The 56,112-nt window shown below is 60.7% G+C and carries 59 protein-coding genes (2 of these 59 cut by a window edge); 47 read left to right on the top strand and 12 right to left on the bottom strand.

What is annotated here, in order from left to right; genetic code table 11:
- Positions 1–988: the 3' portion of a DUF3422 family protein gene (locus ACXAG8_RS06065; RefSeq protein WP_475222862.1), read on the top strand. The gene continues 302 nt to the left of window position 1, outside the view; the window shows 988 of its 1,290 coding nt (coding positions 303–1,290); the start codon falls outside the window, past its left edge; the stop codon is at positions 986–988.
- Positions 989–1,119: 131 nt separating this feature from the next.
- Here the strand turns inward: ACXAG8_RS06065 and ACXAG8_RS06060 are convergent, their stop codons facing one another.
- The 3 genes from ACXAG8_RS06060 to ACXAG8_RS06050 form a co-directional block, all read right to left on the bottom strand.
- Positions 1,120–2,100, bottom strand: a complete 981-nt coding sequence (locus tag ACXAG8_RS06060) for an ABC transporter permease (protein WP_475222861.1) — start codon at positions 2,098–2,100, stop codon at positions 1,120–1,122.
- Positions 2,093–3,100 carry an ABC transporter permease gene (locus ACXAG8_RS06055; RefSeq protein WP_170736410.1) on the bottom strand — a complete coding sequence of 336 codons (1,008 nt, stop codon included), beginning with the start codon at positions 3,098–3,100 and terminating at the stop codon, positions 2,093–2,095. The genes ACXAG8_RS06060 and ACXAG8_RS06055 overlap by 8 nt, the downstream gene beginning before the upstream one ends.
- A 94-nt stretch (positions 3,101–3,194) precedes the next feature.
- Complete coding sequence (locus ACXAG8_RS06050; protein ID WP_475222860.1) at positions 3,195–4,901, bottom strand: peptide ABC transporter substrate-binding protein; 1,707 nt, start codon at positions 4,899–4,901, stop codon at positions 3,195–3,197.
- A gap of 283 nt (positions 4,902–5,184) precedes the next feature.
- Here ACXAG8_RS06050 and ACXAG8_RS06045 point away from each other — a divergent pair, with 283 nt between their 5' ends.
- The 4 genes from ACXAG8_RS06045 to ACXAG8_RS06030 are packed head-to-tail and all read left to right on the top strand — an operon-like array spanning position 5,185 to position 10,580.
- Positions 5,185–7,005, top strand: a complete 1,821-nt coding sequence (locus ACXAG8_RS06045; RefSeq protein ID WP_475222859.1) for an ABC transporter ATP-binding protein — start codon at positions 5,185–5,187, stop codon at positions 7,003–7,005.
- A gap of 5 nt (positions 7,006–7,010) precedes the next feature.
- On the top strand, positions 7,011–8,189 hold the full coding sequence (gene argE, locus ACXAG8_RS06040) for an acetylornithine deacetylase (protein WP_475222858.1): 1,179 nt from the start codon (positions 7,011–7,013) through the stop codon (positions 8,187–8,189).
- A 42-nt stretch (positions 8,190–8,231) separates the two neighbouring features.
- Positions 8,232–9,398, top strand: a complete 1,167-nt coding sequence (locus ACXAG8_RS06035; RefSeq protein WP_475222855.1) for a M20 aminoacylase family protein — start codon at positions 8,232–8,234, stop codon at positions 9,396–9,398.
- Between the two features lie 18 nt (positions 9,399–9,416).
- A complete protein-coding gene (locus tag ACXAG8_RS06030; protein ID WP_475222854.1) occupies positions 9,417–10,580 on the top strand; it encodes a M20 aminoacylase family protein in 1,164 nt (387 codons plus the stop codon).
- Between the two features lie 64 nt (positions 10,581–10,644).
- On the opposite strand, the gene ACXAG8_RS06025 is transcribed toward ACXAG8_RS06030, so the two are convergent.
- Complete coding sequence (locus ACXAG8_RS06025; RefSeq protein ID WP_475222853.1) at positions 10,645–11,970, bottom strand: 3-deoxy-D-manno-octulosonic acid transferase; 1,326 nt, start codon at positions 11,968–11,970, stop codon at positions 10,645–10,647.
- A gap of 1 nt (position 11,971) precedes the next feature.
- On the bottom strand, positions 11,972–12,979 hold the full coding sequence (gene moaA / locus ACXAG8_RS06020) for a GTP 3',8-cyclase MoaA (protein ID WP_475222852.1): 1,008 nt from the start codon (positions 12,977–12,979) through the stop codon (positions 11,972–11,974).
- Positions 12,980–13,069: 90 nt separating this feature from the next.
- On the opposite strand from moaA, the gene ACXAG8_RS06015 reads away from it, so the two are divergent.
- Positions 13,070–13,486 (top strand): hypothetical protein, encoded by a 417-nt coding sequence (locus ACXAG8_RS06015; protein WP_475222851.1) that lies wholly within the window; start codon positions 13,070–13,072, stop codon positions 13,484–13,486.
- On the opposite strand, the gene ACXAG8_RS06010 is transcribed toward ACXAG8_RS06015, so the two are convergent.
- From ACXAG8_RS06010 to glmU, 3 genes are all read right to left on the bottom strand, one after another.
- Positions 13,483–14,163, bottom strand: coding sequence for a DNA alkylation repair protein (locus ACXAG8_RS06010; RefSeq protein WP_475222850.1), 681 nt, complete (start codon positions 14,161–14,163; stop codon positions 13,483–13,485). The genes ACXAG8_RS06015 and ACXAG8_RS06010 overlap by 4 nt on opposite strands.
- An 85-nt stretch (positions 14,164–14,248) precedes the next feature.
- Entirely contained in the window at positions 14,249–16,072 is a 1,824-nt protein-coding gene (glmS, locus tag ACXAG8_RS06005; RefSeq protein ID WP_475222849.1) for a glutamine--fructose-6-phosphate transaminase (isomerizing), read from the bottom strand.
- A gap of 3 nt (positions 16,073–16,075) precedes the next feature.
- On the bottom strand, positions 16,076–17,428 hold the full coding sequence (gene glmU, locus ACXAG8_RS06000; protein WP_475222848.1) for a bifunctional UDP-N-acetylglucosamine diphosphorylase/glucosamine-1-phosphate N-acetyltransferase GlmU: 1,353 nt from the start codon (positions 17,426–17,428) through the stop codon (positions 16,076–16,078).
- Positions 17,429–17,561: 133 nt separating this feature from the next.
- On the opposite strand from glmU, the gene ACXAG8_RS05995 reads away from it, so the two are divergent.
- The 3 genes from ACXAG8_RS05995 to ACXAG8_RS05985 all read left to right on the top strand — a co-directional run bounded on the left by ACXAG8_RS05995 (position 17,562) and on the right by ACXAG8_RS05985 (position 20,813).
- A complete protein-coding gene (locus tag ACXAG8_RS05995; RefSeq protein ID WP_475222847.1) occupies positions 17,562–18,251 on the top strand; it encodes an HAD-IA family hydrolase in 690 nt (229 codons plus the stop codon).
- 31 nt (positions 18,252–18,282) lie between these two features.
- The gene (locus ACXAG8_RS05990) at positions 18,283–19,473 is read left to right on the top strand and encodes a DegT/DnrJ/EryC1/StrS family aminotransferase (protein WP_475222846.1); all 1,191 of its coding nucleotides are present in this window, start codon (positions 18,283–18,285) and stop codon (positions 19,471–19,473) included.
- A 176-nt stretch (positions 19,474–19,649) separates the two neighbouring features.
- On the top strand, positions 19,650–20,813 hold the full coding sequence (locus ACXAG8_RS05985; protein ID WP_475222844.1) for an isovaleryl-CoA dehydrogenase: 1,164 nt from the start codon (positions 19,650–19,652) through the stop codon (positions 20,811–20,813).
- A gap of 55 nt (positions 20,814–20,868) precedes the next feature.
- Here ACXAG8_RS05985 and ACXAG8_RS05980 read toward each other — a convergent pair whose 3' ends face one another.
- Positions 20,869–21,474 (bottom strand): OmpW/AlkL family protein, encoded by a 606-nt coding sequence (locus tag ACXAG8_RS05980; RefSeq protein WP_475223113.1) that lies wholly within the window; start codon positions 21,472–21,474, stop codon positions 20,869–20,871.
- 136 nt (positions 21,475–21,610) lie between these two features.
- Here ACXAG8_RS05980 and ACXAG8_RS05975 point away from each other — a divergent pair, with 136 nt between their 5' ends.
- The 32 genes from ACXAG8_RS05975 (at position 21,611) to ACXAG8_RS05820 (ending at position 50,630) form a co-directional block, all read left to right on the top strand.
- Positions 21,611–23,143: an AMP-binding protein gene (locus ACXAG8_RS05975; RefSeq protein WP_475222843.1), complete on the top strand. Its 1,533-nt coding sequence runs from the start codon at positions 21,611–21,613 to the stop codon at positions 23,141–23,143.
- A complete protein-coding gene (locus ACXAG8_RS05970) occupies positions 23,140–23,598 on the top strand; it encodes a hypothetical protein (RefSeq protein WP_475222842.1) in 459 nt (152 codons plus the stop codon). The genes ACXAG8_RS05975 and ACXAG8_RS05970 overlap by 4 nt, the downstream gene beginning before the upstream one ends.
- Positions 23,595–25,199: a carboxyl transferase domain-containing protein gene (locus ACXAG8_RS05965; RefSeq protein ID WP_475222841.1), complete on the top strand. Its 1,605-nt coding sequence runs from the start codon at positions 23,595–23,597 to the stop codon at positions 25,197–25,199. The genes ACXAG8_RS05970 and ACXAG8_RS05965 overlap by 4 nt, the downstream gene beginning before the upstream one ends.
- A gap of 2 nt (positions 25,200–25,201) precedes the next feature.
- Positions 25,202–25,627: an ASCH domain-containing protein gene (locus ACXAG8_RS05960; protein ID WP_475222840.1), complete on the top strand. Its 426-nt coding sequence runs from the start codon at positions 25,202–25,204 to the stop codon at positions 25,625–25,627.
- Positions 25,628–25,630: 3 nt separating this feature from the next.
- Positions 25,631–27,562 carry an acetyl/propionyl/methylcrotonyl-CoA carboxylase subunit alpha gene (locus ACXAG8_RS05955; protein WP_475222839.1) on the top strand — a complete coding sequence of 644 codons (1,932 nt, stop codon included), beginning with the start codon at positions 25,631–25,633 and terminating at the stop codon, positions 27,560–27,562.
- Between the two features lie 79 nt (positions 27,563–27,641).
- Positions 27,642–28,496 (top strand): hydroxymethylglutaryl-CoA lyase, encoded by an 855-nt coding sequence (locus tag ACXAG8_RS05950; RefSeq protein ID WP_475222838.1) that lies wholly within the window; start codon positions 27,642–27,644, stop codon positions 28,494–28,496.
- Positions 28,497–28,505: 9 nt separating this feature from the next.
- Complete coding sequence (locus ACXAG8_RS05945) at positions 28,506–29,294, top strand: crotonase/enoyl-CoA hydratase family protein (protein ID WP_475222837.1); 789 nt, start codon at positions 28,506–28,508, stop codon at positions 29,292–29,294.
- A 185-nt stretch (positions 29,295–29,479) separates the two neighbouring features.
- Entirely contained in the window at positions 29,480–29,845 is a 366-nt protein-coding gene (locus ACXAG8_RS05940; protein WP_050602775.1) for an NADH-quinone oxidoreductase subunit A, read from the top strand.
- Positions 29,836–30,369, top strand: coding sequence for a NuoB/complex I 20 kDa subunit family protein (locus tag ACXAG8_RS05935; RefSeq protein WP_010442777.1), 534 nt, complete (start codon positions 29,836–29,838; stop codon positions 30,367–30,369). Before ACXAG8_RS05940 ends, ACXAG8_RS05935 begins: the two co-directional genes overlap by 10 nt.
- Before the next feature lie 11 nt (positions 30,370–30,380).
- On the top strand, positions 30,381–30,986 hold the full coding sequence (locus ACXAG8_RS05930; protein ID WP_475222836.1) for an NADH-quinone oxidoreductase subunit C: 606 nt from the start codon (positions 30,381–30,383) through the stop codon (positions 30,984–30,986).
- Positions 30,986–31,159 carry a hypothetical protein gene (locus ACXAG8_RS05925; protein ID WP_010442775.1) on the top strand — a complete coding sequence of 58 codons (174 nt, stop codon included), beginning with the start codon at positions 30,986–30,988 and terminating at the stop codon, positions 31,157–31,159. Before ACXAG8_RS05930 ends, ACXAG8_RS05925 begins: the two co-directional genes overlap by 1 nt.
- Position 31,160: 1 nt before the next feature.
- Complete coding sequence (locus tag ACXAG8_RS05920) at positions 31,161–31,292, top strand: hypothetical protein (RefSeq protein ID WP_475222835.1); 132 nt, start codon at positions 31,161–31,163, stop codon at positions 31,290–31,292.
- Positions 31,292–32,515, top strand: a complete 1,224-nt coding sequence (locus tag ACXAG8_RS05915) for an NADH-quinone oxidoreductase subunit D (protein WP_475222834.1) — start codon at positions 31,292–31,294, stop codon at positions 32,513–32,515. Before ACXAG8_RS05920 ends, ACXAG8_RS05915 begins: the two co-directional genes overlap by 1 nt.
- Complete coding sequence (locus tag ACXAG8_RS05910) at positions 32,515–33,663, top strand: NADH-quinone oxidoreductase subunit E (RefSeq protein ID WP_475222833.1); 1,149 nt, start codon at positions 32,515–32,517, stop codon at positions 33,661–33,663. The genes ACXAG8_RS05915 and ACXAG8_RS05910 overlap by 1 nt, the downstream gene beginning before the upstream one ends.
- A gap of 30 nt (positions 33,664–33,693) precedes the next feature.
- Positions 33,694–33,915: a DUF5337 domain-containing protein gene (locus ACXAG8_RS05905; protein ID WP_475222832.1), complete on the top strand. Its 222-nt coding sequence runs from the start codon at positions 33,694–33,696 to the stop codon at positions 33,913–33,915.
- Between the two features lie 12 nt (positions 33,916–33,927).
- A complete protein-coding gene (gene nuoF / locus ACXAG8_RS05900) occupies positions 33,928–35,226 on the top strand; it encodes an NADH-quinone oxidoreductase subunit NuoF (protein WP_475222831.1) in 1,299 nt (432 codons plus the stop codon).
- A 5-nt stretch (positions 35,227–35,231) separates the two neighbouring features.
- Complete coding sequence (locus tag ACXAG8_RS05895) at positions 35,232–35,651, top strand: MAPEG family protein (RefSeq protein ID WP_475222830.1); 420 nt, start codon at positions 35,232–35,234, stop codon at positions 35,649–35,651.
- 11 nt (positions 35,652–35,662) lie between these two features.
- Positions 35,663–36,049 (top strand): hypothetical protein, encoded by a 387-nt coding sequence (locus ACXAG8_RS05890; RefSeq protein ID WP_475222829.1) that lies wholly within the window; start codon positions 35,663–35,665, stop codon positions 36,047–36,049.
- A gap of 98 nt (positions 36,050–36,147) precedes the next feature.
- Positions 36,148–36,552: a DUF5333 domain-containing protein gene (locus ACXAG8_RS05885; RefSeq protein ID WP_475222828.1), complete on the top strand. Its 405-nt coding sequence runs from the start codon at positions 36,148–36,150 to the stop codon at positions 36,550–36,552.
- 3 nt (positions 36,553–36,555) lie between these two features.
- A complete protein-coding gene (gene nuoG, locus ACXAG8_RS05880) occupies positions 36,556–38,577 on the top strand; it encodes an NADH-quinone oxidoreductase subunit NuoG (RefSeq protein WP_475222826.1) in 2,022 nt (673 codons plus the stop codon).
- 207 nt (positions 38,578–38,784) lie between these two features.
- Positions 38,785–39,822 carry an NADH-quinone oxidoreductase subunit NuoH gene (nuoH, locus tag ACXAG8_RS05875; protein ID WP_475222825.1) on the top strand — a complete coding sequence of 346 codons (1,038 nt, stop codon included), beginning with the start codon at positions 38,785–38,787 and terminating at the stop codon, positions 39,820–39,822.
- Between the two features lies 1 nt (position 39,823).
- Positions 39,824–40,318, top strand: a complete 495-nt coding sequence (gene nuoI, locus ACXAG8_RS05870; RefSeq protein ID WP_475222823.1) for an NADH-quinone oxidoreductase subunit NuoI — start codon at positions 39,824–39,826, stop codon at positions 40,316–40,318.
- Entirely contained in the window at positions 40,315–40,725 is a 411-nt protein-coding gene (locus ACXAG8_RS05865; RefSeq protein ID WP_475222822.1) for a carboxymuconolactone decarboxylase family protein, read from the top strand. Before nuoI ends, ACXAG8_RS05865 begins: the two co-directional genes overlap by 4 nt.
- Positions 40,722–41,324, top strand: a complete 603-nt coding sequence (locus tag ACXAG8_RS05860) for an NADH-quinone oxidoreductase subunit J (protein WP_475222821.1) — start codon at positions 40,722–40,724, stop codon at positions 41,322–41,324. Before ACXAG8_RS05865 ends, ACXAG8_RS05860 begins: the two co-directional genes overlap by 4 nt.
- Before the next feature lie 3 nt (positions 41,325–41,327).
- On the top strand, positions 41,328–41,843 hold the full coding sequence (locus tag ACXAG8_RS05855) for a DUF4262 domain-containing protein (RefSeq protein ID WP_475222820.1): 516 nt from the start codon (positions 41,328–41,330) through the stop codon (positions 41,841–41,843).
- Entirely contained in the window at positions 41,840–42,145 is a 306-nt protein-coding gene (nuoK, locus tag ACXAG8_RS05850) for an NADH-quinone oxidoreductase subunit NuoK (protein WP_005984024.1), read from the top strand. Before ACXAG8_RS05855 ends, nuoK begins: the two co-directional genes overlap by 4 nt.
- Positions 42,146–42,152: 7 nt before the next feature.
- Complete coding sequence (gene nuoL / locus ACXAG8_RS05845) at positions 42,153–44,369, top strand: NADH-quinone oxidoreductase subunit L (protein ID WP_475222819.1); 2,217 nt, start codon at positions 42,153–42,155, stop codon at positions 44,367–44,369.
- Entirely contained in the window at positions 44,369–45,913 is a 1,545-nt protein-coding gene (locus ACXAG8_RS05840) for an NADH-quinone oxidoreductase subunit M (protein ID WP_475222818.1), read from the top strand. Before nuoL ends, ACXAG8_RS05840 begins: the two co-directional genes overlap by 1 nt.
- 15 nt (positions 45,914–45,928) lie before the next feature.
- Positions 45,929–47,371: an NADH-quinone oxidoreductase subunit NuoN gene (gene nuoN / locus ACXAG8_RS05835; RefSeq protein WP_475222817.1), complete on the top strand. Its 1,443-nt coding sequence runs from the start codon at positions 45,929–45,931 to the stop codon at positions 47,369–47,371.
- A 54-nt stretch (positions 47,372–47,425) separates the two neighbouring features.
- Entirely contained in the window at positions 47,426–48,175 is a 750-nt protein-coding gene (locus ACXAG8_RS05830; protein WP_475222816.1) for a biotin--[acetyl-CoA-carboxylase] ligase, read from the top strand.
- An 11-nt stretch (positions 48,176–48,186) separates the two neighbouring features.
- Entirely contained in the window at positions 48,187–48,966 is a 780-nt protein-coding gene (locus ACXAG8_RS05825; protein ID WP_475222815.1) for a type III pantothenate kinase, read from the top strand.
- Positions 48,963–50,630 carry a ribonuclease J gene (locus tag ACXAG8_RS05820; protein ID WP_475222814.1) on the top strand — a complete coding sequence of 556 codons (1,668 nt, stop codon included), beginning with the start codon at positions 48,963–48,965 and terminating at the stop codon, positions 50,628–50,630. The genes ACXAG8_RS05825 and ACXAG8_RS05820 overlap by 4 nt, the downstream gene beginning before the upstream one ends.
- 9 nt (positions 50,631–50,639) lie before the next feature.
- Here ACXAG8_RS05820 and ACXAG8_RS05815 read toward each other — a convergent pair whose 3' ends face one another.
- Both ACXAG8_RS05815 and ACXAG8_RS05810 read right to left on the bottom strand, forming a co-directional pair.
- Complete coding sequence (locus ACXAG8_RS05815; protein ID WP_475223112.1) at positions 50,640–51,341, bottom strand: NUDIX hydrolase; 702 nt, start codon at positions 51,339–51,341, stop codon at positions 50,640–50,642.
- Positions 51,342–51,366: 25 nt separating this feature from the next.
- A complete protein-coding gene (locus tag ACXAG8_RS05810; RefSeq protein WP_475222813.1) occupies positions 51,367–51,765 on the bottom strand; it encodes a DUF983 domain-containing protein in 399 nt (132 codons plus the stop codon).
- 212 nt (positions 51,766–51,977) lie between these two features.
- On the opposite strand from ACXAG8_RS05810, the gene ACXAG8_RS05805 reads away from it, so the two are divergent.
- Genes ACXAG8_RS05805 through ACXAG8_RS05790 form a run of 4 tightly spaced genes read left to right on the top strand, consistent with a single transcriptional unit; the run spans position 51,978 to position 53,885 of the window.
- Complete coding sequence (locus ACXAG8_RS05805; protein ID WP_475222812.1) at positions 51,978–52,445, top strand: EF-hand domain-containing protein; 468 nt, start codon at positions 51,978–51,980, stop codon at positions 52,443–52,445.
- A 6-nt stretch (positions 52,446–52,451) separates the two neighbouring features.
- Positions 52,452–53,066, top strand: coding sequence for an RNA polymerase sigma factor (locus ACXAG8_RS05800; protein ID WP_475222811.1), 615 nt, complete (start codon positions 52,452–52,454; stop codon positions 53,064–53,066).
- Complete coding sequence (locus ACXAG8_RS05795; protein WP_475222810.1) at positions 53,041–53,415, top strand: hypothetical protein; 375 nt, start codon at positions 53,041–53,043, stop codon at positions 53,413–53,415. Before ACXAG8_RS05800 ends, ACXAG8_RS05795 begins: the two co-directional genes overlap by 26 nt.
- Positions 53,412–53,885, top strand: a complete 474-nt coding sequence (locus tag ACXAG8_RS05790; protein ID WP_475222809.1) for a periplasmic heavy metal sensor — start codon at positions 53,412–53,414, stop codon at positions 53,883–53,885. The genes ACXAG8_RS05795 and ACXAG8_RS05790 overlap by 4 nt, the downstream gene beginning before the upstream one ends.
- 5 nt (positions 53,886–53,890) lie before the next feature.
- Here ACXAG8_RS05790 and ACXAG8_RS05785 read toward each other — a convergent pair whose 3' ends face one another.
- Positions 53,891–55,291, bottom strand: coding sequence for a diguanylate cyclase (locus ACXAG8_RS05785; RefSeq protein ID WP_475222808.1), 1,401 nt, complete (start codon positions 55,289–55,291; stop codon positions 53,891–53,893).
- A gap of 89 nt (positions 55,292–55,380) precedes the next feature.
- On the opposite strand from ACXAG8_RS05785, the gene ACXAG8_RS05780 reads away from it, so the two are divergent.
- A complete protein-coding gene (locus ACXAG8_RS05780; protein ID WP_475222807.1) occupies positions 55,381–55,665 on the top strand; it encodes a DUF3572 domain-containing protein in 285 nt (94 codons plus the stop codon).
- Positions 55,666–55,693: 28 nt separating this feature from the next.
- Positions 55,694–56,112: the 5' portion of an HAD family hydrolase gene (locus ACXAG8_RS05775; RefSeq protein WP_475222806.1), read on the top strand. The gene runs 274 nt beyond the window's last position; the window shows 419 of its 693 coding nt (coding positions 1–419); its start codon is at positions 55,694–55,696; its stop codon lies beyond the right edge, outside the window.

The raw sequence follows: 56,112 nt of genomic DNA, 5'->3' as shown, positions 1-56,112 counted from the left end.
CGACCGCGCCTTCAACCCTGCAGATTTCGAGGTTTTTCCCCATGACTGGCTGTCCGTCAGCCCAGGTCAGCGGATTACTTCGGTGATGATGCGTGTGATTTCCCGGCCCGAGGATCAGGCAGTCCGGGCCGCGTTGTCGGACTGGTTCGAGCCGGAAAGCCTTGCCGTGTCCTGCGTCTTGGATGACGCGGCCATATGCGCCAGCGATTTCCGCATTGATCCGGCAGGGCACATGCGCTTTGCATTGTTTGTTTCCGACGGCACCGGGCGGCGCAGGACCGGGCGGATCATTCAGCGGCTGTGCGAGATCGAGACATACAAGGCCATGTCCATGTTGGGATTTGCCCGCGTCAAGGCCTTGATGCCTCGGATTGGCGCCCTGGACGGGAAACTGACCGACCTTATGGGACAGATGACCGACAATACGGCGCATCCCGACGCGTTGCTGCCCGACCTTTTGTCGACATCGACCGAGTTGGAAACCCTGTCGGCGCGCTGTTCGTTCCGATTTGGCGCGACCGGCGCCTACGAAGCGATCGTGAATCAGCGCATATCCGTTCTGCGGGAAGAACGGTTTCAAGGTGGGCAGACTTTTGCAGATTTCATGATGCGCCGTTATGACCCGGCGATCCGCACCGTGAAATCCACCGAGCGTCGCTTGCAGGCTCTGTCCGACCGGGCCATTCGCGCCGGTGAATTGTTGCGTACGCGCGTCGACGTCGAACGCAGCGCACAAAATCAGGCCTTGCTGGAAAGCATGGACCGCCGCGCCGATCTGGCGTTGCGGCTGCAGCACACGGTCGAGGGCCTGTCGGTCGTGGCAATCAGCTATTATGCCGTATCGCTGGCAAGCTACCTCCTTTACCCGGTGACCAAGGCCGGGATTAGCAAGGGCATGCTAACAGCGCTGCTGACCTTGCCCGTTGTCGCTCTTGTCTGGTGGTCTGTCCGGCGTATTCGCCACCGGTTGGAAACCCAGTCCGGTTAAAGGCGCCACAAAGGCAGAATGATCCCGGATCCCTGCTTCATCTGGCCATAAATATCCCGGAGCGCGAGGCAGAGCCTCGCTAAAAGAAAACAGCCGCCCGGAAGGGCGGCTGCAAGCCTAAGATATGATCATCAGCGCCCGCGAATACGCGGGTCCAGCGCGTCGCGCAGGCCGTCGCCCAGGTAATTCACGCTCAGCACGGTCAACGAGATTGCAAGCCCAGGCCAGAACACGCGCTCGGGGTACTGCTGCAGATAGTCGACGCCATCAAACAGCAGGCGGCCCCAGGTCGGGAAATCCGGCGGAAAGCCCAGCCCCAGAAACGACAGCGCGCTTTCGGTGATGATCGCTGTCGCAATCCCCAGCGTAGCCGACACCATGATCGGAGACAGCACGTTCGGCAGGATGTGCCGCGTGATGATCTGGCTGTTGCTGGTGCCGATGGACCGGGCGGCCAGAACAAACTCCCGTTCCTTGATGGCCAGAACGTCACCGCGCACGATCCGCGCGGTTGGCATCCACGATGTAATGCCGATGGCACAGACGATCAGGATGAAAATGCCGCGCTCCAGCCCGAAAGCGGCCGACAATGGCTCGCGGAACAGCAGCATCATGACCAGCAGCAGCGGCAGCAGCGGCAGCGCAAGGAACAGGTCGGTCAGGCGCATCAGCGGTCCGTCCAGCCGTCGGAAGAACCCAGCCAATACGCCGATGAACGAGCCCAGAAACAAGGCCAGCAACATGGCTGTGATGCCCACCGATACCGATGTCTGACCACCCGACATCATCCGGGCCAGGATATCGCGGCCCAGCTGGTCCGTTCCGAACGGATGCCCAAGGCTTGGCCCCTGGTTCCGGGCGCGGATGTCGATCTGGGTCGGATCGATGGTCCACACGAACGGCCCAAGATAGACCGCCGCCACGATAAAGATGAACAGGATCGCCCCGATCATCGCGCCCTTGTGCGTTTTGAACTGGTCCCACACATCGCGCCATTGGCTGCGGGGTGGGGTGGTCAGGTCGTCCATCACGCCTGCGGTCGGCAGTGCGGTCGAGGCGGGGGCCAGCCCTTCTTCGGGGACCAGCGTGTCTGATTTGTCGGTATCAGTCATAGCGAATCCTCGGGTCCAGAATGCCATAGAGAACATCGGCGATCAGGTTGAACAGCACGATCAGCACGGCAAAGATGAAGGTCAGCGTCTGCACCATCGGCAGATCGTTTGCCTGAATGGCGCCGATCAGCAACTGGCCAATGCCGTTCACCTTGAACACCTGCTCGGTTATGATCGCGCCGCCGAAGATGGCCGGGATACCCAGCGCGATCACGGTGACAACAGGGATCATCGAATTGCGCAGGACATGGACCATCACAACCGTGTATTCGCTCAGCCCCTTGGCGCGGGCGGTACGAACGTAGTCTTGGTTGAGGTTGTCCAGCATCGAGGCGCGCATGAACCGGCTTAGCTGCGCCGTAATCTGCAGCGCCAGAACCATGACCGGCATGATCATCTGTTTCAGCTGCAGCATGAAACTGTCCCAACTGTTCACCACAAGCGTGGTGTCATAGATCGACGGGAACCAGCCCAGCTGAACCGAAAAGATCACGATCACCAGCACGCCCGAGAAAAAAGGCGGGACCGAAAAGCCGACCATCGACACGAATGTCCCCATCTGGTCGAACCACGAATACTGGCGATAGGCGGAATAGATACCGATGGGCAGGGCGATCAGGATGGCGACCACATAGGCGGTGCCAACAACCCACAGGGTCTGCGGGATACGCTGAACGACGATGTCCATGACGGGCGAGCGGGTCTGCCACGAAATCACACGCAGGTCACCTTCGGAAAAGGTGGTGCCGAACATCGCGTCGACCAGCACCTGCGGTTCGATCCAGAAGAACTGCACGATCCATTTCCAGAACCGGATATGCATCGGCTGGCCAAGGCCAAGCGCCTCGCGCATCTTCTCTTTGACTTCGGGGGGGACGGTAAGCGGAACCTGCGCCATCGGGTCGCCGGGGGCAAGCTCGAGCAGCAGGAAGATGACGAGGCTGATGAACAACAGCGTGGGTACGGCCAACACCAGTCGTCGGATGGTAAAGTTGAGCATTAAGAGGCGCCTTTATATGCGTCTTCTTTTTGGGATGGTGCGCAAATGACCGCGCCCCGATACGGGTCGGGGCGCGGCATTGCAAGACTATCGCTTAGGAACCGGTTTTGCGGTACCAGTCCGCAATATTCCACAGCTCGCTGTCCCAAACGTTCAGGACAACACCACCCAGCGTGTTTGCGTGGGCCGACAGACGACCGCGGTGAACAAGCGGGATCATACCGCCGTTTTCAACCATGATGTCGTTCAGCTTTTTCGCAATCTCGGCACGGGCTTCCAGACCGGCGGTTTCGGCCAGCTGACCATGCAGCTTGTCGAATTCCTCGTTGCAGAAACGGCTGATGTTTTCGCCCTGCCACTGCGTGTCCGGACGCGGAGCTTTGTCGCAAAGGCCGTTGCCCAGATAGGATTGCGGGTCGGTGCCGTTGAAGGTGTTGGCGTACATTTCAACGTCGGCATAGAACTTCTGGAAGGTGTCGGGCGAGCCCGGGTCACCGCCAAAGAAGACGGACGCGTTGATGTTGCGCAGCTCGGATTCGATGCCGATCTGGCTCCACCATTCCTTGATCAGCGCCTGAAAGTCCTGACGGACGGCGTTGGTCGAGGTCTGGTAGACGATTTTCAGCGGAACACCGTCTTTTTCGCGGATGCCGTCGCCATTCGTGTCGACGATGCCGGCTTCGTCCAGCAGGGCGTTCGCGCCTGCGATGTCCTGCGTATCACAGGTCATCGAGGTCGAGTTGAAGGCCGCAGGTGCGGGAACCCAGTTACAGGTCACCTTGCCTGCCTGACCATAGCCGATCTCAACCAGCAGCGGCCGGTCGATAGCCATGGACATGGCCTTGTAAACCGCCGGGTCCTGCAGGAACGGGTGCGGATGCGCCGCGGTCGAACGCTCGCCTTCCGGCAGATCGGGCGACGGGTTGGTCTGGTTCAGCATGATGCGCTCGACCAGCGGGCCGAAGCCTGCGACCGGTACACCTTTGCCGCCTTCCTGCATCTGCGCGATCACTTCGGGCGCCAGCTGCAGGTTCCAGGCATAGTCGAACTCGCCTGTTTCCATCACTGCGCGGCCTGCGGCAGTCGCATCGCCGCCACCTTTGAAGGTCACGGTCGCAAAGGCCGGCTTGGCCGGATCACGATAGTTGTCATTGGCTGCAAAAGTGATCACGTCGTTTGGCTTGAACTCGGTGACGACAAACGGGCCGGTGCCGATGGGGTTAAAGTTCTGCTCGGTGCATTCGGGGGCTTTGGCGCCCATACAGTCGGCGAACTGCGCCGCTTGTATGATCGGGCTTTCGCCCCCGACAAGCGGGCCATAGGGGAACGGCGTGGGCGCGTCGAAAGAAATTTTGACTGTCAGATCATCGATCACATCGACGCTTGAGACGCCTTCAAAACGTGTCGCATAAGCGCAGCCGCCTTCCGGGTCCATGCAGTAATCCGCAGTGAATTTGACATCCGCCGAAGTGAAAGGCGTGCCATCCGACCATTTAATTCCCGGTGCAAGCTTCCACGTGATCGACGTAAGGTCTTCGGCGACGCCACCGTTTTCAACGGTTGGAATTTCGGCAGCCAAAAATGGAACCAGATTGCCGTCCTGGTCATAGCGCGCCAAGGGTTCGATCACCAAAGACGCTGCTTCGCTATCCTTGGTCCCGCCCGACAGGAACGGGTTCAGGATCGAAGGTGCCTGCCAATAGATGATGCTGACGTTGCCGTCCGATCCGCGCTCGGCAAAGGCCATCGGGGCCATAGCCGTGCTTGCGATCGCACCAAGTAAAAGGGCTTTGATTTTCATCATACACTCCATGTTGGACACTTACGTGTCTCGATTAACTCCGCAATGCCTGCGGATTGGGCGTTGCCGAATAGGGGCGCAAGGCGTTGTCAACAAACGCAAAATGATCAGCGATTCGTGGTTTCCGCGTTCTCCCCAGAACGGATACGCCTCGCATCGAAACAGAGTTTTGGAAAATTGCAAGCCTTGCCCTAGGGAAACGTATCAATGGGTTTGACTTTTCCCGCACTGCCGCAATAGCGTTTGGCATTCAATCAAATTTGCCGCCAAGGGGAGCGCGCGCGTGCTGGATCAACCTATCGCCCAGATCAGGAAATTGCGGGTCGAGTTTCAGACCAAGGATGGTCCGGTGATGGGGGTCGAAGATGTCTCGTTTGACGTACATCCAGGCGAAACCGTTTGTATCGTTGGCGAATCCGGGTCGGGCAAGTCGGTATCTTCGCTGTCTTTGATGCGCCTTGTCGAATTCGGCGGCGGTGAGATTGCGGGCGGCGAGTTGCTGTTCGACCGGCGTGACGGCGAAGAGATGGACCTGTCACATGCCGATCAGAATCTTATGAAAAAGATTCGTGGCAACGAGATCGGGATGATCTTCCAAGAGCCGATGACAGCCCTGAACCCGGTATTTACGGTAGGCCGCCAACTGACCGAAGGGCTGCGCATCCACAAGGACATGACCCGGGCCCAGGCCGAGGACCGCGCGCTGGAGCTGTTGCGCCAGGTTCGTATTCCGGAACCGGAACGCCGGTTGAAGCAATATCCGCACGAACTGTCGGGCGGCATGCGCCAGCGGGTCGTGATTGCCATGGCGATGGCCTGCGAACCGCGCCTGTTGATCGCGGATGAACCGACCACGGCGCTGGATGTCACCATCCAGGCCGAGATACTTGCACTGATGGATCGGCTAAAGCGGGAAACCGGCACGGCGGTGATGTTCATCACCCATGACATGGCGGTCGTGGCACAGATGGCCGACCGCGTGGTCGTCATGTTCCGGGGCAACAAGGTCGAAGAAGGTACGGTCAAGGAAATCTTTGAAAACCCTCAGCATGACTATACCAAGGCATTGCTGGCGGCGGTTCCCAAGCTGGGCGAAATGCGGGGCAAATCCGCCCCGGAACCGATGAAGCTGTTGGGTGTCGAAGGCCAGAACATTGCCCCCATTCCCGGAACGCAGGATGTCCTGCTGTCGGTCAAGAACCTGACGACGCGCTTTCCCGTCAAGGGCGGGCTGTTGCGCCGCACGATTTCAAATGTCCATGCGGTCGAGGACGTGTCGTTCACGTTGAACAGGGGGCAGACACTCAGCCTGGTGGGGGAATCCGGTTGCGGCAAGTCCTCGGCCGGTCGTTCGATCCTGCGTCTGGTCGAGCCGATGGCGGGCGAGGTCACGCTGGATGGCGTCGACATCATGAAGCTGAACCAATCCGGTCTGCGCAAGGCGCGGCTGGATATGCAGATGATCTTTCAGGACCCGTTTGCCTCGCTCAACCCGCAGATGCAGTTGGTCGACCAGGTGGCCGAGCCGATGCGCAACTACGGCGTGGCTACGGGGTCTGAGTTGCAGGACCGGGTGGCGCAGCTGTTTGACAAGGTGCAGCTGCCGCGCAGCTTTATGCGCCGTTTCCCGCACGAGATGTCGGGCGGGCAGCGCCAGCGTATTGCCATTGCCCGTGCCCTGGCCCTGAACCCCAAGCTGATCATCGCGGATGAGGCGGTTTCGGCGCTGGATGTCTCGGTGCAGGCGCAGGTGTTGAACCTGATGATGGACCTGCAATCGGAACTGGGCCTGAGCTATCTGTTCATCAGCCACGACATGGCCGTGGTCGAACGGGTCAGCCACCATGTCGGCGTCATGTATCTGGGCCGGATCGTCGAGATGGGCCCGCGTGAGCGGGTGTTTGAAAACCCGCAGCACCCCTATACGCAGGCCTTGATGAAAGCGGTGCCGATTGCGGACCCGAACCAGCGCAAGTCCGAGAAAGACCTGAATTTCAAGCCGATCCCGTCGCCGATCCACCCGACAAATTATCAGCCTGAACCATCGGAATACCGCGAGGTCGAACCGGGGCATTTCACCCTGACCACCGACAGCGGATATTGACCGAAATGACCGAAAGACTGTCGCCGCTTGAGATCATGACGCGTCTGATCTCGTTTCCGACGGTCAGCAGCGAAACGAACCTGCCTTTGGTGGACTGGGTCGCGGATTACCTGGACGGCCACGGTATTACGGCTCATCGCTGGATCGACCCGGAACAGCCGCACAAGGCGGCCCTTTTTGCCCATGTCGGCCCTGACCAAAATGGCGCTATCGTGCTGTCGGGTCACACAGATGTGGTTCCGATCGAGGGGCAACACTGGGACAGCGATCCGTTTTCCGTCGTTGAACGCGGCGGTAAATATTTCGGCCGCGGCACTTGCGACATGAAAGGGTTCGATGCGCTTGCCATTTGGGCCCTGGTCGAGGCCCGATATGCGGGTGTGACACGGCCGGTGCAACTGGCGCTGAGCTACGACGAAGAAATCGGATGTACCGGCGCACCCCCGATGATCGCGGCCATGCAGAAGGTGATGCCCAAAGGATCGGCGGCCATCGTGGGCGAGCCATCGATGATGCGGGCGGTAACGGGTCACAAGGGCGCATATGGGTACAACACTCATGTGATCGGCTTCGAGGTCCACAGCTCGCTCCTGCAGACCGGGGTCAATGCCATCATGGCGGCTGCGCCTCTGATTGACTGGGCCAATGTGCAGAACGCAAAGAACATGGCGGCCACCCCGTCGGAACTGGCGGCCGATTTCGCACCGCCCTGGACGACCTGCCATGTCGGGGAAATCAGCGGCGGTACGGCCCATAACATCACGGCAAAGGACTGTCGGTTCATGATGGATTTTCGCGTGGTGCCGGGTGAAGATGCCGCAGGTTGGAAGTCTGCCTATCTCGATCAGGTTAGGCAGGCCGAGGCCCGGATGCAGGCCATCAGGCCCGAGGCCCGCATTGACGTAACCGAAGCGTTTGCGGTTCCGGCGCTGGCACCCGAGCCAGACGGCGAGGCCGAAGCGTTGGTCCGGCGTCTGACAGGGGATAACGCGACGCATGTGGTCAGCTATGCCACCGAAGCCGGCCAGTTTCAGGAGGCCGGCTATTCCGCAGTTGTGTGCGGGCCGGGCGATATCGCACAGGCACATCAGCCGAACGAGTTCATAACGGTTGCGCAGTTCCGGCAAGGGCAGGATTTCATGGAACGGCTCGTCCGAACCTTGGTCGGTGGTGGCGCAGGATAGCTCTGGTTTTGCGGGGCAGTTAGGATCTAGGAGAATTCAGGAATGCCTGTAAAAAACAGACTGTCGGAAATGCATGACGAGATTACCGGGTGGCGCCGCCATCTGCATGCGCATCCTGAGCTGATGTATGATGTGCACGAAACGGCGGGTTTTGTGGCCAACCGCCTGAAAGAGTTCCAAGTTGATGACATAACCACCGGCATCGGTAAAACCGGTGTGGTCGGGGTCATCAGGGGCCGGACCGACACGCGCGGCCGCGTGATAGGGCTGCGGGCGGATATGGATGCGCTGCCGATCGAAGAGGCGACGGGGCTGGACTATGCCTCGACCGTGGCGGGCAAGATGCATGCATGCGGCCATGACGGGCACACGTCAATGTTGCTGGGTGCCGCGAAATACCTTGCCGAGACGCGCAATTTCGACGGGACCGTCGTGCTGATCTTTCAGCCCGCCGAAGAGGGTGGTGCCGGGGCTCTGGCCATGTGCCGGGATGGTCTGATGGACCGGTGGGGCGTTCAAGAGGTCTATGGATTGCACAACATGCCGGGGCTTGCGGTCGGAACATTTGCGATCAGGTCCGGGGCCTTGCTGGCCTCGTCGGATGATTTTGAGATCGTCGTAACGGGCAAGGGCGGTCACGCAGCGGCCCCGCATGAGGCGGTCGACACGACGCTGGTCGCGTCGCATATCGTCGTTGCGCTGCAATCGGTGGTCTCGCGCACGATTGATCCGATCAAGCGAGTCGTCCTGACGGTCGGCACGTTTGTAACCGACAGCGCGGCGTCCAACGTCATAGCCCACACCGTCCGCATGCAGGGAACCGTTCGTACGCTGGACCCGGAATGCCGTGCGCTGGCAGAAGAGCGGGTGCGCAGGATTGCCGAAGACACGGCCAGCGCCTTTGGGGCCTCGGCTGAGGTGAAGTGGGATGCCGGGTATCCGGTGACGGTAAACAGCGCGCAGGAAACGGCGCATGCCACGGCGGCGGCCGAGGCCGTGGCCGGCAGCGTCAACGCCAACACCGATCCGATCATGCCGTCGGAAGATTTTGCCTACATGCTTGAAGAACGGCCCGGAGCCTACATCTTTTTAGGGAACGGGGATACGGCGATGTGCCACCACCCGGAATACAATTTCGACGACGATGCGATACCCGCCGGCTGCAGCTGGTTTGTAGAGCTTGTCGAACGCAGAATGCCCGTCACATAGTCCACAGGGGAAGACATCATGCCGGTAAAGAACCGATTTGCAGAGCTGCAATCAGAAATCACGCAATGGCGCCGTGATATCCACGAGAACCCGGAAATCCTGTTCGAAACACACCGAACAAGTGCATTGGTTGCCGAAAAGCTGAAAGATTTCGGGTGCGATGAAATCGTGACCGGCATTGGCCGGACAGGCGTGGTGGGGGTCATCAGGGGCAAGGCCGACACCAAGGGCCGTGTGATCGGTTTGCGGGCAGACATGGACGCGCTGCCCATTCACGAGGCGACGGGGCTGGACTATGCGTCAAAGACACCGGGGGCCATGCATGCCTGCGGTCATGACGGGCACACCGCAATGCTGCTGGGGGCTGCCAAGTACCTGTCCGAGACGCGCAATTTTGATGGCACCGTCGTGGTGATTTTTCAGCCTGCCGAAGAAGGCGGCGGGGGCGGGCGCGAGATGTGCGAAGACGGCATGATGGAACGGTGGAACATCCAGGAAGTGTACGGGATGCACAATTGGCCCGGCCGCCCCGTTGGAAGTTTTGCAATCCGCCCCGGCGCGTTCTTTGCAGCCACGGACCAGTTTGACGTTACCTTCGAGGGTCTTGGCGGCCATGCGGCGAAACCGCATGAGACCGTGGACACCACGGTGATGGCGGCGCAGGCGGTCATGTCCCTGCAGACGATCGCGTCGCGCAATGCCGATCCGGTGGACCAGATCGTTGTTTCGGTCACGTCGTTTGAAACCTCGTCGAAAGCGTTCAACGTGATCCCGCAGACGGTCCGGATCAAGGGAACCGTACGCACCATGAGCCGCGAGATGCGTGACCTGGCGGAAAAGCGGATCGGTGAGGTCTGCGCCGGTGTCGCGGCCACGTTCGGCGGCAAAGCGAACGTCACCTATATGCGCGGGTATCCGGTCATGGTGAACAGTGACGAGCAGACGGAATTTGCCGCGCAGGTTGCCAGCGCCGTGGCAGGCGGCTGCGACGAAGCCCCCCTGGTCATGGGCGGCGAGGACTTCGCGTTCATGCTGGAAGAGCGTCCGGGCGCTTATATCCTTGTCGGCAATGGCGACACGGCGATGGTGCATCACCCCGAGTATAACTTTAACGATGAGGCCATCCCGGCCGGGTGCAGCTGGTGGGCCGAGATTGTCGAGCAAAGAATGCCTGCCGCCTGATGCGGCGGGTAGGGCGGGGGCGCTGCCCCCGTCGCGCCCTGGGCGCGACTCCCCCGGGATATTTTCAGCCAGATGAAGCGGGATCCGCTGGCTGATTCAGGTCGAGCTCTGAACACAGCGTTTCGATGACCGTATCCAGTGCGGATTTTTGCGATGTGACGCAGGCGCTGGCGGATTGGCGTGCCGCAGCAAGGGCCGCGCCGTCCGAAAGCCAGGTGGTGACGGCCTGCACAAGTTCTGCGGCTGAGTTCACCTGTACCGCGCCGCCGGATTGGACGAGGGGCGCGAAAGTTTCGGCGAAGTTGAAATAGCCGGGGCCGGTGATCACGGCGGCGCCAGCCTGCGCGGGTTCGAAGGGGTTATGGCCGCCGATCTCTTTCAGCGATCCGCCCAGAAAGACAATCGGACACAGCGCGTACCATGTGCCTGTTTCGCCCAATGTGTCGGCAAGATACACCTGCGTATCCGGGCGGAGCGGGTCGTTCGAACTGCGCTGTGCAAAGGTCAGGCCCGCGTCGCGCAGCAGACCCGCAATCTGGGCCCGGCGTTCGGGATGGCGTGGGATCAGCAGCAGCAGCAGGTCCGGCCATTGCTGCAAAAGTTGGCTATGGGCGGCCAGCACGATTTCTTCCTCGCCCGTATGGGTCGAGCTTGCAATCCAGACGGGACGGTGCCCGATCTGGGCGCGGATATCGGTCAGGGTTGCGTCATCGACCGGGAGGGGGTCAGACATGGCTTTCAGGTTGGTGCCGGGGCGAACCCGTTCGTTCGGCGCGCCCATTGCGATCAGGTTGGCCGCCGTCTGGTCGTTCTGCGTCAGGAACAGGCGAAAGCGATGCAGGATGAAACGCGCCGTGTCGGGGCGTTTGCGCCAGCCAGCCACGGAGCGTTCGGACAGGCGCGCGTTGAGCAGCGCCAGGGGTGTTCTACGTTTGTCGGTTTCGACAATGAGGCGCGGCCAGATTTCGCTTTCGACGAAAATGGCGGCATCGGGGTGCCACCCGTCCAGAAAGCGGCGCACGGGGGTGGCGCTGTCCAGGGGCGGGAATTGGTGGCGGGTGCGGGGCGGCAGGCGTTTTTCGATCAGTTCGGCCGAGGTCGGCGTGCCGGATGTGATCAGGAATTCTGCATCGGGCAGCCTGTCGGCCATTCGGTTGATCAGGCTGAGGACGGAAAGGCTTTCGCCGACGCTTGCGGCGTGAAACCAGATCAGCCGACCCTTGGGGCGTGTGGCATCGGTCAGGCCCAAGCGTTCGCGCTGTCGGGTTTCCGGCACACCGGCGGCTTGCAGTTTGCGTTTAACCGTTCGCCACGCAAGCGGCGCAACGATGGCCGTCAGGCCGCAGTACAATCGGTACAGCAGCGTGGGGTAACCTTGATCCCGGGGCATGTCAGCCGCCTGTGTGGCTCATGTGGCGGCTCATTTTTCCGTCAACCGCCTGGCGCGAATAGTCGAAATCGTGGCCCTTGGGTTTGAGGTTGATTGCGGCGCGGATGGCGTCTTCGAGCGGCTGGTTCGTATCGGGATTGTCACGCAGCGCAGCGCGCAGATCGGCCCGGTCTTCCTGGCCCAGGCACATGAACAGCTCGCCAGTGCAGGTCAGCCTGACGCGGTTGCAGCTTTCGCAGAAATTGTGGCTGAGCGGCGTAATGAACCCGATTTTCTGCCCCGTTTCCGCAAGCCGGACATAGCGCGCCGGTCCGCCGGTCCGTTCGACAAGATCGGTGACGTCATAATGGTTCTCGTATTCGGCCCGCACATCCTTGAGCGACCAGTACTGATCCAGCCGATCCTCGTTGCCGATATCGCCCATGGGCATGACTTCGATCCAGGTCAGGTCCATGTCACGTTCGGCGCACCATTGGGTGATGCGCGGCAGTTCTTCTTCGTTGAACCCCTTCAGGGCGACGGCGTTGATCTTGATCCGCAGGCCCGCTTTCTGGGCCGCGTCGATGCCGGTCAGCACCTGTTTCAGGCGGCCCCAGCGGGTTACCTGGCTGAACTTTTCGTCGTCCAATGTGTCGAGCGACACATTCACCCGGCGCACGCCCGCATCATAAAGGTCGTCGGAAAAGCGATGAAGCTGCGACCCGTTCGTCGTCAGCGTCAGTTCCTTTAGCGCGCCGCTGTCGAGATGGCGCGTCATGGAACGGAAAAAGCTCATGATATTGCGGCGCACCAACGGTTCGCCGCCGGTGATCCGCAGCTTTTCGACACCCATTTGGACAAAGGTCGTGCACATCCGGTCAAGTTCTTCGAGCGTCAGAAGGTCTTTCTTGGGCAGGAAGGACATGTTTTCCGACATGCAGTAAACGCACCGGAAATCGCAGCGATCCGTAACGGAAACGCGGAGATAGGTGATAGCGCGCGCGAATGGGTCAATAAGTGGGGCGGTCATGCCCCATAGGTAAAGCGCGCTCCCTGATGCGACAAGGGTGAACTGCGCTTTTGACTGGTACAGATGCGCGCAGGACGATAGGTTTTCGCCATGAAATACGCTCTGGTTCTTTTGTCGTTCCTTCTTGTCGGATGCGAACAGGTGCAATCGGCTTCGGGCCGGTTATTTGGCAATGCCGAACCGGTTGCGGATGCATCCGTACCCCCGCCCGAGCCGGAAGGCGATGTGCAGCCGGTTGCCCAGGTCACCCCCGGCTGGGAGGGCGCGAAGACGACGATCGCATCGTTGGGCGATCCGACCAAGCCGGGGCGGTGGCTGGAGACATCGCTGGTGTCGGTGGAAGTCAACGCAAGGATCGTTGTGCCGCGCACTGGCGCGCAGGCCTATGTCACTCTGGTTCCGGCGCCCGGGCCGGAAGGCGGCGGAAGCCGGTTGTCCCTGGATGCGATGCGGGCCCTGCTGGTGCCGTTCGATGAATTGGTCGAGCTTCAGGTGTATCTGAACTAGCGCGTCAGGTATTTCCCGGCTTCGCGGACTGCAAAGGGCTTCATCGCCTGCGCGTGACTGTTAAGGAAAGCATGCACCCTGTCGGGATCGTGTTTGGACAGTTCCCGCAACCACCATGCGACGGCTTTCTGGATGAACCAGTCCCGGTCAGGCACATAACCTGCCGCCCAGCCCAGTATCCTGTCGCGCCGTTCCAGGTCTTGGGGTTTGGGGTGGTTTTGCTTGGTCCAGGGTAGGGTGGCCACAAGGGCCGCACGCCGGGTCCACATGTGGTCGGATGCGGTCCAACGCGCAACCTGGCCCAACCTCTCTGGATCGGCGGTCAGACGTTTTTGCATCGCGATGCAGGCATGGTCAGCCACGGCCCAGGCGTCGAAATCGGGCAGCCAGCTGTGCAAAAGATCCCAGACGGGCTGATCTTCGCGAATGCGGGCCTGGGTCAGCAGCTTGGCCGCGGCAAGGCGGGCCTCGTGAATGTCAGTCTTCCAAAGACCCTGCGCCAGGGCGACGCGCCCTGCCACATCCAGATCCTGACGCCAGGATTTTGCCAGATCGTTCAGGACCGGGTTTCCGACGCCCAGGTAAATGCGCGGCACCTTGTGATATGCGGCCATCTGCGCGGCCCGTTCGGGGTCGGCATGACCTTTGATCTGGTCAAGATAGACATCGGTCTGCATGCGCTTACCTATACAGCCGGGAACGGCTGCGCCCAGCCGGGGCGCAGGGCCAGGCGCGTCGTTGCCGGAAAAGCCGCACCATGGCTCATTCCACCGTTACGGATTTCGCCAGGTTGCGCGGCTGATCCACATCCGTACCCTTGGCAACTGCCGTGTGATAGGCCAGCAATTGCGCCGGGACCGAATACAGGATCGGCGTAAGGTCCGGGTGGATATGGGGCATTCGGATCGTGCTCCAGACGCCGTCTTCTGCCTCGGCGATCCCGTCATCATCCGAGACCAGGATGACCTTGCCCTTGCGGGCCATCACCTCTTGCATGTTCGACACTGTCTTGTCGAAGACCGCATCACGCGGGGCCATGACGACAACCGGCATATGTTTGTCAATCAGCGCGATTGGCCCATGCTTCAACTCGCCCGACGCGTAACCTTCGGCGTGTATATAACTGATTTCCTTGAGCTTCAACGCGCCCTCCATGGCCAGCGGATACATCAGCCCGCGCCCTAGGAACAATACGTCGCGCGCCTCTGACAGGCGTTGGGCCGATTTCCGGATGGCCCGGTTCTGGTCCAGTGCCGCATTCAGCACCGAAGGCAACCCGCGCAGCGCGGCCGCATGATCGGCCAGGGCCTCGTCAGACAGGGTTCCCCGGTCTGCCGCCGCCTTGAGTGCCAGCATCAAAAGAACGCTGAGCTGGCAGGTGAACGCCTTGGTCGAGGCAACGCCAATTTCGACACCCGCGTGAATGGGCAGTGCGATGTCGCTTTCGCGCGCGATCGAGCTTTCGGGGACATTGACGACGGACACGATCTTGTCTGCCTTGCCCTCGCAATATCGCAGCGCCGCCAATGTGTCGGCGGTTTCACCCGACTGGCTGACGAACAGCGCCAGGGTTCGGTCGGTGATCGGCGGTTCACGATAGCGAAATTCGCTTGCGATATCGACCTCGACCGGCATCTGGGCAAGCTTTTCAAACCAATATTTGGCCGTCAGGCAGGCGTAGAAAGCCGTCCCGCAGGCGACCATTGTCAGGCGGTCAAGCTTGGTAAAGTCAAGATCGGCGCCCGGCAGCACGACCTTGTCGCCGCCGGTTGGCAGGTAAGAGCGGATCGCCTCGGCCACGACAACCGGCTGTTCGGCGATTTCCTTGGCCATGAAGTGCTTGTGCCCGCCTTTGTCAGCGCGCGCGTGGTCCAGCTTGATCTTGCGCATCTCGCGATTGGCCAGTTCGCCCTTTTCGTTGCGGATCTCCAACGAGGTGCGGGTCAGGACCGCGCGGTCACCCTCTTCCAGATAGGTGATCCGGTTGGTCAGGGGTGCCAATGCGATGGCATCCGAACCGACGAACATCTCTCCGTCGCCATGACCGATGGCAAGGGGCGATCCCTTGCGTGCCGCAACGATCAGGTCGTCCTGACCGTCGAACAGGAACGCCAGGGCAAACGCGCCTTGCAACCGGTCGATGGTCTTGTTTGCGGCCTCAACCGGGGACAGACCACCCCGCATCAGATGCTCGGCCATGAGCGCGACGGTTTCGGTATCGGTTTCGGTCTCGAACCCGATTCCATGCTCGGCCAGTTCGGCGCGCAGGTCCCGGTAGTTTTCGACGATGCCATTATGCACCACGGCGACCGGACCAGCCCGGTGCGGGTGGGCATTGGTGACCGAGGGCACCCCGTGCGTGGCCCAGCGTGTGTGACCGATCCCGGACTTTCCGGGAAGGGGGTCATGCACCAGAAGATCGCTGAGGTTGACCAGTTTGCCAACGGCCCGGCGGCGTCCCAGCGCGCCGTCATTCACCGTTGCGATGCCCGCGCTGTCATAGCCGCGGTATTCCAGCCGCTTCAGGGCCTCGACCAGGATGGGGGCCGCTTCGTGGTGCCCCAGAACTCCGACAATTCCACACATTTTTCAGGCTCCTTTGTCGCGGCGAGCCTTCTTCGCCTTCAACATGTCAAACAATTTGCGCGCATAACCCGGTTTGTTGTCCTGCCGTGAACGGGCGACCGCAAGGGCGTCGGGCTCGACGTCGCGCGTGACAACGGTTCCTGTCGCTGTCATCGCGCCGTCGCCCAGCCGGACCGGGGCCACAAGCATTGTGTTGGACCCGACAAAGACGTTTTCGCCGATTGTGGTGCGGTGCTTCATCACGCCGTCATAGTTGCAGGTGATCGTGCCCGCGCCAATATTGGACGCAGCCCCAACCGACGCATCACCGATATAGCTGAGGTGGTTGACCTTTGCGCCCTCGGCGATTTCGGCGTTCTTGATTTCAACAAAGTTGCCGATCTTGGTGTTTTCAGACAGTTCCGTTCCCGGTCGCAGCCGGGCATAGGGGCCCACGACCGCGCCGCGGCTGACGTGACAGCCTTCCAGATGGGAAAAGGCCCGGATGGTCGTGCCGCTTTCCACGGTGACACCGGGCCCAAAGACGACGTTGGGTTCAATCACCGTGTCGCGGCCGATCACGGTATCGGCGGACAGGTACACGGTGTCGGGGGCCATCAGGGTGACGCCCAGTTCCAACAGGTCGGCGCGGGCGCGTTGCTGAAACACCCGGTCGGCGGCGGCCAGGTCTGTGCGCGAGTTGACCCCAAGGGTTTGCGCTTCGTCGCAGGCAACGGCTGTTACGCTCAGCCCCCGGTCGCGCGCGATTTCGACCACATCCGGCAGGTAGTATTCGCCCGAGGCGTTGTCATTTCCGACCGCATCAATCAGCGAAAACAGGGTTTCAGCGTCACAGGCCAACAGCCCCGAGTTGCACAGGGTGATTGCCCGTTCGGCCTCGGTCGCGTCCTTGAACTCGACAATCCGCTCCAGGGTTTCGCCGTTCATGACAAGGCGGCCATAGCGGGCGGGGTCGGCGGCCTCGAAACCCAGAACCACAAGGTCGTTCTGCGCACGCGCGGCTATCATGCGCTCAAGCGTGTCGGGTTGCAGAAACGGCGTGTCGCCATAAAGGACCACCACATCCCCTGAAAACCCGTCAAGCGCCGTGCGGGCCTGTGCCACCGCGTGGGCGGTGCCCAGCTGCTCTTGCTGGACCGCGATCTGGGCCGCTTCGTCTTCGGTCAGGGCGACCTTGGCCACCGCCTCGGACCCGTGCCCGGTGACGATGACGGTACGTTCGGGGTTCAGAACCGAACCGGCACGCATCGCGTGAACGATCATCGGGGTTTGGGCAATGGGGTGCAGAACCTTTGGAATATCCGAATTCATCCTGGTGCCTTTTCCGGCGGCGAGGATGACAAGGGCAGTGGTCATGAAATCGATTTCTCTTTTGTTTTGTCGCTGACCGTTTTATCCGCTGACGGCAAAGGCGCAAGCGGTTCGGCCATCAAACAAGATTGCCGTTTGCAACACGACATGGCGAAATCCCGCCGAGGCAGGAGACAGAATGCACACGGTTATCTTTGATCTGGACGGGACTTTGGCGGACACGTCAGGCGATCTTCTGGCCGCGGCGAACCACTGTTTTCGGCAGATGGGGCATGGCGATGTGCTGGTCAACGGGCAGGACGCGGCGGTGGCCCTGCGGGGTGGCCGCAGGATGCTGACGCATGGGTTGGAACGGGTTGGCGCATATGACGAGGCCACGGTTGATGCGTTTTACCCCGTACTTCTTGAGGCTTACGCGGCTGAGATTGACACGCATACCCGGTTTTACCCCGGTGCGATGGGCGCGGTCGAGCGGTTGAAGGACGCAGGCTATGGCGTCGGGATCTGTACGAACAAACCCGAAGGTTTGGCCGATCTTCTGTTGACGCGGATGGGGGTGCGCGATGTTTTTGCATCGCTGGTGGGGGCCGATACGCTGCCGGTGCGCAAACCCGACCCCGCCCCCCTGCGCGAGGCCGCGCGGCGTGCAGGCGGTCACCCTGACAAATGTGTCCTGATCGGCGATTCAGATACCGACCGGAACACGGCCCTGGCGGCGGGCGTTCCATCGGTTCTTGTGACATTCGGACCATCGGGCGAGGATATGGCCGCGCTGCGCCCCGAGGCCCTGTTGCATCATTTCGATGATCTGCCCGAACTCGTACCGAACCTGATCGGGGCGGCGGCCCGAGGGGACAGTGGCCCTTGACCCCGGTGAAACGCGGCCTCAAAACGAGGGCATGACAGAGAAATTCACTGGTAGTTTTACCCAGCAGGAACCGATCCCCGATGACGCCATCGCGGCGGCGGTCGAAGTTCTGCGCCATGGCCGGTTGCATCGCTACAATGTCGCCCCGACCGAGTTGAGCGAGACCGCCTTGCTGGAACAGGAATTTGCCGCCCAGACCGGCGCCAAATACTGTCTGGCTGTCGCGTCGGGCGGCTATGCGCTGGCGACGGCATTGCGGGCGATCGGGGTGCAGCCCGGAGACCCGGTACTGACCAATGCCTTCACCCTTGCTCCGGTTCCGGGTGCGATTGCATCGGTCGGCGCACGGCCCGTGTTCGTCGGCGTGAACGAGGCGCTGACCATTGACCTGGATGATCTGGCCGGCAAGCTGGGACAGGCCCGCGTCCTGATGCTGAGCCATATGCGGGGACACCTGTGTGACATGGATCGTTTGATGCAGATGTGCGATGCGGCAGGCGTGACAGTGATCGAGGATTGCGCACACACGATGGGCGCGGCCTGGCGTGGGCAAAAATCGGGCCGACAGGGCGCCGTGGGCTGCTATTCCTGCCAGACATACAAACATGTGAATTCCGGCGAAGGCGGGTTGCTGGTCACCGATGATGCCGAACTGGCCGCGCGGGCTACGATCCTGTCGGGGTCCTATATGCTGTACGAGCGCCATCTGGCCGCTCCTGCCCCCGAGGTATTCGAGCGGGTCAAGTATACCACGCCCAATGTTTCGGGGCGCATGGACAATCTGCGCGCAGCGATTCTGCGCCCGCAATTGCGAGACCTGGAAAGACAGGTGGCCCGCTGGAACGAACGCTATCGCGAGATCGAGGCCGGGCTGGCAGGAACACCTGGGCTGCGCACGGTCGAACGCCCGGCCGAAGAGACCTATGTCGGGTCTTCGATCCAGTTTCTTCTGCTGGACTGGTCGCCCGAAGACATCGCCGAGGTGATCCGGCGATGTGCCGCCCGTGGGGTCGAGTTGAAGTGGTTCGGAGGGGCCGAGCCAAGCGGGTTCACCTCGCGCTATGACAGTTGGCGCTATGTCGAGGCGGAGCGGATGCCGGACAGCGACCGGATTCTTGCCGGAATACTGGACATGCGCGTACCGCTGACATTTTCACTGGATGACTGCCGGTTGATTGCGCGGATCATCCGCGCCGAAGTCGGGGCGGTTTATCAGTCGTGATTGGCACCGGCGCGCCGGGTTCACCCACTTTTGGTCTACGCAATGCGCCGCCCGCTGGGCGGCGTTTTGCTGTTGAATGTGCTGCAATCAATCGCAGTCGTTGACCCGTCGCGTTTTCGCTGCTAATTGGTTATTGAACACTTGTTCATTAACGCGATGGCTGGAGGAGAGCGCGGATGTTCATGGCAACAATGCAATTCGATCTGGGCGAAGAGGTGAACGCCCTGCGCGACATGGTGCATCGCTGGGCGCAGGAACGGGTCAAGCCGATGGCCGCCGAGATTGATCAGTCGAATGCCTTTCCAAACGCCTTGTGGAAGGAAATGGGCGAACTGGGGCTTTTGGGTGTGACTGTTCCCGAAGAATTCGGCGGCGCCGGAATGTCCTATCTGGCGCATACGATCGCGGTCGAGGAAATCGCCCGCGCCTCGGCCTCGGTTTCGTTGTCCTATGGGGCGCATTCAAACCTTTGCGTGAACCAGATCAAGCTGAACGGTACGCCAGAGCAAAAGCAGAAATACCTGCCGCGGCTTATCTCGGGCGACCATGTCGGCGCTTTGGCCATGTCCGAGGCCGGGGCAGGTTCGGACGTTGTCTCGATGACCTTGCGGGCCGAAAAGCGCAATGATCACTATCGCCTGAACGGAAACAAATACTGGATCACCAACGGCCCGGATGCCGACACGCTGGTCGTCTATGCAAAGACCGATCCCGAGGCGGGCTCCAGGGGGATCACCGCGTTTTTGATCGAAAAGGAAATGAAGGGGTTCTCGACCTCGCCGCATTTCGACAAGCTGGGGATGCGCGGGTCGAATACGGCCGAGCTGGTGTTCGAGGATGTCGAAGTGCCGTTCGAAAACGTCCTGGGGCAGGAAGGCAAGGGCGTCGCGGTGCTGATGTCCGGGCTGGATTATGAACGTGTGGTTCTTGCGGGCATCGGGACCGGCATCATGGCGGCCTGTCTTGATGAGGTGATGCCGTATCTTGCCGAACGCAAGCAGTTCGGCAAACCGATTGGCAGCTTTCAGTTGATGCAGGGCAAGATCGCCGACATGTACACGGCCATGAACGCCGCACGCGCCTATGTCTACGAAGTGGCAAAGGCGTGTGATCGCGGCGATGTAACCCGTCAGGACGCCGCCGCATGCTGTTTGTTCGCGTCCGAACAGGCGATGGTCCAGGCGCATCAGGCCGTGCAGGCGCTGGGTGGCGCCGGGTTTTTGGCGGATGCGCCGGTCAGCCGGATTTTCCGCGATGCCAAGTTGATGGAAATCGGGGCCGGCACCAGCGAAATTCGCCGGATGCTGATCGGGCGCGAACTGATGGGTGGAATGCTCTGAAACAGGGTGGTGCGCCCCGCCAGTTCGTGGTGCGGGGCGCAGTTTTTCGTGGGGGTCAGAACTGATGAACGTAGGAAACGCCGACAAGCCAGGGGTCGACCTCGGCCTTGCCGATATAGTTCCCGTTCAGGGTGACGTCCGAGTCGATGTCGAACCAGCGCACATTCAGGCGAACCGCGCCTTTTTCGGTGACCATGTAATCGACACCGGCTTGCAGCGAAACGCCGAACGAGTCGTCGATATTGAGGTCGCCCAGGGCCGAATCCTCGTCAAAGAAGATGGTATAGTTCAGGCCCGCGCCTACATAGGGTTTCCAGGCGCTGTTGGTCGCGAAGTGATAGTTGAGCGACAAGGTGGGCGGCAGCTGTTTGGTGCTGCCTGCGTCGACACTCCCGCCCAGGGTGATGTTGTGCTTGAACGGCGTCGCGGCCAGCAGTTCGATGCCCAGGTTGTCACGAATGAAGTATTCGGCGGTGAAGATCGGGCGCGTGTCCGAGTCGATTTCAGCGCTGAACCCGGCAAGAGTGCCGTTGTCGGACTTGGGATCAAGGTAACCGACACCGACACCGACGGTCCAATCGCCTTGCGATTGGGCAAAGGCCGGGGCGGCAAGCGCCACGAGAGCGGTGGAAAGAGTCAAGGCGGCGAGTTTCTTTGTCATCATTTGGCCTATGGTGTTGTGAACACGTCCGTTTTGAAACCGACGCGGGCAGCTCTCTCTGATCTGTGTCAAGAAACCGTGAAGTTTTCAGGTGCGCTCCCGGCCTCAAGGCTTTGTAAAACATGGGGAAATCACCATGCATCCCGCTAGGCGCATACCGGGGTTGCGTGACGGTGGTGGCTGGGATGTTCCGCCGCAGCTGAACATGGCGCAACAATGCCTGTCGCAGCCCGCGGGCCAAGTGGCGATCATCGAGTTGTCGCAGGGCGCCCGGCAGGACGTCACCCATGGCGAACTCAACCGCCTGACCGACGGCATTGCACGGGTCTTGTCCACGCGTGTGCAGCCGGGGGACAGGGTCGGCGTTTTGCTGAGCCAATCCAGATGGTGCGCGGCCGCCCATCTGGCAATCTGGAAAATCGGCGCGATTTCAGTGCCCTTGTTCAAGCTGTTCCAGCATGATGCGCTGGCCGCCCGCATTGGCGACGCGGGCGCGCAGATCGTTCTGACCGATGATGAGGGCGCGGCGTTGCTGGCAGGGCTGTCCCAGCCCATAATGGTCGAAGGGATTGCGCCGTCGGACGCCCCGGTGCCGTTTGCCCAAACTGGCCCCGATGACCCGGCGGTCCTGATCTATACCTCGGGCACCACGGGCAGCGCCAAGGGTGCGCTGCACGGGCACCGGGTGTTGACCGGTCACCTGCCGGGGGTTTCGATCAGCCACAACCACCTGCGCCAGGGCGACTGCCTGTGGACGCCCGCCGATTGGGCCTGGATCGGCGGCCTGTTCGACGTGTTGATGCCAGGTCTGGCGCTGGGCATTCCGGTTGTGGCGGCGCGGTTGGACAAGTTCACGCCCGAGGCCTGCGCCGATGTGATCGCGCGCGGCGGCGTACGCAATGTCTTTTTTCCGCCCACGGCGTTGCGGATGCTCAAGGCGGCAGATGTGGCGATCCCCGGTTTGCGATCGGTCGCCTCGGGCGGAGAGCCATTGGGAGCCGAGATGCTGGCGTGGGGCGAACAGGCATTTGGCCTGACGATCAACGAGTTCTACGGTCAGACTGAATGCAATATGGTGGTGTCTTCCTGCGCCCAGGATTTCCCGGTGCGACCTGGTTGCATCGGCAAGCCGGTGCCGGGGCATGAGGTGGCGGTGATCGACAAGGACGGCAACCCGACGAGCGACGAGGGCGACGTGGTCATCCGGCGCGGCTCGGCCTCGATGCTGCTGGAATACTGGAACCGACCGGAAGAGACCGCGCAGAAGTTTCGCGGCGACTGGCTGATCACTGGGGATCGCGGCGTGTGCGAGGGCGACTACCTGCGCTTTGTTGGGCGCGATGACGACGTGATTACATCCTCAGGTTATCGGATCGGCCCGGCCGAGATCGAGGATTGCCTGCTGACCCACCCGGCGGTGGCGACGGTGGGCGTGGTCGGCAAACCCGACAAGCTGCGGACCGAGATCGTCAAGGCCTATGTGGTGCTGAAACCAGATGTTGAGACAACGGAACGAGAGTTGCAGGAGTGGGTCAAGGACCGTCTGGCGCAGTATTCCTATCCGCGTGAAGTGACGTTTCTTGAGGCACTGCCGATGACGGTGACAGGGAAAGTGGTCCGCAAGGAATTGAAGGCGCGGGCGGCGGGGGAAGCGAGGGCTCAAAATTGAACCGACTATTGTTTGCTATTTTAATGGCGATCTTTGCGCTCGCGTCCACAGCCCACGCTGATGATCCTGATCCAAGTGGTTGGGTGGAAAGGTGTGTTGAAAACTCTGAGGGTCAGCTGAATTGGTTGAGCGAACGGGAAGAATGTCTGGCGGTGATACTAACCTATTGCGAGTTTGCCCAAGACCAGCGTGTGTGTTTTCTCAATCTCGAAACCAAATACGGAGATCTTGGTAGCAATCTACTTTCTGGGCTTCCCAAAACGATAGAAGCCGAGAGTCCGCAGGCGGAATTCTATATCTCCCGACTTGAAACGCTTCGCGAAATTGACACGAGTGTTGAGTGCAAAGATTACTCAAGCAAAGAGTACTGCTCAGCGCATGTGGCAATTCAGAAGTACTTAGCCGCTTCATCGCTAACGGCCTGGTTGGCTGAACTAGAAGGCGAACAACAATGAAACTCACATCCAAAGCCATGCCCGCCTCTGAGGGCTTTAAGGCAAACCGTACAGCCCATCTGGATGCGCTGGCGCAAATCTCAGCCGTGGCCGAGGCGGCCCGCATGGGCGGTGGCGAGAAATCCCGGGCGCGGCATGAATCTCGCGGCAAGATGCTGCCACGTCGTCGGGTGGCGAACCTTCTGGACCCGGGGTCTCCGTTTCTGGAAATCGGGGCGACGGCGGCGCATGGGATGTATGGCGATGCCGCGCCCTGCGCCGGGGTCATCGCGGGCATTGGCCGGGTGCAGGGGCGTGAGGTCATGGTGGTCTGCAACGACGCCACTGTGAAGGGCGGCACATACTATCCGATGACCGTCAAGAAACACCTCCGCGCGCAGGAGATTGCCGAGGAAAACCATCTGCCCTGTATCTACCTGGTGGATAGCGGCGGTGCGAATCTGCCCAATCAGGATGAGGTCTTTCCCGACCGCGACCACTTTGGCCGTATCTTCTATAACCAGGCGCGGATGAGCGCGAAGGGTATCCCGCAGATTGCCGTGGTGATGGGGTCCTGCACGGCGGGTGGGGCCTATGTGCCCGCGATGTCAGATGTGACGATCATCGTGAAGGAACAGGGGACGATCTTTCTGGCCGGGCCGCCTTTGGTCAAGGCCGCGACGGGCGAGGTTGTCAGCGCCGAGGATCTGGGCGGCGGCGATGTGCATACCCGTCTGTCTGGCGTCGCGGATTACCTGGCCGAGGATGACGCCCACGCACTGGCCTTGGCACGGCGGGCCGTTGGCTCGCTGAACCTGCGCAAACCGCAGACGGTGGATTGGGCCAGCCCCGAAGACCCGGCCTATGACCCCGAGGAAATCATGGGCGTTGTTCCCGCTGACCTGCGCACGCCCTATGACATCCGCGAGGTGATCGCGCGTCTGGTCGATGGCTCTCGGTTCGATGAGTTCAAGCCGCGCTTTGGCGAGACGCTGGTCACAGGTTTTGCCCATGTCAAAGGCTGCCCCGTCGGGATCATCGCCAACAATGGCGTGCTGTTTTCCGAGGCCGCCCAGAAGGGCGCGCATTTTGTCGAACTGTGCTCGCAGCGCCGTATCCCGTTGGTGTTCCTGCAGAACATCACCGGGTTCATGGTCGGTCGCAAATACGAAAACGAAGGCATCGCGCGGCACGGGGCCAAGATGGTGACGGCGGTGGCGACGACGAGCGTCCCGAAGGTCACGATGCTGGTCGGAGGATCATTCGGGGCCGGAAACTATGGCATGGCCGGTCGCGCCTATCAGCCGCGTTTCCTGTGGTCATGGCCGAATTCGCGGATTTCCGTGATGGGTGGCGAGCAGGCGGCGGGTGTTCTGGCCACGGTCAAACGCGACGGGATCGAACGGCAGGGCGGCACATGGTCGGCCGAAGAAGAGGCCGAATTCAAACGACCCACGCTGGATATGTTCGAAGAACAATCCCATCCGCTCTATGCCTCGGCCCGGTTGTGGGACGACGGTATCATCGACCCGCGCAAATCGCGCGACGTGCTGGCCCTGTCGCTGAGTGCCGCACTGAACGCCCCGATCGAGGAGACACGCTTCGGCGTGTTCAGGATGTGACGATGAGCGTTTCACTGAATGATGTCATAGCCCGCTATCCCGGTGCGCAGACCTTCAAATTTGGCGACAGCGCGGCGCTGAGTGCTGACCTGCTGGCATTGGTCCGGGCGGGTCGCAAAACGGCAACTTGCGGTGCATTGCGCGACTACCCGGAGGGCAGCGCTGACACTCCGGTCGTTGGGCGGCGCGATATTGCCCTGGAATGGGACGGACGCCCGGCTTTGGTGATCGAAACGGTCGCGGTCTCGACCTGTCGCTTCTGTGACATGACCGAGGGTTTCGCATTGGCCGAGGGTGAGAACGAAACGCTGGACGGCTGGCGCCAGGATCACCAGCGGTATTTCGAGCGTAACGGCGGCTTTGATCCCGAGATGGAACTGCTGTGCGAACGGTTCCGCCTTGTCGAAGATCTGGCGGTAAAGGGGTAAGCCATGTTCAATAAAATCCTGATTGCCAACCGAGGCGAGATTGCTTGCCGTGTGATGGAAACCGCTCAGAAAATGGGTGTTGCATGTGTGGCCGTCTATTCCGATGCGGATGCGGGGGCCAAGCATGTTCAGATGGCCGATGAGGCGGTGCATATCGGCGGCGCAGCCCCGGCGGACAGCTATCTGAAGGGTGATGTGATCATTCAGGCCGCGCTCGACTCTGGCGCGCAGGCGATCCATCCCGGCTATGGGTTTCTGTCCGAGAACCCGGATTTCGTGGATGCGGTCGAGGCTGCGGGTCTGACCTTTATCGGGCCATCGGCGGATGCAATCCGCAAGATGGGTCTGAAGGACGCAGCAAAGGTTCTGATGGAACAGGCAGGCGTCCCGGTGGTGCCCGGCTATCACGGCGACAATCAGGATGCGGGACATCTGTCGGGGGCCGCTGACACAATCGGCTACCCTGTTCTGATCAAGGCCGTTGCAGGGGGCGGGGGCAAAGGCATGCGGCTGGTCGAGCGGCCCGAGGATTTCGCGGCCGCCCTGGACAGTGCGCGTGGCGAGGCCAGGACCGCCTTTGGCAATGACGCCGTGCTGGTCGAAAAATTCGTCGCCAAACCGCGCCATATCGAGGTGCAGGTGTTTGGCGACGGCACCCATGCGGTACATCTGTTCGAACGCGATTGTTCGCTGCAACGGCGGCACCAGAAGGTGATAGAAGAGGCCCCGGCCCCCGGCATGACGCCCGAAATGCGTGAAGCGATGGGGCAGGCGGGTGTCCGTGCCGCCGAGGCCATCGGTTACAAGGGTGCAGGGACGGTTGAATTCATCGTCGATGCCTCGGACGGGCTGCGCCCGGATCGGTTCTGGTTCATGGAGATGAACACGCGTCTTCAGGTCGAACACCCGGTGACCGAGGCGATTACAGGCGTTGATCTGGTTGCGTGGCAATTGCGGGTCGCCGCCGGGGAAAGCCTGCCGATGCGGCAAGGGGACTTGTCGATCAACGGCCATGCGTTTGAGGCGCGGCTTTATGCCGAAGACGTGCCCAAGGGCTTTTTGCCGGCAACGGGCACCCTGACGCATCTGAACTTCCCCGAGCAAGCCCGCGCCGACAGCGGTGTGCGGGCCGGGGATACGATCAGCCCATGGTATGATCCGATGATCGCCAAGGTGGTCGTACATGGCCCGACGCGTGCGGTTGCATTGGAAACCCTGCATCGGGCCTTGCGCGGAACCGAGGTTGCAGGGACAGTAACGAACCTTGCGTTCTTGGGGGCGTTGACCCGGCATGCTGGGTTTGCCATGGGCGATGTCGACACCGGGTTGATCGGCCGCGATCTGGACGGGTTGGTGCAGGCCCCCGAGTTGCGCCCCGCCGCCTGTGTTGCGGCAGCCATGGTGGCACTTGGCCTCGACAAGGCCGAGGCGCATACCGGGTTCACATTGTGGGCCCCGCTGCATCGTGCGGTGCAGCTGATGTACGGGGACGAGGTTGTGGATCTGGATGTACAGGTCGAAGGCCCCGATCGGCAGATCTGGCAACTCGGTGAAACAGAGGTCACCGCTGAGCGTCAAAACACGGGTTGGGTCATTGATGGCGCACCGATGCCCCGGGTTGCCATGTCCGGCACGCAGATCACCGTGTTCGATCAATATGGGCTGGCATTTGATCTTGTCGATCCGCTTGACCGGGATGCCAGCGCCGCGGGCGATACCAATGTCATCGAAGCGCCGATGCCCGGTCTGGTCAAAGCGGTCTTTGCCGCGGCTGGCCAGACGGTGAAAGAGGGCGACCGGCTGGCCATTCTGGAAGCGATGAAGATGGAACACTCGCTATTGGCGGCGCGTGACGGCGTGGTGGCCGAGGTGTTGGCCGAGGCGGGTGCCCAGGTCGAGGCCGGGGCGGCCCTGGTCCGGTTGCACGAGGATTGATCTGTCACGGCGCGGAATTGCATGGCACAGTCGAGCCATCGGTATTTGAAACCAAAACATGTCAGGGAGGGGCGCCGGAATGAAAGAACGGGTCGAGATATTCGAGGTCGGGCCGCGCGACGGGTTGCAAAACGAACAGCGCGAGATTCCGGTGGCCGAGAAAGTGGCGCTGGTCGATTGCCTCAGCGGGGCCGGGTTCAAACGGATCGAGGTCGCCAGCTTTGTCTCTCGGAAATGGGTGCCGCAGATGGCGGGGTCGGCGCAGGTATTGGCTGGAATCGCGCGGGCCGATGGCGTGCGCTATGCGGCGCTGACGCCAAATATGCGCGGATATGAGGACGCGCTGGCCGCCAAGGCGGACGAGATTGCGGTATTCGCGTCGGCCTCGGAAGGGTTTTCAAAGGCGAATATCAACGCAACCATCGCGGAATCCATCGAACGGTTTGTGCCGATCCTCGAAGCGGCCCGGCATATTGATCTGCCGGTGCGGGGGTATGTCTCTTGCGTGACGGATTGCCCGTATGATGGTCCGACGCCGCCGGAAAAAGTGGCCGAGGTCGCGGATGCTCTGTTTGCCCACGGGTGCTATGAGATTTCGCTGGGTGATACGATCGGGCAGGCGACGCCGGACAAGATCGCGCATATGCTGCTGGCGGTTCGGGACAGGGTGCCGGTAACCCGTTTGGCGGGTCATTTCCATGACACCAACGGGCGGGCCATCGACAATATCGACGCGTCGCTGTCGTTGGGGGTGCGGGTGTTTGACGCCGCAGTCGGCGGCTTGGGCGGGTGTCCATACGCGCCGGGGGCTGCTGGCAACGTGGCGACCGAAGCAGTGGACGCGCATCTGACCCGGCTGGGATATGAAACCGGTCTGGATGCTGCGGTTCTGGAGCAGGCCGCGCACATGGCCCGCGCGATGCGGCCAGAGTAAGGAGCCATTATGTTCGAAACCATTGCACTGGACATCGACGCCCGAGGGGTTGCGACACTTACCCTGAACCGCGCAGAGAAACACAATGCCCTGTCGGCCCGCATGATTGCCGAACTGACCCAAGCTGCGGGCCAGTTGTCGGCCGATGACACGGTGCGCGCCGTTGTTCTGACCGGTGCAGGAAAGACCTTTTGCGCGGGGGGCGATCTGGGGTGGATGCAAGACCAGATGGCCGCAGACAGCGATACCAGGTTTGTCGAGGCCCGCAAGCTTGCCGAGATGTTGCAGGCAATGAACACGCTGACCAAGCCGCTGATCGGCGCCCTGCAAGGCAACGCCTTTGGCGGTGGCGTCGGCATGGCATCCGTTTGCGATGTGGCCATCGGGGTGGACACGCTGAAGATGGGGCTGACCGAAACGCGGCTGGGCCTGATCCCGGCGACGATCGGCCCCTATGTGATCGCCCGTATGGGCGAAGCGCAGGCCCGGCGTGTCTTTATGTCGGCGCGTCTGTTCGATGCATCCGAGGCCGCCGCCCTGGGGCTGTTGGCCCGCGTGGTCCCTGCTGCCGATCTTGCCCAGGCGGTCGAGGCCGAAATCGCCCCGTATCTGTCCTGCGCCCCTGGCGCAGTTGCCAGCGCCAAGGCCCTGGTCCGGCAATTGGGTCCGCGTATCGATGACAGTGTGATTGACCAGACCATTCGTGCGCTGGTCGACAGATGGGAAACCGACGAGGCCCAGGAGGGAATCACCGCCTTCTTCGAAAAACGAAAACCTGACTGGAAAACTCCAGTTTAGATTGGCGGTCCAAACGGATATTTGTTTAAAACCAAAACATTCAATGACGCAAAAATAGGGGGTAATTGGACCGGTGCGCGCCTGTGCTCGGTTGACCCTCTGACGCGGCGCGGATACAGAAAGTCCAGTCAACACGCCAATTGACGGCGCGTCCCGGTGATGGATGCGCAGGAAAGGAGCTATTCGTGGAAGACCTGCTGCGGGAATACCTCCCGATCCTGGTGTTTCTGGCCGTCGCCGTAGGGCTTGGAATCGTCTTGATTCTTGCCGCTGTGGTTCTGGCTGTCCGCAACCCCGACCCCGAAAAGGTCAGCGCGTATGAATGCGGCTTCAATGCCTTTGATGACGCGCGGATGAAGTTCGACGTCCGATTCTACCTGGTCTCGATTCTCTTCATCATCTTCGATCTGGAAATTGCATTCCTGTTCCCCTGGGCCGTCGGCTTCAAGGACATCAGCGATGTGGGGTTCTGGTCCATGATGGTGTTTTTGGGCGTTCTGACCATCGGCTTTGCCTATGAATGGAAGAAAGGGGCCCTGGAATGGGAGTGATGACGGGTGCAAACACCGCTGGCGTCGACAAAGAAGTCGCCACCCAGGCCCTGAACGCCGAATTGCAGGACAAGGGTTTCCTGCTGACATCGACCGAAGACATCATCAACTGGGCCCGTACCGGCAGTCTGCACTGGATGACCTTTGGTCTGGCCTGCTGCGCGGTCGAGATGATGCACACCTCGATGCCGCGGTATGATGCCGAACGGTTTGGCATCGCGCCGCGCGCCTCGCCGCGTCAGTCGGACGTGATGATCGTGGCCGGGACGCTGACCAACAAGATGGCCCCCGCGCTGCGCAAGGTTTATGACCAGATGCCCGAGCCGCGCTATGTGATCTCGATGGGGTCCTGCGCCAATGGCGGTGGTTATTACCACTATTCCTATTCCGTCGTGCGTGGATGCGACCGGGTTGTTCCGGTGGATATCTATGTGCCCGGCTGCCCGCCAACGGCTGAAGCGCTGCTGTACGGGCTGATGCAGTTGCAACGCAAAATACGCCGCACCGGCACCATCGTGCGCTGAGGAGAATTCGGATGAGCGAAGCACTCAAGGAACTTGGCGCACAGATCGAACTCAAGCGCGCGGATTGCGTTCTGGGCTGGGACGTCACGCATGGCGAGCTGAATATCGACGTCGCCCCGTCCAATCTGGTCGGGTTTGTCGAGTTTCTGACATCCGATCAGTCGTGCCGGTTTTCGACACTGGTCGATATCACCGGCGTCGACTATCCCGAACGCACCAAACGGTTCGACGTGGTCTATCACTTTCTGTCGATGTACCAGAACCAGCGTATCCGCCTGCGGGTTTCGATCCGCGAAGAGGACATGGTGCCCTCGATCACTGACATCCACCCGTCGGCCAACTGGTTCGAGCGCGAGGTGTTCGACATGTTCGGCATCCTGTTCTCGGGCCACCCGGACCTGCGGCGTATCCTGACCGACTATGGGTTCCGCGGCTATCCGCTGCGCAAGGATTTCCCGACCACCGGCTATACCGAGGTGCGGTATGACGAGGCGCAAAAGCGTGTGGTCTATGAACCTGTCAGCCTGGTGCAGGAATACCGGCAGTTCGATTTCATGTCCCCCTGGGAGGGCGCGAATTACATTCTGCCGGGGGATGAGAAACAGGAGACCGAGTAATGGGTGGCATCTGGTGGCTGATCCTTTCCGCGCTGACCATCATTCCGATGGTGAAGATTTTGCCGTTTTTCGGGATCAACAAATACTGGTGCCTGCTCTGTCTGGTTCCATTCGGCACGATAGCCCTGTTGTGGTGGGTCGGGCTGAAACTGCAAGAGTTGGAGCGCCGCTGAGATGCTGATGCTGCTGGGGGAACTGATCGCATTGGGTGCGCTGGGGGTCCTGCTGGCAGGGGCCGCGGCCAAGGCGCTTGAGGCGGAAAAGGTCCGGGTTCGGGCCGAAGCAAAGAAGAAACGAGGGCGTTGATGGACGGCTCAAGATATGATGACGGCAGCACGGACGCGCTGAGCGGAGAACAGAAGATCCGCAACTTCAACATCAACTTCGGCCCGCAACACCCTGCGGCGCACGGGGTTTTGCGTCTTGTGCTTGAGCTGGACGGCGAGATCGTTGAACGCTGCGACCCGCATATCGGCCTGCTGCACCGCGGTACTGAAAAGCTGATGGAAAGCCGGACGTATCTGCAGAACCTGCCGTATTTCGACCGTCTGGATTACGTGGCGCCGATGAACCAGGAACACGCCTGGTGTCTGGCCATTGAAAAGCTGACCGGCGTCGAGGTGCCGCGCCGTGGCTCGCTGATCCGGGTTCTGTATTCCGAGATCGGACGCATCCTGAACCACCTGCTGAACGTCACCACGCAGGCGATGGACGTGGGCGCGCTGACCCCGCCGCTTTGGGGCTTTGAAGAGCGTGAAAAGCTGATGGTGTTTTACGAGCGTGCCTGTGGTGCCCGCCTGCACGCCGCCTATTTCCGCCCCGGTGGTGTACACCAGGACCTGCCGCCCGAACTGCTGGATGATATCGAGGCCTGGAGCCACGAATTCCCCGCCGTTCTGGAAGACATCGACGGTCTGCTGACTGAAAACCGCATTTTCAAACAGCGCAACGCCGATATAGGCATCGTGACCGAAGATGACATTCAGAAATACGGATTTTCGGGCGTGATGGTCCGCGGGTCGGGTCTGGCCTGGGATTTGCGCCGTGCGCAGCCCTATGAATGCTATGACGAGTTCGAATTCCAGATCCCCGTCGGCAAGAACGGCGACTGTTACGACCGTTACCTTGTGCGCATGGAAGAGATGCGCCAGTCGCTGCTGATTATCCGCCAGGCCATCGCCAAGATCCGCGAATGCCCCGGCGACGTTCTGGCGCGCGGCAAGATCACCCCGCCGAAACGGTCCGACATGAAGACCTCGATGGAAAGCCTGATCCATCACTTCAAGCTTTATACCGAAGGTTTCCACGTCCCCGCAGGCGAGGTCTACGCCGCCGTCGAGGCCCCCAAAGGCGAATTCGGCGTCTATCTGGTCGCCGACGGCACTAACAAGCCTTACCGCGCCAAACTGCGCGCGCCCGGCTTTCTGCACCTGCAAGCCATGGACCACGTCGCCGGAGGACACCAACTGGCCGACGTCGCCGCCATCATTGGCACCATGGATGTCGTATTTGGAGAGATTGACCGCTAATGCTCCGCCGTCTTCATCCCGAACAACCCGAAAGCTTTGCCTTTACCGCTGCCAACCAGCAATGGGCCAAAGCGCAGATCACCAAATACCCCGAGGGCCGTCAGGCCAGCGCGGTCATCCCGCTGCTGTGGCGCGCGCAGGAACAAGAGGGCTGGCTGTCCCGCCCGGCGATTGAATCCGTCGCCGACATGCTGGGCATGGCCTATATCCGCGTGCTCGAGGTGGCCTCGTTCTATTTTATGTTCCAGCTGCAACCGGTTGGCTCGGTGGCGCATATTCAGGTCTGCGGCACGACGTCCTGCATGATCTGTGGTGCCGAAGACCTGATCGCGGTCTGCAAGGACAAGATTGCGGCGAAACCGCATGAGCTGTCCGCCGATGGCAAGCTGAGCTGGGAAGAGGTCGAATGCCTCGGGTCCTGCACCAATGCGCCGATGGCGCAGATCGGCAAGGATTATTACGAGGACCTGACCGCCGTGAGCTTTGGCAAGATCATTGATGATCTGTCCTCTGGCAAGGTGCCTGTCCCTGGTCCTCAGAATGGGCGCTATGCGGCGGAACCGCTGAAAGGTCTGACCAGCCTGTCCGAGCACGGGGCCGGCAAGCCCGAATACAATGCAAGCGTCGAATTGGCGACCGGGTTGGCGGATACCGTCAAGCGTATCGACGGGACCGAGGTGCCTGTCCTGACCCCGTGGCTGGGCAAGGATGGAAAGCAGGCCGGTGCGTCGGCCGCGGCGAAGCCGCCGAAGGTGCCGGAGCAGGGTAAACCAGCCGCCCGTCAGGCTGCGCCGAAGAAATCTGCCAAGGCCGAGCCATCTTCGCCCGAGGGCGCCGCGACCAAGGCGGAAACGGCTGAAGTACAGCCTGAAACGCTGAGCGGTGCGCGCGAGGGCAAGCCCGACGACCTCAAGCTGCTCAAGGGCGTCGGCCCCAAGCTTGAACAGACGTTGAACGAGCTGGGCTTTTATCATTTCGACCAGATCGCCGCCTGGACCCCTGAACAGGTGGCCTGGGTCGACGCACGGCTGAAATTCAAAGGCCGGATCGAACGTGATGGCTGGATCGAACAGGCGGCCAAGCTGGCCGCAGGAGAAGAGACCGAGTTTGCCAAGCGGGCAAAGTCGGAAGGCAAGTACGAAGACTAAGCAGGTGCCCGTCCGGGGCGCCAGGATAAGATGGACACGGACAAGGAACAGGCCATAGCCCGCAAGGGCCGACATATCGGCATGGTCATCGCTGCGACCATGGTGCTGTGGCTTGCCATGACAATGTTCGTCGGTCCCGCGCTGGGAATGCCGGGGCGATTTGCGCTGCTGTTTGATTTCGCCGCCCTGGCGGGATTCATCTATGCAGGCGTCAACATATTTCAACTCTGGCGCATGCGTCAGGACAGCTGAAGGTAACACGCGATGCTGAAGGATCAGGACCGGATCTTTACCAACATCTACGGGATGCATGAGCGCACATTGCGCGGCGCACAGGCCCGCGGGCATTGGGACGGCACTGCTGGCCTGATCGAAAAGGGGCGCGACTGGATCATCCAGACGATGAAGGACTCGGGCCTGCGTGGTCGCGGCGGTGCGGGCTTTCCGACCGGTCTGAAATGGTCGTTCATGCCCAAGGAAAGCGACGGGCGCCCTTCATATCTGGTCGTGAATGCGGATGAATCCGAGCCGGGCACCTGTAAAGATCGCGAGATCATGCGCCACGATCCGCATACGCTGATCGAAGGCTGCCTGATCGCGTCCTTCGCGATGAATGCGCATACCTGCTATATCTACCTGCGCGGCGAATATATCCGTGAACGCGAGGCGCTGCAGGCCGCGATTGACGAGGCGTATGACGCGGGCCTGCTGGGCAAAAACGCGGCCGGTTCGGGCTGGGATTTCGACCTGTTCCTGCATCACGGCGCGGGCGCCTATATCTGCGGCGAGGAAACCGCCCTGATCGAAAGCCTTGAGGGCAAGAAGGGCATGCCGCGGATGAAACCTCCGTTCCCGGCGGGGGCCGGTCTTTACGGCTGCCCGACCACGGTGAACAACGTGGAATCCATCGCTGTTGTGCCGACCATCCTGCGCCGTGGCGCGGATTGGTTCGCAGGCTTTGGCCGTCAAAACAACGCAGGCACCAAGCTGTTTGCGATCTCGGGCCATGTGAACAACCCCTGCGTCGTCGAAGAGGCGATGTCGATTTCCTTCGAGGAACTGATCGAAACCCATTGCGGCGGTATTCGCGGCGGCTGGGACAACCTGCTGGCCGTCATTCCGGGCGGATCGTCAGTGCCTTGCGTGCGCGGTGAGAACATGCGCGATGCGATCATGGATTTCGACTATTTGCGGGGCGAACTGGGCTCGGGTCTGGGCACCGCTGCGGTGATCGTGATGGACAAATCCACGGACATCATCAAGGCGATCTGGCGTCTGTCGAAATTCTACAAGCATGAAAGCTGCGGCCAGTGCACGCCGTGCCGCGAAGGCACCGGCTGGATGATGCGCGTGATGGATCGTCTGGTGCGCGGCGAGGCCGAACCGGAAGAGATCGACATGCTGTTTGACGTAACAAAACAGGTCGAAGGTCACACGATCTGTGCCCTTGGCGACGCGGCCGCCTGGCCGATCCAGGGCCTGATCCGCAATTTCCGTGATGAGATCGAAGACCGCATCAAGGCACAGAAAACGGGTCGCTCTTCGGCGATTGCGGCGGAGTAGACCGGATGGAGAGCTTTGCCGAATATTCCCATGCGATTGCCGCCCTGGTGATCTTTACCCTGATCGTGCTGTTGCTGGCGCCGTTTTCGGCGCTGTCCAAGGCGGGCAAGGGCTTGGCACCGGGGGCCACCCCCGAACAGGACTATTCGGACCGGGCGTATCGTTTGAACCGCGCCTACCTGAACGGGACAGAAACCCTGCCTGCGTTCCTGACGGTCACGATGGCGGCGATCCTGCTGGGGGTTGGCCCGGTTTGGGTAAATATGCTGGCGTCGGTGGCGTTGGTTGCGCGTGTTGCGATGCTGATCGTGCATCTGCGCGGGATTGGCCGCGCCCATAGCGGCCTGCGGTCGGTCCTGTATGTCATTGGCTGGGCCTGTATGGCGGTGATGGGCCTTCTGGCCCTGGCGGCGGCAGTTTCCTGAGGAACATTACGGTGAGAAACAAGATCGATCAGAAACAGCAAAACGCAGCGCGCGCCAGGGCGGTTTCCCTTGGGGTATTGGCCGCTGTTGCATTGCTGGCGGCATGTAGCGGTCGGTCATCCAGCGACCGGATCCTGTTCGATGGCCATGCATTCCGCGCAAGCGCCAAGGCCGTGGACAAAAAGGCCACGCCCACCGATTTCACCGTGACCGTCAATGGCGTGTCCGCGTCACTGGACGGCGCCCGCGAGGCCGGGCGGCATGAGGCCACGCGGTATTGCGTCCAGAATTTTGGCTCGTCCCGGATTGTCTGGAAGGTCGGCCCCGACAGCGAACCGCAGACCCTGCGTATCGACAATGACAAGCTGACATTTGCGGGATCGTGCCAAAGACCATGACCCGCGCTATCACATATCATGACCAGGGCCGGGGGCTGTTATTGCATAGCAGCTCGACCGGATGTCGTCTTGGGAAACCCAAGACGAAAGGAAATGGCATGTCTATTGTGAAACCCGCAGTTCTGTGCGCCGTGCTGGCGTTGCCGGCGATGGCCGAGGCCAAGCCGCCCTTGCGCGATGTCAAGGAGATCGACAACGAACTCTATTACATCGCCATTGCAAATGAGATTTCGGATTACTGCCCGTCGATCAGCGGGCGCCGGATGAAGGCGATCGGGGTGATGTGGGGGCTGCGGTCCAAGGCAAACAAGCTGGGCTATTCGGACAAGGAAATTCGCGCATATGTCGAATCCGATGCCGAAAAAGACCGGATGCGCAGCAAGGGCGAGGCTTACCTGGCGCAAAACGGGGTGAGCTATGACAAACCGAATACGTTCTGCAAGCTTGGGCGGGCGGAAATCGAAAGAAACAGCGCCATTGGCGTGTATTTGAGGGCGAACTAGACCATGTCTGACCTTCGCAAGGTGAATATCGACGGGCAGGAAATCGAAGTCGATGGTGCAATGACCCTGATCCAGGCCTGTGAACAGGCCGGGGTCGAAGTGCCGCGGTTCTGTTATCACGAGCGTCTGTCGATTGCAGGGAACTGCCGGATGTGCCTTGTCGAGGTTGTCGGCGGCCCTCCGAAACCTGCGGCGTCCTGCGCGATGCAGGTCCGTGACCTGCGCCCTGGCCCCGAGGGGCAGGCGCCTGTGGTCAAGACAAACTCGCCCATGGTCAAGAAGGCCCGCGAAGGGGTGATGGAGTTCCTACTCATCAATCACCCGCTGGATTGCCCGATCTGCGACCAGGGCGGTGAATGCGACCTGCAGGATCAGGCGATGGCCTATGGCCTGTCCGGGTCGCGGTTCAAGGAAGCCAAGCGCGCGGTTGATGATCTGGACCTGGGGCCGCTGGTTGGCACCGCCATGACCCGCTGTATCAGCTGCACCCGTTGTGTTCGCTTCACCACCGAGGTCGCCGGGATCACCCAGATGGGCCAGACCGGGCGTGGCGAAGATGCCGAAATCACGTCCTATCTGAACCAGACGCTTGCATCCAACATGCAGGGCAACATCATCGACCTGTGCCCCGTTGGTGCGCTGACGTCCAAGCCTTATGCGTTTACCGCGCGCCCCTGGGAACTGACCAAGACCGAAAGCATCGACGTGATGGACGCGCTTGGCGCGAACATCCGCGTGGATACCAAGGGTCGCGAAGTCATGCGTTTCCTGCCGCGCAACCATGACGGCGTGAACGAAGAGTGGATCAGCGACAAGACCCGCTTTGTCTGGGACGGGCTGCGTCGTCAGCGTCTGGACAAGCCGTATGTCCGTGAAAACGGGAAACTGCGTCCGGCCACATGGCCCGAGGCGCTGACCAAAGCGGCTGAAGCGCTGAAAGGGGCCGACAAACCCGCTGGTATCGTGGGCGATCTGGCCCCGGTCGAGGCCGCCTTTGCGTTGAAACAGATGATCGAAGGGCAGGGCGGCGTTGTGGAATGCCGCACCGACGGGGCCAAGCTGCCTGCGGGCAATCGCGGCGCATATGCCGGCACCGCCGCAATCGAAGACATCGACACGGCCGAACGTATCCTGCTGATCGGCACCAACCCGCGTGATGAGGCGCCGGTGCTGAACGCCCGTATCCGCAAGGCATGGGCCCATGGGGCCGAGGTTGCCCTGGTCGGCCCGGCGGTGGATCTGACCTTTGCCTATCACCACATGGGTGACGATCGCGCTGCGTTGCAAAAAGCCCTCGACATGGGCGGGGATGACGAGATCAAGGCCAAACGCTCGTTGGTCATCGTGGGCCAAGGCGCGCTGCAAGAGGCGGACGGAGCCGCCGTTCTGGCCGCGGCGCAAACCATTGCGGCCAATACGGAAAGCGGTCTGATTGTGCTGCACACTGCAGCGTCACGCGTGGGTGCGATGGATGTGGATGCCACGAACGAAGGCGGCATGGATGCGGTCAGCGCGGCGGATGTGATCTATAACCTCGGCGCGGATGAAGTTGAAATCGGTGACGGTGTCTTTGTGATCTATCAGGGCAGCCACGGTGACCGCGGTGCGCACCGCGCCGACGTGATCCTGCCGGGCGCGGCCTATACCGAAGAAAACGGCCTGTTCGTGAATACCGAAGGCCGTCCGCAACTGGCGATGCGCGCCGGATTTGCGCCGGGTGAGGCCAAGGAAAACTGGGCCATCCTGCGTGCACTGTCCGCCGAACTGGATGCAACGCTGCCCTTCGACTCGCTGGCGCAACTGCGCAGCGCGCTGATCGAGGCGGTTCCGCATCTGGCCCGCATCGACGAAGTGATCGAGAACGAGGTTCAGGCGCTGGCAGCAGGCCCGCTGGGCAAGGCCACATTCCGCAATTCGGTCAAGGATTTCTACCTGACCAACCCGATTGCGCGCGCCTCGCAACTGATGGCAGAGCTTTCCGCGCAGGCGCAGGCCCGCAAGGCTGAAAAGATCGCGGCGGAATGAACCAAAGCTGTTTCATATCACATGCAGACAGGGGCGATGCCGGGTGGCAGGTCGCCGCGTCTGATTTGTATGTGGAACCCAAGATTAAGGGTGGCGTATTGGCGGCAGATGCTGTTTACACCAACGCGCCGACCCAGCCGCTTTGTGCGCAGGCATCTGGCCTTTGCATCACGCGCGGTAAACGGAAATACCACGGTGTGAGGACCAATGGCTGAATTCTTTAACACCCCAGGCGGAATAGCCATCATCATTCTGGCGCAAGTGCTTGCTGTCGTTGCCTTTGTGATGATCTCGCTGTTGTTCCTTGTTTATGGCGACCGCAAGATCTGGGCTGCTGTCCAGATGCGGCGCGGCCCCAATGTGGTTGGCGTTTACGGTCTGCTGCAATCGGTGGCGGACGCGTTGAAATACGTGGTGAAAGAGGTCGTCATACCGGCCGGTGCGGACCGGACGGTGTTCATCCTTGCGCCGCTGACATCTTTTGTTCTGGCCATGATCGCCTGGGCCGTGATCCCGTTCAACGATGGCTGGGTCTTGTCGGATATCAACGTCGCCATCCTCTATGTCTTCGCCGTATCGTCGTTGGAAGTTTATGGCGTAATCATGGGCGGTTGGGCGTCGAACTCAAAGTACCCGTTCCTGGGGTCCCTGCGCTCGGCCGCGCAAATGATTTCCTACGAGGTGTCCATCGGGCTGATCATCATCGGCATCATCATCTCGACGGGGTCGATGAACTTTGGCGACATCGTGCGTGCGCAAGATGGCTCGTTCGGGTTCTTCAGCTGGTACTGGCTGCCGCATTTCCCGATGGTCTTCCTGTTCTTTATCTCGGCCCTGGCTGAAACCAACCGTCCGCCGTTTGACCTGCCCGAGGCGGAATCGGAACTGGTCGCAGGCTATCAGGTTGAATATTCGGCCACGCCGTTCCTGCTGTTCATGGCAGGCGAATATATCGCGATCTTCCTGATGTGCGCGCTGACAACGCTGCTGTTCTTCGGCGGTTGGCTGTCGCCGATCCCCGGTCTGCCTGACGGCGTGCTGTGGATGGTTGCCAAGATGGCGTTCTTTTTCTTCATCTTCGCGATGGTCAAGGCGATCACGCCGCGCTACCGCTATGACCAGCTGATGCGGCTGGGCTGGAAAGTGTTCCTGCCGTTCAGCCTTGTCTGGGTGGTGTTCGTATCCTTTGCGGCGAAATTCGACTGGTTCTGGGGCGCGTTCGCGCGTTGGAGCGTAGGAGGCTGATATGACCCAAATCGACTATTCCCGCGCTGCCAAGTATTTCCTGCTGCAGGACTTCTGGGTCGGCATGAAGCTGGGGCTGAAGTATTTCTTTGCACCCAAGGCCACCGTGAACTATCCGCATGAAAAGGGGCCTCTGTCCCCGCGTTTCCGCGGTGAGCATGCGCTGCGCCGTTATCCCAACGGCGAAGAACGTTGCATCGCGTGCAAACTGTGCGAGGCGGTCTGCCCGGCGCAGGCCATCACCATCGACGCTGAACCGCGCGAAGACGGCAGCCGCCGCACCACGCGTTATGATATCGACATGACCAAGTGCATCTATTGCGGCTTTTGCCAAGAGGCCTGCCCGGTCGATGCCATTGTCGAAGGTCCGAATTTCGAGTTTGCAACCGAAACCCGCGAAGAGCTGTTTTACGACAAGGAAAAGCTTCTGTCGAACGGCGAACGCTGGGAAGCCGAGATCGCCCGCAACCTGGAAATGGACGCGCCGTACCGATGACTGATAGCCCGACAAATCCGTTCGAGCTGATGATGCGGCAAGCTCAGGACATGGCCAAGGCCCTGAACCCGGCGATGGAAAGCTTTTCGCCCAAAGGGTTCGAAGCACTGTGGCCGACCATGCCCAAAGAGGTCATGGAGATGATGTTTGGCAATGCCGTCAACACCGACGGGCTGGATGCCAAGACCCGCCTGCTGCTGACGCTGGCGGGGCTGACCTGTCAGGGTGCGCAGGCGGATGCGGCGGTGCGTCAAACCGTGCGCCACGCGCTTGAGGCCGGGGCCAAGAAACAAGAGATCGTGGAAACGATCGGTCAGATGTCGGTTTTTGCCGGCATCCCGGCCATGACCCGCGCGCTGGATCTGGCGCAAGAGGTCCTGGGCGATAACGAGGATGAGGATCAATGACCGTCTTTGCCTTCTATCTGTTTGCCATCAGCGCCATCACCGGCGGGCTGTTCACGGTGATCAGCCGCCAGCCGGTGCATTCCGTGCTGTGGCTGATCCTGTCCTTCCTGTCGGCGGCAGGCTTGTTCGTGCTGCTGGGGGCCGAGTTCGTGGCGATGCTGCTGATCATCGTCTATGTCGGCGCGGTTGCGGTGCTGTTCCTGTTCGTGGTGATGATGCTGGACGTGGACTTTGCCGAGCTCAAGGCCGAGATGGCGCGCTATATGCCGTTGGCCCTGCTGATCGGCCTGGTTATCCTGATGCAGTTCGTCATGGCCTTTGGGGCCTGGGACAGCGCGCAAGGCGCCGCCGCCAACCTGGCGCAGCCGATCCCGGCGGACCGCCACAATACCGAGGCGCTGGGTGTCATTCTTTACGATCAATACTTCCTTCTGTTCCAACTGGCGGGCCTGATCCTGCTGGTGGCCATGATCGGTGCCATCGTTTTGACGCTGCGCCACCGTCAGGACATCAAGCGTCAGGACATCATCGCCCAGATGATGCGTGACCCGGCCAAAGCGATGGAGTTGAAGGACGTGAAACCGGGGCAGGGGTTGTAGCAGATGCCTGATTTTCCGGAAGTGAGTGACTTCACAAAAAACACGATAAAACTGGTGGACGACTTCGGTTGGGCTGCAACGAGTGTTTTTCCAACGAAAGACGATCCCGAAGAAACTCCGGAGTTCACTTATACGACGAACCTAGATGAATACTGCGGTTTGCCAGAGTTGATAGTATTCGGCCTCGCGAAGGAAACAGCTCATGGCATCCTTTCGGACATAGTGGATCGCGCGAAATCAGGCTGGACATGGAATGGCGGCAACGAGCAGCTTGTCGAAATCATCAAAAATTATCCCTTAGAGTTAAGGCCTGTTCACCCGTCAAATTTTGATAACCACTTCGGCGCGAGCATTACGTTTCGCGCGGCTACAAAACGCCCAGAACTCAAGACTGCGCTTCAAGTCTTCTGGCCGGACAGTGACGGCGCGATGCCTTGGGAAGTTGAGAAGGCGCCGTGGTACCAACCTCAGTTGGATCGACCTGACAATGAAAGCACTGAAAAAGGCTTAGGATCATGATCGGACTTGAACACTATCTTACGGTCGCGGCGACGCTGTTCGTCATCGGCATCTTCGGTCTCTTCCTGAACCGCAAGAATGTCATCATCCTGCTGATGAGCATCGAATTGATGCTGCTGGCGGTGAATATCAACCTTGTGGCGTTCTCCAGCTTTCTCGGCGATCTGGTCGGGCAGGTGTTTACACTGTTCGTGCTGACCGTAGCAGCGGCCGAGGCAGCCATCGGGCTGGCCATTCTGGTCTGCTTCTTCCGCAACCGCGGCACCATCGCGGTTGAAGACGTCAATATGATGAAGGGCTAAGAGAACTATGGAAACCACCATCCTCTTTGCCCCGCTTGTGGGCGCTTTGATCTGCGGGTTCGGCTGGCGATTCATCGGCGAGAAGGCCGCCATGTGGACCGCAACAGGTCTGCTGTTTCTGGCCTGCCTGCTGTCGTGGATTGTGTTCCTCACCTTCGACGGAGTAACCCAGCAGATCGAGGTCATGCGCTGGATCGAAAGCGGGTCGCTGTCGACCAGCTGGGCGGTTCGCCTGGATCGGCTGACCGCGATCATGCTGATCGTGGTGACGACGGTCTCGGCGCTGGTGCACCTCTATTCCTTTGGCTATATGGATCACGACCCGCAATGGCGCGAAGGCGAAAGCTATAAGCCGCGTTTCTTTGCGTATCTGTCCTTCTTCACCTTTGCGATGCTGATGCTGGTGACGGCCGACAACCTGGTTCAGATGTTCTTTGGCTGGGAAGGCGTGGGCGTCGCGTCCTACCTGCTGATCGGGTTTTACTATCGCAAGCCGTCGGCCAATGCGGCCGCGATGAAGGCCTTTATCGTCAACCGGGTGGGGGACTTTGGCTTTGCGCTGGGGATTTTCGCGATCTTCTTCCTGACTGACAGCATCAACTTTTCGGACGTGTTCGCCTCGGCCCCGACGCTGGCTGAAACACAGCTGCACTTCCTGTGGGGCGAGTGGAGCGCGATCGAAGTCATTTGTGTTCTTCTGTTCATCGGCGCGATGGGCAAATCGGCGCAGTTGATCCTGCACACATGGTTGCCTGACGCGATGGAAGGCCCGACCCCTGTTTCGGCACTGATCCACGCCGCAACCATGGTAACCGCGGGTGTATTCCTGGTTTGCCGCATGTCGCCGTTGATGGAGTTCGCGCCGGGTGCGACCGGGTTCATCACGGTCCTTGGGGCCTCAACCGCGTTCTTTGCGGCGACCGTGGGTCTGGTTCAGACCGATATCAAACGCGTCATCGCCTATTCGACCTGTTCGCAGCTGGGCTATATGTTCGTGGCCGCAGGTGTCGGTATGTATTCGGCGGCGATGTTCCACCTGCTGACGCATGCCTTTTTCAAGGCGCTGCTGTTCCTGGGCGCCGGATCGGTGATCCACGCGATGCATCACGAGCAGGAGATGACCGAGTATGGCGGCCTGCGCAAAAAGATCCCCTATACCTTCTGGGCGATGATGATCGGTACGCTGGCCATCACCGGCGTCGGTATCCCGCTGACCACATTCGGTTTCGCCGGGTTCCTGTCCAAGGATGCCATCATCGAGAGCGCCTATGCAGGCGGTTCAGGCTATGGGTTCTGGCTGTTGGTCATCGCGGCTGCGTTCACCTCGTTCTACAGCTGGCGCCTGATCTTCCTGACCTTCTATGGTGCGCCGCGCGGGGACAAGCACACGCATGACCACGCGCATGAAAGCCCGATGGTCATGCTGGTGCCGCTGGGCGTGCTGTCACTGGGCGCGGTCTTTGCCGGGATGATCTGGTACGGCAACTTCTTCGGTCACGCCGATCAAGTGGGCAAGTTCTATGGTATCCCCGTGGCCGAGGCCCATGCAGATGCCGGTGACCACGCCGCGACCGACGGGCATGCCGAGGCTGATCACGCCGATGACGGGCACGCCGAAGATGCCCATGCCGAAGATGCGCACGCCGCTGACGGCCACGCTGATGAGGGCCACGCCGATGCGGCCCACGCTGATACGGCCCACGCTGATGAGGGCCACGCTGATGCAGCAGCGCATGGCGGCGATCATCACTATGCTTTTGTGGGCAAGCCGGGTGAGGGTGCGCTTTATATGGCGCCGGACAACCATGTGCTGGACGACGCGCATGCCGCCCCGAAATGGGTCAAAGTCTCGCCCTTCGTCGCCATGCTGTTGGGCTTTGTCGTGGCCTACTGGTTCTATATCGTGAATACCTCGTTGCCGGCGCGTCTGGCGGCGAACCAGCGTCCGCTGTACCTGTTCTTGCTGAACAAATGGTACTTTGACGAAATCTACGACGCGATCTTTGTCAAACCCACCATGGCTTTGGGGCGGTTCCTGTGGAAACGCGGTGACGGCAACACAATCGACGGCTTCCTGAATGGGGTCGCGATGGGCGTTGTTCCCTTCTTTACCCGCCTCGCAGGCAAGGCGCAGACGGGCTACATCTTTACTTACGCCTTCTGGATGGTTTTGGGCATCGCCGCCCTTGTCACCTGGATGTCGATCGGCGGAGGCGCACACTAATGGACAATATCCTATCTATTGTCACCTTCATCCCCGCCATCGCAGCAGGAATTCTGGCCCTGTTCCTGCATGGTGAGGACGCTGCCGCGCAGCGCAACGCCAAATGGGTTGCGTTGGTGGCGACGACCGTGACCTTCCTGGTCTCGATCGGCATCTACACAGGCTTTGACCCGTCCAACACCGGCTTCCAGATGGTGGAAGAGGGTGAATGGCTGATGGGTCTGAAATACAAGATGGGTGTCGATGGCATCAGCGTCCTGTTCGTTCTGCTGACCACGTTCATCATGCCGCTGACCATTCTGGCCAGTTGGAACGTGACCGACCGGGTCAAGGAATACATGATCGCTTTCCTGCTGCTGGAAACGCTGATGCTGGGCGTCTTCATGGCGCTTGACCTGGTTCTTTTCTACCTGTTCTTCGAGGCGGGCCTGATCCCGATGTTCCTGATCATTGGTATCTGGGGCGGGGCGAACCGGATCTATGCCAGCTTCAAATTCTTCCTCTATACCTTCCTCGGGTCGGTTCTGATGCTGGTTGCCATGGTGGCCATGTATTCCGAGGCCAAGACAACCGATATCGCCCTGTTGATGACCCACCAGTTCCCGTTCGAGGGTTTCAACCTGCTGGGAATTCATATCGTTGGTGGCATGCAGACCCTGCTGTTCCTGGCGTTCTTTGCCTCATTCGCGGTCAAGATGCCGATGTGGCCGGTGCATACCTGGTTGCCCGATGCCCACGTTCAGGCCCCGACAGCCGGGTCGGTTGTTCTGGCCGCGATCCTGCTCAAGATGGGTGGCTATGGGTTCCTTCGGTTCAGCCTGCCCATGTTCCCCGTCGGGTCCGAAGTCATGACGGATGTGGTTCTGTGGATGTCGGCAATTGCCGTTGTTTACACCTCGTTGGTGGCGCTGGTGCAGGAAGACATGAAAAAGCTGATTGCTTATTCCTCGGTCGCGCATATGGGGTTCGTGACCATGGGGATTTTCGCCGCCACTCAACAGGGCGTGGACGGTGCGATTTTCCAGATGCTCAGCCACGGGTTCATTTCGGCGGCGCTGTTCCTGTGTGTCGGCGTGATCTACGACCGGATGCACACACGCGACATCGAAGCCTACGGAGGTCTGGTGATCCGGATGCCCGCTTATGCGCTGGTCTTCATGCTGTTCACGATGGCCAATGTCGGCCTGCCGGGCACCAGCGGGTTCATTGGTGAATTCCTGACGCTGATGGGCACATTCCAGGTCAATACCTGGGTGACTGCCGTGGCAGCCACGGGCGTGATCTTTTCGGCCGGGTATGCCTTGTGGCTGTATCGCCGGGTGGTCTTTGGCGATATGATCAAGGAAAGCCTCAAGTCCATTACCGACATGAGCTCGCGCGAGCGGCTGATCTTTGCGCCGCTGATCGTGATGACAATCTTGCTGGGGGTCTATCCTTCCCTGGTCACCGATGTGATCGGCAATTCCACCGCTGCGCTGATTTCGAACTATGACACGGCCCTGGCCGCGGCTGAGACCGCGTCCCAGGTTGCCACCTCGCATTAAGGGAGCTTTGGAGACATGATCCAGGCTGATCTGACTGTAATCCTGCCGGAAATCGTGCTGGCGATCTATGCGATGGCGGCGTTGATTGGGGCTGTCTACACGACCAAAGACGCCTTGGCGCCCATCCTGACCTGGGCGACGGCCGGTCTGATGGCGCTGCTGGCCTTTTGGATTGCCACCAATGGCGATGGTGTCAACGTGGCGTTCAAAGGCATGTTCGTCGACGATGGGTTCGCCCGGTTCGCCAAGGTGGCGATCCTGCTTTCTGCCGCCGCCGTTCTGCTGATGAGCCAGGACTACATGACCCGCCGCGGTCTGTTGCGGTTTGAATATCCGTTGTTGGTGGCGCTGGCCGCCGTCGGCATGATGATGATGGTCAGCGCGGGCGATCTGATGTCCCTGTATATGGGGCTGGAATTGCAGTCGCTGGCGCTGTACGTGGTGGCCGCATTGCGTCGCGACAGCGCCAAATCGACCGAGGCGGGGCTCAAGTATTTCGTGCTGGGCGCGCTCAGCTCGGGCCTGCTGCTGTATGGGGCGTCGCTTGTTTATGGCTTCAGCGGAACAACGCTGTTCTCGGGCATCATTCAAACCGTTCACCACGGTGAAGTGTCGCTTGGGCTGTTGTTCGGCCTGATCTTCCTGATCTCGGGCCTGGCGTTCAAGGTATCTGCCGTGCCCTTCCACATGTGGACGCCAGACGTCTATGAAGGGTCGCCGACACCGATCACGGCCTTCTTTGCAACCGCGCCAAAGGTTGCCGCGATGGCCCTGTTCGCGCGCGTTCTGCATGATGCCTTTGGCGGTGCGGTCAAGGATTGGCAGCAGGTGATCGTTTTGCTGTCGGTCCTGTCGATGCTGTTGGGCGCCGTGGCTGCAATCGGCCAGCGCGACATCAAGCGTCTGATGGCGTTCTCTTCGATCGCCCACATGGGATATGCGCTGATCGGTCTGGCCGCGGGTACGGTTCTGGGCGTCAAGGCGATGCTGATGTATCTGGCCATCTACGTGACGATGAATATCGGCACTTTTGCGTTCATCCTGATGATGGAACGGGACGGAAAGCCGATCACCGATATCGACGCGCTGCGCCAGTATTCCAAGCGGGATCCGGGCAAGGCCCTGGCCGTTCTGATCCTGATGTTCAGCCTGGCGGGCGTGCCGCCGATGCTTGGCTTTTTCGCCAAATTTGGCGTCTGGCAAGCCGGTGTTGACGCCGGGTTGACCGGTCTGGTCATCATATCGGCCATCGCGTCGGTCATCGGTGCGTTCTACTATCTGCGGATCGTCTTCTACATGTATTTCGGCGCCGAAAACGAAGAACCGATCGAGACACGCTCGTCGCCTGTCTTGTGGTGCGCGCTGATGGGGTCGGCTGCCCTGATGCTGATCGGTGTCTTTTACCAGTTCGGCATCGAAGGTGCGGCAGCCGCAGCGGCGTCGACACTTGTCAACTGATCCGGCCGTGATCGCAGACAAAGGGGCGGGGCTGGAAAGCCCGGCCTTTTATCCATGAGCTCCTGGCCTTCGGGATACGGTCTGCACGAGGTGCAGGAGGTGGACAGCACGCTGAACGAGGCCGCGCGTATCGCGCCAACGGCACAGGGGCCGGTTTGGATTCTGGCCCACCACCAAACAGCCGCACGCGGACGCAGGGGCCGCGCCTGGGCCAACCCAAAGGGCAATCTGGCCGCGACATTGCTGTTGCGGCCCCACGGCCCGCCCGAGCAATCGGCCTTGCGCAGCTTTGTTGCGGCGCTGGCCTTGTTTGACGCCTGCGTGGCAGTGACGGGGCGGTCTGCTGGCCTGTCGCTCAAATGGCCCAATGACGTTTTGCTGAACGGTGGCAAGCTGGCCGGAATCCTTTTGGAAAGCACCGGGCAGGGGCGCGCGGTTTCTCATCTGGCAATAGGGATCGGCGTTAACCTGTCCGAGGCACCGGGGGCCGACCTGGTGGAACCTGGCGCAGTACGCCCTGTTTCGCTTTTGTCCGAAACGGGTGCTCTGGTCACGCCTCAGGATTTTCTGACCGAACTTGCCGCGGCCTATGCCCGGTTTGAAAGCCAGTTTTCCAGCTTTGGGTTTGAACCGATCCGTACCGCGTGGCTGTCGCGCGCGGCCCGGTTGGGCACGGTCATCACTGCCCGCACAGCCGCGTCCGAGACGGTCGGAACTTTTGAAACAGTGGACGCGGGCGGCAACCTTGTCCTAAACACCGCCAAGGGTCGTGTCAGCATACCGGCGGCAGACGTGTATTTCTAAGGGGGGCCCGGATGCTTCTGGCCATCGATTGCGGCAACACAAACACCGTTTTCTCGATCTGGGACGGAGAAAAATTTCTCTGCACGCTCAGGACATCGACCCACCATGCCCGCACGGCGGATGCGTATTTCACCTGGTATTCCACGCTGGTGAAACATTACGGGATCGAGGCAGATATTACCGATGTAATCATCGCATCCACCGTCCCGCGCGTCGTATTCAACCTGCGTGTTTTTGCCGACCGCTTTTTTGGCTGCCGCCCGCTGGTTGTCGGCAAGCCCGAATGCCTGATGCCGCAACCGCCCCGGATTGACGAAGGCACTGTGCCGGGCCCTGACCGGCTGGCCAATGCGGCCGCCGCGTTCGACCGCCATGGCGGCAACGTGGTCGTGGTCGATTTCGGCACGGCCACGAATTTCGATGTCGTGGCAGCAGACGGTGCCTATGTTGGCGGCATCATCGCACCGGGTGTGAACCTGAGCCTTGAGGCATTGCACCAGGGTGCGGCCGCCTTGCCCCATATCGACATCACGCGCCCGGACAAGGTGATCGGAACAAATACGGTTGGCTGCATCCAGTCGGGCGTGTATTGGGGGTATTCCGGCCTGATCGAAGGGCTGATTTCGCGCATCAAGGCAGAATTCGGTATGCCGATGAAAGTCGTCGGAACCGGGGGATTGGCCCCGCTGTTTGACCAGGCCGATGTCGGGTTTGATGCGATCGAAGATGATTTGACGATGCACGGGCTGACCGTGATCCATCGCTATAACAAGGAAAATGGCTCGATATGAGCAGCGAGAGATTGATCTATCTGCCGCTGGGCGGCGCAGGCGAAATCGGCATGAACGCCTATGTCTACGGATATGGGAAACCCGGTCAGGAAAGGCTGATCCTTGTCGATCTGGGCGTCACTTTCCCGGATATGGACACAACCCCCGGCGTTGATCTTATCTATGCCGATATCACCTGGCTGAAAGAGCGGGCCGACCGCCTAGAGGCGATATTCATCACCCACGCGCATGAAGATCATATCGGCGCGGTCGCCCATTGTTATGAGGCCCTGGGCGCACCGGTTTACGCGCGGGCGTTCACCGCGAATATTGCGCGCAGAAAGATGGGCGAACACGGCCAGCCCGAAGATGCCGTGCGCACCGCTTCGGCCTGGCCCGAGCAGATCAAGGCGGGGCCCTTTACCATCGGTTTTCTGCCGGTGTCGCATTCTATTCCCGAAAGCGCCGCGCTTGTTATCGACACGCCTGCTGGAAGGGTCCTGCATTCGGGCGATTTCAAACTGGACGAAAACCCCGTCGTGGGCGAGGCGTTTGACCCCGAACTGTGGACCGAGATCGGCAAGTCCGGTGTCAAGGCTTTGGTCTGTGACAGCACGAATGTGTTTTCCGGCCATCCCGGACGTTCGGAATCAGAAGTCGGACCGGCGATCACCGAGCTTGTCTCGAACGCCAGCGGCATGGTGGTTGCCACCACCTTCGCGTCCAATGTCGCGCGTGTCAAAACGCTGGCCCAGGCGGGCGAGCGGGCTGGCCGGTCGGTGGTTTTGCTGGGGCGCGCTATGCGCCGGATGATCGAAGCCGCCACCGAGACCGGCATCCTGTCGGATTTCCCGCGCGTGGTCAGTGCCGAAGAGGCGCTGGACCTGCCGCGCCAGAACCTGATGCTGATCGTTACCGGCAGCCAGGGCGAACGCAGGGCCGCCAGCGCCCAACTGGCGCGCGGCAAATATCGCGGTATCGAACTGGCCGAAGGGGACTTGTTCCTGTTCTCGTCAAAGACCATTCCCGGAAATGAACGGGGTGTTATCCGCATCATGAACCAGCTCAGCGAAAAGGGTGTGGACATCGTGGATGACGGGTCGGGCCTGTACCACGTTTCCGGGCACGCCAACCGGCCAGACCTTGAACGTGTGCACGCGCTGATTGACCCGCAAATGGTCATTCCGATGCACGGCGAACACCGGCATCTTCGCGAACATGTGAAACTGGCCGAAGCGGGCGGGCGTACCGGTACGCTTGCCGTGAACGGAACCATGTTGGACCTGACCGAAGATACCGCACGGGTCGCTGATTTTGTTGAAACCGGTCGGACCTATCTGGACGGATCGGTCAAGATCGGCGCGATGGACGGGGTGGTCAGGGACCGTATCCGGATGGCGCTGAATGGGCATGTCGTGGTGACGGTCATTCTGGACGAGGATGACGAGCCGTTGGGCGAACCCTGGTGCGACACGATGGGGTTGCCGGAAATCGGTTCCTCGCGGGCCGCGTTGGTCGATGTGCTCGAAGAGGACCTCAACCAGTTCCTGATGCGCGCAGAGGTCAAGACGTTGCGCGACGATGCAAAACTGGAAGAATCGATGCGCAGGATTGTCCGTCAAAGCGCGCAGGTCGAAATCGGCAAAAAGCCCGAGGTTACGGTTGTCATCAGCCGAATGAAATGACCCGCCGGGTCAGTCCGTATGCGGCATCGGCCGTCCCTTGAGCCTTTGAAACAGGCTCGCTTCTTCGTTGTTGAGGAAGAAAGGCACCGATGCAGGCGGGGTCGGGTCATCGACCCGCGCGGCGATTTCGGCAAGAACCACTTCGGTGATGAACGGCAGGTCGAAATCGCGTGCCTCGCTCAGGCGGATCCATTGCAGGTGCGACAGCTCGTCCGAGGCGCGGCTGAAATCGTCCAGGTCGTTTTGAACCGCATCGGCATCTACCAGGAAGAATCGCGCATCGAAACGGCGCGGTCGCCCCGGAGGGGTCACGGCGCGGAATACGAATTGTAAGGCTTCTGCCGAGGGGCGAAACCCAAGCTCTGCAAACTCTTGCCAGTCAGCAGGAACCGGGCCGGGCCAATCGCCGGGGTGCCCCAGTATCAGACCGGTTTCCTCCCATAGCTCGCGAATGGCGGCCGCGGCCAATGGGTATTGAAGCCCGGGGTCGGCCTTTTCTGCTAGACGCTTGTGGCAGATATCCGGAAGACCCCGCATCAGAGGAACCCCGGCATCACCGGCATCGACCGCGCCGCCGGGAAAGACAAACTTGTTCGGCATAAAGGCCGCCGAAGCCCCCCGTTGGCCCATCAGGATTGACGGGTCGTCCTGTCGGTTGCGCAACACGACAACGGTCGCGGCATTGCGAATGGCGGATTTGTCCATCTTCAGCCCCCCGGCGAATTGATGTCGGCGCTTATTCGGATTTCTCGAACCCGTGCATCCGGCGCGCCCATTGATAGGCGACGATGGCACCCTTGAGCCGTGGCAGCAGAAAAAGCGACAGGCCGACACATCCGATCGAAAACGCGATCGCCATGGTCAGCGGGTCAGGGCGCCAATGCACGTATGATACATGCAGCGCGGGCGCCAGCAGGTGCCCGACGAACAGGATCGTCAGATATGCGGGCCCGTCATCGGCACGATGATGAAACAGTTCCTGGCCACAGCCGGGGCAGGTGTCGTTGACCTTAAGATAGCTGTGCAACAGCTTTCCTTCGCCGCATTTGGGGCATTTGCACCGAAATCCCTTTGCGATGGCGGGCCATGTGGGGCGGTCATTTTCGGTGTCATTGGTGATGGTCTGATCTGTCATCGTGATACTCGCGCGTTCAATCCTGGTGATAGTGGTGAACTTTGGGCGGACAGAAAAGGGGGGTGCGTCGCTATGAACCGCCGGCCCCGGAATTCGACTGCTGCATTGGAAGACTACAAAAAATCTGCCCCCCAGGCGACGGAAATCCCCAGATGCGGCGTTTGAAGAGGTATGAGCAGCGGCGCTAGGCCGCCCAAATAGGGGAAATAGACATGAAAAGCACCACTTTTATCTCGGCGATCGTGCTGGCGGCAGTTGCCGTGACAGGAACCACGGCACTGGCAAAGGGGCCGCGGGACCGGGCGCCGGTGACCTTTCAGGAGTTGGATGCAAATGGCGATGGCCAGATCACCAAGGAAGAAATGGAAGCGCATCGCGCGCAGAAATTCACCACTGCGGATGCCGATGGTGACGGCAAGCTGAGCCTGGAAGAGATGCAGGCATCGGCCCAGAAAAAGGCCAACGACCGGGTGTCGAAAATGTTCGAGAAGATCGACGCCGACAAGGATGGCTTCCTGTCGAAAGACGAGTTGCCGAAGCCGCGCAAGGGTGACAAGATGTTTGACCGGATCGACGCGGACGGAAACGGCTCTGTCTCGGAACAGGAATTCGCGGATGCCAAGGACAAGATGCACCGGCCGCACAAGAAACGCGGCCCGGCGGATAAAGACGACAACTAACCCGGAATGGAAGACCTGACCTCTCCGGAGCAGATCGTCCGCGGCAGCAAGGTTGCCGCGGATACCCTCAGCGACGATGCGTTGCTGAGGCGCTTTGCGGATGGCGACGCAATGGCATCGCGCCTGTTGACCGACAGGTTGGGTCCACGGTGTTATTCCGTCGCTTTGCGCATGCTGAACAACCGTGCCGAAGCCGAAGATGTTGCCCAGGATGCAATGATGCGCCTATGGCAAATGGCACCGTCATGGGTGCCGGGGCAGGCCAAAGTCACGACATGGCTGTATCGCGTTACATTGAACCTGTGTCTGGACCGCAGGCGTAAAAAGAAGCCCGACGCCCTGAGCGATGTGGCCGAACCCGAAGATGATGCCGCCAGCGTGGTGGACCGGATGCAGGATGATGCCCGCAAGGACGCACTGCAGATGGCCTTATCCAAGCTGCCGGACCGACAACGAGAGGCCGTGATCCTGCGGCATATCGAGGAACTGTCCAACCCGGAGATCGCCGGGGTCATGGGAATATCTGTCGAAGCCGTCGAAAGCCTGACGGCACGGGGAAAACGGGCGTTGACCGCGATATTGGCGGGGCGAAAAGATGAACTGGGGTATGGCGATGGCTGAAAACGAAACAGAACTGGATCTATTGTTTGCCCAGGCACGGAATGACAGGGCGTCCATGCCGGATGCTCTGGCTGTCCGGATGCAGACAGATGCCGAGGCCGTGCGCCTGGCCCGTCTTGCTCCGCCCAAGACCAAGCTGTCGCGGGGGCTTCTGGCTCGTCTGGTTGATGGGCTCGGCGGGTGGCAAGGCATGAGCGGATTGCTGGCCGCAAGTGTAACCGGCGTCTGGGTCGGGTTTGCCGCGCCGGACTTTCTGCCTGACCCGGCGAACTATCTGATGCGGCAGGACACGACCTACCTGGTTGCCGATCTTGGGCTGAGTTTCGACTATCTGGAGGAAACGGAATGAGCGAGAATTCCAAGCCAAAGCGCCGGTGGGTGCCTGTTCTTCTGGTGGCTTCGCTGGCATTGAACCTGTTGGTTGCAGGTGCCGTGTTCGGGACCGCGATGCGGTTCAAGGGCGAGGACGAGGCGCGCAAGCCACCAGGTTTTGGCCCGGCGCTGTTCCGGGCCCTGCCGAAACCGGAGCGAAAGGCGCTGAGGGCCGACCTGTCGGGGCTGCGCGACAAGGGGGCCGATGCACGCGACCGGGACTTCGACGCTCTGAACCTTGCGCTGCGTCAGGTGCCGTTCGATCCGGCTGCGGTCGAAACCCTGTTGCAGGAACAGGCGCAATCGATGGCCCGGATGCAGGCCGCGCTGCAGCAACAGTGGTTGGTGCGTATTTCGGCGATGACTGACAGCGAACGCCTGATCTATGCGGATCGGCTGGTTGACATAATCGAGCGGGGCCCGAAGGGGCGCAAATCAAGGGACTGACGCCCTCAGGCCGCGTCCTGGCCAAGCTGCACCCTGTTTCGTCCGGCCCGCTTGGCCGCATAAAGCGCGGCATCGGCGCATTTCATAAGCTCGCTGACCGGGGTGGCTTCGTCGAACCGGCGGGATTTTGACGAGTCGCTGGTTTTCAATCCGATACTGGTCGTGATCGAAACCGACCCTGTCCGGTCGGGCAGGTCATAGGGGGTGCTGCAGATGCAATTCCGAACCTCCAACGCCTTTTGCACAGCTTGAATGCGGGTCACATCCGGCAACCCGATCAGGAACTCTTCGCCGCCGATGCGGGCCGCAAAACCGGATGGCCCGATCACCTTTTGCAGCCGCCGTCCGGTTTCCATCAGCACGTGGTCACCCACCGGGTGCCCGTACCGGTCGTTGACGAATTTGAAGTGATCAAGATCGGCCAGCATGATCGCAAAGCCCTTGCCCATGGGCGCCGATCTCTGGGCGATCTGTTCCAATGCTGAAAAGGCATAGCGCCGGTTATACAGGCCGGTGAGGGGGTCAATCAGCGACTCTGCCAGGCCCTGTTGCATGGACGCCCTGATCCGGTCCTCGCGCGCCTTTCGGGCGACAAGGGTTTGAACCCGCAAACCGACTTCGGTGCTGCAGAACCCATCGGTGCAAATGGCATCGGCCCCACGATCCAGCGCTTCGGAGGCCGTTCTGGCGTCTTGGCCCGGCATAACGCCGATCAGCGCCGCGTGCCTTGTCCCGTTGCGTGACCTGAGATCGGCCAGCAATTCAAACGCGACACCATCGGCACCCAGTTCGAAAATGATCACGTCAGGGGGCGGTGCGGACAAGAGGTCATGCAGGTTCGATTGGGCATGTGCGGTCACGGAATGGTCAAGCCGGGTCGACAGTTCGTTTTGCCACGCCCTGCCGGTTTGCATCGTCTGCGCCACGATGGCGACCCGTGCCCTGGCAGGGGGCGCGATCAGGGCGACGCGCGGTTCGCCAAAGCCCATGGATTGCGGGTCATTGGTGGTTCTGATCTCTTGAATGTCGGCGCGTGCGCGCAAGAACCGGCGCACCCGCGCAAGCAGCAGCGTATCCCGGAAGGGATAGGTCAGAACATCATCCAAACCCGCCGACAGGGCCTGCAGGCGCGCGGCCTTGTCGTTTTGCGGCGTGATGGCCACGACAGGAACATCCTGCATGGCAGGGTCTTGCATCACCAGCGTTTTGGCATCCGCCGCAGTGCCATCACGAAGGGTCTGGGCGACCAGAATCAGGTCTGGTTGCGTCCTTTTCAGCATGGCGCCGAGACCTTGCAGCCTGTCACCTTGTACAACGTGATACCAAGCCGCGGTTAGCTGAACCTTCAGCATGATGCGATTGGTTGATACCCCGTCTAGGACAAGGATTGTTCCCTGTACGGACATGGACCCTCACCGTTAGATTGCATGCGGTGTCAAAGTGTTTATGACTCTGGTTAACAAACCCTTTCCAATGCAGTGGTCAGAGCCGGTTCATGCCAATTTCCGCCGAAAACGCCGAAACGCTTGCTCTTAAAGCTCTGACCTGGTTGGTCGGAAATGACGAGCTGTTACCCGTTTTTCTTGGCGCAACCGGCGCATCCGCCGAAGACTTGCGGAACAGGGCCGGCGATCCGGAATTTCTGGTCTCGGTTCTGGATTTCCTGGTGATGGACGATTCGTGGGTGATTGCGTTTTGCGATGCGGCCACGGTGCCCTATGACCTGCCGGGGCAGGCGCGCGCGGTAATGTCCGGCGGGGCGGACATGCATTGGACATGATCCGTTACAAACCAGAAAGAGGCTGACCATGCCCATTGACGCGTTGCTGTTCGACAAGGACGGAACCCTGTTTGACTTTGCCGCGACCTGGGGCGTGTTCGGCCGCGACCTGCTGTTGCAATTGGCCGGTGGGGACGCGGCGAGGGCCGCCGATCTGGGCCGGGTCATCGGGTTTGACATGGCGACGCAGGAATATGCACACGACAGTGTTGTTATCGCCGGAACCCTGAACGAGGTCGCCGCGGCCCTGACGCCCTATCTGGGTGAAATGCGCCGCGCAGAGCTGCTGAACATTCTGATTGCGCAATCCTCGGTCGCGCCGCAAATTCCCGCCGTTCCGCTGGCGCCGCTATTGGCCGAGCTTCGCAAGGGCGGCCGAAAGCTTGGCGTGGCGACAAATGACGGCGAGGAACCGGCCCTGCAACATCTGGAATCTGCCGGTATTCG

This window comes from Ruegeria sp. ABD4_443 (assembly GCF_056160865.1).
The sequence above is the reverse complement of the archived record's forward strand: the minus strand, read 5'-3'. Positions and strand labels throughout refer to the sequence as shown.

Coding starts and splice junctions, on each gene's coding strand:
- nuoG (WP_475222826.1), top strand. CDS start 36,556: ATGTCTGACCTTCGCAAGGTGAATATCGACGGGCAGGAAATCGAAGTC.
- ACXAG8_RS05820 (WP_475222814.1), top strand. CDS start 48,963: ATGAGCAGCGAGAGATTGATCTATCTGCCGCTGGGCGGCGCAGGCGAA.
- ACXAG8_RS05825 (WP_475222815.1), top strand. CDS start 48,187: ATGCTTCTGGCCATCGATTGCGGCAACACAAACACCGTTTTCTCGATC.
- ACXAG8_RS05795 (WP_475222810.1), top strand. CDS start 53,041: ATGAACTGGGGTATGGCGATGGCTGAAAACGAAACAGAACTGGATCTA.
- ACXAG8_RS05860 (WP_475222821.1), top strand. CDS start 40,722: ATGACCGTCTTTGCCTTCTATCTGTTTGCCATCAGCGCCATCACCGGC.
- ACXAG8_RS05920 (WP_475222835.1), top strand. CDS start 31,161: ATGCTGATGCTGCTGGGGGAACTGATCGCATTGGGTGCGCTGGGGGTC.
- ACXAG8_RS05995 (WP_475222847.1), top strand. CDS start 17,562: ATGCACACGGTTATCTTTGATCTGGACGGGACTTTGGCGGACACGTCA.
- ACXAG8_RS05980 (WP_475223113.1), bottom strand. CDS start 21,474: ATGACAAAGAAACTCGCCGCCTTGACTCTTTCCACCGCTCTCGTGGCG.
- ACXAG8_RS05805 (WP_475222812.1), top strand. CDS start 51,978: ATGAAAAGCACCACTTTTATCTCGGCGATCGTGCTGGCGGCAGTTGCC.
- ACXAG8_RS05990 (WP_475222846.1), top strand. CDS start 18,283: ATGACAGAGAAATTCACTGGTAGTTTTACCCAGCAGGAACCGATCCCC.
- ACXAG8_RS05895 (WP_475222830.1), top strand. CDS start 35,232: ATGGAGAGCTTTGCCGAATATTCCCATGCGATTGCCGCCCTGGTGATC.
- nuoN (WP_475222817.1), top strand. CDS start 45,929: ATGATCCAGGCTGATCTGACTGTAATCCTGCCGGAAATCGTGCTGGCG.
- nuoK (WP_005984024.1), top strand. CDS start 41,840: ATGATCGGACTTGAACACTATCTTACGGTCGCGGCGACGCTGTTCGTC.
- ACXAG8_RS05910 (WP_475222833.1), top strand. CDS start 32,515: ATGCTCCGCCGTCTTCATCCCGAACAACCCGAAAGCTTTGCCTTTACC.
- ACXAG8_RS05930 (WP_475222836.1), top strand. CDS start 30,381: ATGAGCGAAGCACTCAAGGAACTTGGCGCACAGATCGAACTCAAGCGC.
- nuoF (WP_475222831.1), top strand. CDS start 33,928: ATGCTGAAGGATCAGGACCGGATCTTTACCAACATCTACGGGATGCAT.
- ACXAG8_RS05945 (WP_475222837.1), top strand. CDS start 28,506: ATGTTCGAAACCATTGCACTGGACATCGACGCCCGAGGGGTTGCGACA.
- glmS (WP_475222849.1), bottom strand. CDS start 16,072: ATGTGTGGAATTGTCGGAGTTCTGGGGCACCACGAAGCGGCCCCCATC.
- ACXAG8_RS05935 (WP_010442777.1), top strand. CDS start 29,836: ATGGGAGTGATGACGGGTGCAAACACCGCTGGCGTCGACAAAGAAGTC.
- ACXAG8_RS05985 (WP_475222844.1), top strand. CDS start 19,650: ATGTTCATGGCAACAATGCAATTCGATCTGGGCGAAGAGGTGAACGCC.
- ACXAG8_RS06055 (WP_170736410.1), bottom strand. CDS start 3,100: ATGCTCAACTTTACCATCCGACGACTGGTGTTGGCCGTACCCACGCTG.
- ACXAG8_RS05840 (WP_475222818.1), top strand. CDS start 44,369: ATGGACAATATCCTATCTATTGTCACCTTCATCCCCGCCATCGCAGCA.
- ACXAG8_RS05800 (WP_475222811.1), top strand. CDS start 52,452: ATGGAAGACCTGACCTCTCCGGAGCAGATCGTCCGCGGCAGCAAGGTT.
- ACXAG8_RS06035 (WP_475222855.1), top strand. CDS start 8,232: ATGCCTGTAAAAAACAGACTGTCGGAAATGCATGACGAGATTACCGGG.
- ACXAG8_RS06025 (WP_475222853.1), bottom strand. CDS start 11,970: ATGCCCCGGGATCAAGGTTACCCCACGCTGCTGTACCGATTGTACTGC.
- ACXAG8_RS05865 (WP_475222822.1), top strand. CDS start 40,315: ATGACTGATAGCCCGACAAATCCGTTCGAGCTGATGATGCGGCAAGCT.
- moaA (WP_475222852.1), bottom strand. CDS start 12,979: ATGACCGCCCCACTTATTGACCCATTCGCGCGCGCTATCACCTATCTC.
- ACXAG8_RS06010 (WP_475222850.1), bottom strand. CDS start 14,163: ATGCAGACCGATGTCTATCTTGACCAGATCAAAGGTCATGCCGACCCC.
- ACXAG8_RS05950 (WP_475222838.1), top strand. CDS start 27,642: ATGAAAGAACGGGTCGAGATATTCGAGGTCGGGCCGCGCGACGGGTTG.
- ACXAG8_RS05960 (WP_475222840.1), top strand. CDS start 25,202: ATGAGCGTTTCACTGAATGATGTCATAGCCCGCTATCCCGGTGCGCAG.
- ACXAG8_RS05905 (WP_475222832.1), top strand. CDS start 33,694: ATGGACACGGACAAGGAACAGGCCATAGCCCGCAAGGGCCGACATATC.
- ACXAG8_RS05780 (WP_475222807.1), top strand. CDS start 55,381: ATGCCAATTTCCGCCGAAAACGCCGAAACGCTTGCTCTTAAAGCTCTG.
- nuoI (WP_475222823.1), top strand. CDS start 39,824: ATGACCCAAATCGACTATTCCCGCGCTGCCAAGTATTTCCTGCTGCAG.
- ACXAG8_RS05965 (WP_475222841.1), top strand. CDS start 23,595: ATGAAACTCACATCCAAAGCCATGCCCGCCTCTGAGGGCTTTAAGGCA.
- nuoL (WP_475222819.1), top strand. CDS start 42,153: ATGGAAACCACCATCCTCTTTGCCCCGCTTGTGGGCGCTTTGATCTGC.
- ACXAG8_RS05790 (WP_475222809.1), top strand. CDS start 53,412: ATGAGCGAGAATTCCAAGCCAAAGCGCCGGTGGGTGCCTGTTCTTCTG.
- ACXAG8_RS06015 (WP_475222851.1), top strand. CDS start 13,070: ATGAAATACGCTCTGGTTCTTTTGTCGTTCCTTCTTGTCGGATGCGAA.
- ACXAG8_RS05785 (WP_475222808.1), bottom strand. CDS start 55,291: ATGTCCGTACAGGGAACAATCCTTGTCCTAGACGGGGTATCAACCAAT.
- glmU (WP_475222848.1), bottom strand. CDS start 17,428: ATGACCACTGCCCTTGTCATCCTCGCCGCCGGAAAAGGCACCAGGATG.
- ACXAG8_RS05830 (WP_475222816.1), top strand. CDS start 47,426: ATGAGCTCCTGGCCTTCGGGATACGGTCTGCACGAGGTGCAGGAGGTG.
- ACXAG8_RS05925 (WP_010442775.1), top strand. CDS start 30,986: ATGGGTGGCATCTGGTGGCTGATCCTTTCCGCGCTGACCATCATTCCG.
- ACXAG8_RS05915 (WP_475222834.1), top strand. CDS start 31,292: ATGGACGGCTCAAGATATGATGACGGCAGCACGGACGCGCTGAGCGGA.
- ACXAG8_RS05955 (WP_475222839.1), top strand. CDS start 25,631: ATGTTCAATAAAATCCTGATTGCCAACCGAGGCGAGATTGCTTGCCGT.
- ACXAG8_RS05855 (WP_475222820.1), top strand. CDS start 41,328: ATGCCTGATTTTCCGGAAGTGAGTGACTTCACAAAAAACACGATAAAA.
- ACXAG8_RS05975 (WP_475222843.1), top strand. CDS start 21,611: ATGCATCCCGCTAGGCGCATACCGGGGTTGCGTGACGGTGGTGGCTGG.
- ACXAG8_RS06060 (WP_475222861.1), bottom strand. CDS start 2,100: ATGACTGATACCGACAAATCAGACACGCTGGTCCCCGAAGAAGGGCTG.
- nuoH (WP_475222825.1), top strand. CDS start 38,785: ATGGCTGAATTCTTTAACACCCCAGGCGGAATAGCCATCATCATTCTG.
- ACXAG8_RS05810 (WP_475222813.1), bottom strand. CDS start 51,765: ATGACAGATCAGACCATCACCAATGACACCGAAAATGACCGCCCCACA.
- ACXAG8_RS05885 (WP_475222828.1), top strand. CDS start 36,148: ATGTCTATTGTGAAACCCGCAGTTCTGTGCGCCGTGCTGGCGTTGCCG.
- ACXAG8_RS06030 (WP_475222854.1), top strand. CDS start 9,417: ATGCCGGTAAAGAACCGATTTGCAGAGCTGCAATCAGAAATCACGCAA.
- argE (WP_475222858.1), top strand. CDS start 7,011: ATGACCGAAAGACTGTCGCCGCTTGAGATCATGACGCGTCTGATCTCG.
- ACXAG8_RS06050 (WP_475222860.1), bottom strand. CDS start 4,901: ATGAAAATCAAAGCCCTTTTACTTGGTGCGATCGCAAGCACGGCTATG.